Raw genomic sequence first — 53,370 nt, forward strand, 5'->3', positions numbered from 1 at the left:
GTCTGCGGCCGGTCAGAGACCCGGTTCCTTCGTCGCGGCCCTCGCGGCCTTCGCCGCCTTCTCCGCCTGCTCCGCGGCTTCCTTCGCCTCCCACTCCGCGATCACGTCGATCGGCGGCGGCGCCTTCGCCAGGAAGACCCACGTGAAGTACACCGCGAGCACCATCGGCGGGAGCTTCAGCGCGATCAGCACCCAGCCCAGCTGCGTCGCGTCGCCCCACCAGTACAGCGGGAAGAGGATCGCGTACTTGGCGAGGAAGATCAGGCCCCAGGCCAGGCTGGCCTTGACGTACGCCTTCTTGCGTCCCGGGTTGCGGGTGCGCCAGGACAGGTTCTCCTTGAACACCGGGCCGAGGATCACGCCCAGCAGCGGGAAGCCCACCAGCGCCGAGACCGTGAACGCCACGCCCAGGCCGACGCCGTAGATCATGCCCGGCAGGTAGAAGCCCTTCGCGCTGCCCGTGAACAGGGCGAAGGCCACGCCCACGCCCACGCCGAAGACGCCGCTGAAGGCGTGCTTCACCGTGTCCTTGCGCAGCAGCCGCACGATCACCAGCAGCACCGCGACGGCGCCCGCCGCGATGGCGGACAGCTTCACGTCCTTGTTGATCGTGTAGATCATGACGAAGAGCAGCCCGGGGAGCATCGTCTCCACGGTGCCCCGGATTCCTCCGAAGGCGTCGAAGAGCGCCGCCTGCGTCACGGCCTTCTGGTCACCGGAAGGCGGGGTGGCGGGTTCCGGGGTGGTCGGTTTGTCGAATGACGTCACCGGTCAGTGCTCCTGTCCGAGCGGTCGGAGTTCGTACTTCGGATTGAAGAGCGTGCGGCGGCCGTGGCTCATGGCGATGCGCCCGGAGGCGATCATGCGTCGCCCGGGCTCGATTCCCACGATCGAGCGACGCCCGAGCCAGACCACGTCCAGGGCGGCCGAGCCGTCGAACAGCTCCGCCTCCAGGGCGGGGACGCCCGCCCGCGGCCGCAGGGTGACGGTGCGCAGGGTGCCCGTCACCTTGACTATCTGGCGGTCGTGGCAGTCGCAGATCCGCGTACACCCCGCGGCTTCTGCGTCCTCCTGCAGCTCCGCGGAATGCAGCTCATCCTGCGAGGTGGACAGCCGCTCGATCATCCGGCGGAACCGGCCCGCCGGCCGTGCCGGCTTCGCAGGCTTCTCGGAACGCGGTTCAGCACTCATACAGGGAAGCGTACCGGCGCGCCCACTACCTCTCGAAGCGGTATCCCATGCCCGGTTCCGTGATGAAGTGCCGCGGATGCGAGGGGTCGGCCTCCAGCTTGCGCCGCAGCTGAGCCATGTAGACGCGCAGATAATTCGTCTCTGTGCCGTAGGAGGGCCCCCAGACCTCCTGAAGCAGCTGCTTCTGGCTGACCAGCCTGCCGGCGTTGCGCACCAGTACCTCCAGCAGGTGCCACTCGGTGGGTGTCAGCCGTACGTCGCGCCCCGCGCGGACCGCCTTCTTGGCGGCCAGGTCCACCGTGAAGCCCTCGGTCGACACGATCACCTCGCCCTCGCCGGAGCCGACGGACGGTTCCGCCCTGCGGACGGCGGCGCGCAGCCGGGCCAGCAGCTCGTCCATGCCGAAGGGCTTGGTGACGTAGTCGTCGGCGCCCGCGTCCAGCGCCTCCACCTTCTCGTCGGAGCTGTGGCGGGCGGAGAGGACCAGGATCGGCACGCGGGTCCAGGCGCGCAGGCCCTTGATCACCTCGACGCCGTCCATGTCGGGCAGGCCGAGGTCGAGGACGACCACGTCGGGGTGGCGGGCCGCAGCGAGCTCCAGCGCGCTGGCGCCGTCGGTCGCGGCGTCGACCTCGTATCCGCGCGCCTTCAGATTGATCACGAGGGCTCGCACGATCTGCGGCTCGTCTTCCACCACGAGCACCCGGGTCATCGAGGTCCTGCCTTCTGTCGCATCATCCGATCACGGTCGTGATCGCGTTTCATCGGGTCCGGCCCGGCGCCGTCGCCGGCCACGGCAGCCGCAGGCGTGGGGGTGAGGGTGAGAGGGCCGAGGCTGAGGCCTTCGCCGTCCACCGTGACACGCGCCGAAACCCCCTCCCGGGGCACCGCACGCAGCGTGAGCACCATGGTCAGCCCGCCGCCGGGGGTGTCCTCGGCCGCCAGGGTGCCGTCCATGGCCTCGGCGAACCCGCGGGCGACCGCGAGCCCGAGGCCCACTCCGGCTCCGCGCGGGGCGTCCCCGTGCCGCTGGAAGGGGGCGAAGATCCGGTCCTTGGCCTCGTCGGGCACCCCCGGTCCCCGGTCGACGACCCGCACCTCGACCCGGTCGTCGAGGAAGCTGGCCGCCACCAGCACCGGATGGCCCGCGGGGCTGTACTTGACGGCGTTCTCCACCACGTTGGCCACGGTCCGCTCCAGCAGCCCGGGGTCCACCGCCACCATCGGCAGCGTCTCGGGCACGTCCAGCGCCACACTGCCCTCCGGTACGCCGCCCAGCGCCATCGGGACCACCTCGTCGAGGTCGATCTCCCGGATCAGCGGGGTGACGGTGCCGGTCTGCAGCCGGGACATGTCGAGCAGGTTGCCCACCAGGTGGTCCAGGCGGTCGGCGCCGTCCTCGATGCCTTCGAGGAGCGTGGCCCGGTCCTCCTCGGACCACTCGACGTCGTCGGAGCGCAAGGAGGTCACGGACGCCTTGATGGAGGCCAGCGGTGTACGGAGGTCATGGCTGACGGCGGCCAGCAGCGCGGTCCGGATCCGGTTGCCCTCGGCCATCCGGCGGGCCTCCTCGGCCTCGTCGACGAGCCGCTGGCGGTCCAGCACCACCGCCGCCTGCGCCGCGAAGGCACCGAGCACCCGGCGGTCCTCGGCGGGCAGCACCCGCCCGGATAGGGCCAGCGCCATGTGGTCCCCGATGGGCATGTCCACATCGGCGTCCTCGGGCCGGGCGACGGGGCTGGGGCCGACGCTGCCGGCCGGTTTCCAGGGCTCGACGTCGTTCGCACGCTCCAGCAGGGCCACGGATTCCATGGCGAAGGTCTCACGCACCCGTTCCAGCAGCGCGTTCAGCGTGGTCTCCCCGCGCAGCACGCTGCCGGCCAGGAAGGAGAGGATCTCGGACTCGGCGCGCAGCCGGGCCGCCTGGTGGGTGCGCCGGGCGGCCAGGTCCACGACGGAGGCCACGGAGACGGCGACGCCGAAGAAGACGGCGATGGCGACCATGTTCCGGGGGTCGGAGACGGTGAACCGGTACAGCGGTGGCGCGAAGTAGTAGTTCAGCAGCAGCGAACCGACGGCGGCCGAGGCGAGGGCGGGCCAGAGCCCGCCGAGCAGCGCCGCCGCCACCGTCAGCGCCAGGAAGAGCAGCATGTCGTTGGCGAGCCCGGGGTCCGTGGAGACGTGGGTGAGCAGCAGGCACAGCAGCAGCGGGAAGATCACCCCCACCACCCAGCCGGCGAGGATCCGGTTGCGCCCGAGCCGGGCGGCCGAGCGGACCACGGGCAGACCGCGCCCCTTGGCGACCTCCTCGTGCGTCACGATGTGCACGTCGAGGTCGGGCCCCGAGTCGCGGGCCACGCTCGCGCCGACGCCGGGGCCGAACACGTACTGCCACGAGCGGCGACGGCTGGAGCCGAGCACGATCTGGGTGGCGTTGACCCCGCGCGCGAAGGCGAGCAGCGCGTCGGGGATGTTGTCGCCGATCACATGGTGAAACGTTCCGCCCAAGTCTTCGACCAGGGTCCGCTGGACCGCGAGCTCCTTGGGCGAGGCCGCGGTCAGGCCGTCGCTGCGGGCGATGTAGACGGCCAGGATCTCGCTGCCCGAGCCCTTGGCCGCCATCCGCGAGGCGCGCCGGATGAGCGTGCGCCCCTCGGGGCCGCCGGTGAGCCCGACGACGATCCGCTCCCGCGCCTGCCAGGTCGAGCGGATGTCGTGCTCGCCCCGGTACTGCTGGAGGTACTCGTCCGCCCGGTCGGCCACCCACAGCAGCGCGAGCTCGCGCAGGGCGGTGAGGTTGCCCGGCCGGAAGTAGTTGGACAGGGCCGCGTCGACCTTCTCGGGCTTGTATATGTTCCCGTGCGCCATCCGCCGGCGCAGCGCCTGCGGGGACATGTCGACCAGCTCGACCTGATCGGCCCGGCGGACCACCTCGTCCGGGACGGTCTCCCGCTGCCGCACCCCGGTGATCGACTCGACCACGTCGCCGAGCGACTCCAGGTGCTGGATGTTCACCGTGGACACGACGTCGATGCCGGCCCGCAGGAGCTCTTCCACGTCCTGCCAGCGCTTGGTGTTGCGCGAGCCGGGCACGTTGGTGTGCGCGAGTTCGTCCACGAGCGCGATCGCGGGCCGGCGGGCGAGGAGCGCGTCCACGTCCATCTCGGTGAAGGCGGCTCCGCGGTGCGTCAGGGCCTTGCGCTCCACCTGTTCGAGGCCGTGGAGCATGACCTCCGTACGCGGCCGGCCGTGGTGCTCGACGAAGCCGACGACGCAGTCTGCGCCCCGCTCCACCCTGCGATGGCCCTCGGAGAGCATCGCGTAGGTCTTGCCCACACCGGGTGCCGCGCCGAGATAGATCCTGAGCTTGCCGCGTCCCATGTGCCTCATTCTCCGGGACGCCACGCCGCGCACGCGCCGATCCGCTCCCCCCGGCCGATCTCCGACGGTTCGTCGACGGATCCCTGACGCGGTGCGCGAAGGCCGGTGGGCCTTACCCCGAAGGAGTAAGGCCCACCGGCCGAAAACATGACGCGGCCCCCTGTGCGCGGGGCCCGCCCGGGGTCAGCGGACCTCGGTGATCTCCGGGCCGCGCTCCAGCTGGCCCATGCCGCCGCCGAAGCGGGAGCCTTCCTGCTCCTCCGTCGTCTGCACGCCGTCCGGCACCATCTGGGCGTCGTTCGGCAGCTTCAGCACGATCGGGTCGCGGGGCGCCATCGGGCCGTCGCCGCGGACGACGACGGTGTCCCGGAAGATCTGCTCCAGCACGCCCGCCGACTCGGGGCGCACCGCGCCCTGGCCGGAGATGACGCCGCGCAGGAACCAGCGCGGACCGTCGACGCCGACGAAGCGGACCAGCTGGGCGCCGGTCTGCCCGTCCGGGAGCGGTACGGGCACCTGAGCGCGCAGCTCCCAGCCCAGGGAGCCCTGGGCCTCGTCGATGATGCCGCCCTGCTGGGTGATGCCCGCGGCGATCTCCTCGCGGACCTCGCCCCAGATACCTTCCTTCTTGGGCGCTGCGAAGGCCTGCAGCTGCACGGCGCTGTCGCCCAGCACCACGGTCGCGGCGACGATCGCGTCACCGGCGACCTCGACGCGCAGTTCCATGCCCTCGACACCGGGTACGAGGATGCCGCCCAGGTCGACCCGGCCGTCGGCCGGGTTTCCGAGCACCTCGGAGACGTCCCACGGGCCGTCGGGCCGCGGAGCCGGCGGCAGGTTCACCCTGCGCGGCGCAACGGCGTCGTCCTGCTCGCCCGCGTCGTCCTGCTCAGCCGAGCCGACGCCGTCTACGACCTGCTCGGCCGCGCCGCCGTCCCTGGCGGAGTCGTTCTTCTTGCGACGTCCGAACACGTCACTGTCCTTCCCGGTCGGTTACGACCGAAGCGTAGCCATTCCCACCCTGCTGACCAGCCCCGGATCCGGCCACGGCCGCATGACCGCCGGTGGAGCCGAAACCCCCCTCGGCCCGGGCCGAGCCGGGAAGTTCCGCCACCTCGTGGAAGCGCACCTTCTCGACCCGCTGGACAACCAGCTGGGCAATGCGGTCGAAACGCTCGAACCGGACGCTCTCGCGAGGGTCGAGATTGACCACGATCACCTTGATCTCCCCACGGTACCCGGCATCCACCGTCCCCGGGGCATTCACGAGCGCGAGGCCGCAGCGTGCGGCCAGGCCCGACCGCGGGTGCACGAACGCCGCGTACCCGTCGGGCAGGGCGATCGACACCCCGGTGGGCAGCACGGTGCGCTCACCGGGGGCGAGCTCGGCGGCCTGGGTGGTCACCAGGTCGCACCCGGCGTCGCCCGGATGCCCGTACGCCGGGATGGGAACCTCCGGGTCGACGCGGCGGATCAGCACGTCGACGTCATGGCGGGGTCCGTGGTTGGTCAGGGACATCAGGGATTCACCTCGAAGGCGCGTGCGCGCCTGGCCTGGTCCGGGTCGGCCATCGCCGCCCGGATCTCCTCGGGCCGTCCGTTGTCGATGAAGTGGTCGACCTTGACCTCGATGAAGAGGGCGTCGGCACGCACGGCGACCGGGCCCTGCGGACCGCCTATCCGGCCGACGGCGCTGCAGTAGATCTTCCGGCCCGCGACGGCGGTGACCTCGGCCTCCAGGGACAGCACGGTGCCCACGGGCACGGGCCGCACGAAGTCGGTCTCCAGCCGTCCCGTCACGGCGATGACGCGCAGCAGCCAGTTCAGGGAACCCAGCGTCTCGTCGAGCGCGGTGGCGAGCACCCCTCCGTGGGCGAGCCCGGGGGCGCCCTGGTGCGCCGGCTTGACAGTGAACTCGGCGGTGATGCTCACGCCCTCACCCGCGCGGGCCTCCAGATGGAGTCCGTGCGGCTGACCCTCGCCACAGCCGAAGCAGTGCTCGTAGTGCGCACCGAGGAGCTCGCCGGGCGCCGGCGCATCGGGGTGCCGGACCGGTGCCGTGGCATCGGCCGGGGGCGTCAGCGCTGTGTTTCGTCCACTCACAGCCGCAGACCTTACCCGCGCGGCTACCTGCCGGTCGCCTCGTGGCAGGCTAGAGCGCATGCAGCTCTCCACCGCGCACCACGACGAACGCCTGACCGCCCCCCGTTCCTGGTGGGGCATCGCCGTACTGGTCGGCGTCTCCTGCGCGTTGATGCTGCTGCCGCTGGGCACGCTGCCGCTGCTGGCCGGCCTGGTCGGCGGCACCGCCCTGTCCGGGCTGCTGGTGAGCTCGTACGGCTCCGCGCGCGTGCGCGTGGTGAACGGGGCGCTGGCGGCCGGGGACGCCCGGATCCCGGTGACGGCCCTGGGCGAGCCCGAGATCCTGGACGCCGAGGAGTCGCGCGCCTGGCGCACGTACAAGGCGGACACCCGCGCCTTCATGCTGATGCGCAGCTACGTGCCGACGGCGGTCCGCATCGAGGTCACCGACCCCGCCGACCCGACCCCGTACGTCTACGTCTCGACGCGCGAGCCGCAGGCCCTGGTCGCGGCTCTGCGCGCCGCGCGTACGCAGGCGGCCTGAGGTCCGGCACCGACGGTTTACGCGCGCAGGGGGGCGGGGGACGACGCCTCCGGCAGGGTGCCGGTACGGGGCGGTGCCGCGCCGTGCGCAGCGGTCTTACGGCCTGGGGCCTTCAAGTGCGGCCCTGGCGGCCTCGGGAAGGGGCTGGACGGGCTGCTCCAGGGGCGGCAGCGCTCGCAGGGCCTCCCATGCCACCGCTCGCCTCCGCAGGTCACCACGGACCTTCTCGGCGAGTTTGCGGGTGTCGCGCCGGTTCATGACCGCTCCGACGGCGGCGCCCACCATGAAGGGCATGACGTTGGGCAGGCTGCGGAACATCCGCTTCATGATCTGCTGGCGCAGTTCGCGCTTCATCTGACCGCCGAGCGCCGCGTTCAGCGTCGTCGGCTTGGTGAGGTCGACCCCGCGCTCCTCCGTCCACGCGGTCAGGTAGGCGAAGCTGCGCTCCTTGAGGGTGCCGGGAGGCCGCTGGCCGTAGACCTCGTGGAGTTCGGCGATGAGCTTGAGTTCGATCGCCGCGACCGCGGTGATCTCCGCCGCCAGCTCCGCCGGCATCGCGGGCGGGACGGGCAGCATGGCCGCCGCGCCGATGCCCGCACCGACGGTCGACGTGGCGGTGGCGGCGCCCGCGATCAGCTTGTCGGCAAGCTGCTCGGGGCCCAGACCCGGAAACTGCGCGCGCAGCGTCGCGAGGTCCCGGACCGGAACGCGCGGAGCGTTCTCGATGATCCTTTCGGTGACGTACTGGGCGGCGTCCCTGACGCTTTCGCCGCCCTTGCGCACACCGTTCTTGACGGCTTGCAGCCGACGAGCCCCGGACCGGTGCCGGGACCCCTCGTCGGGCTCTGTGGCCGACGGCACCGCCGGGGCGGTACCCGAGGGCACGGCGATCCCCGCACTGGCGGAGCCGCCGGGAGCATCCGGACCCGTTTCCGGGACCGTGACAGCCACCTGCGTCTCCGCCGGATCACCTGCTTTTCGGAAGCGGCGCTTCCGAAAGGGTGTCGAGCCAGCCACGACCGACGCCTCTCAGTCGCAGTCGCGACAGATCGGCTGGCCGTTCTTCTCGCGTGCCAGCTGGCTGCGGTGGTGCACCAGGAAGCAGCTCATGCAGGTGAACTCATCGGCCTGCTTGGGCAGAACCCGGACGGCCAGCTCCTCATTGGAGAGGTCCGCACCGGGAAGCTCCAGGCTCTCGGCCGAGTCGAATTCGTCCATGTCCACGGACGAGGACGACTTCTCGTTGCGTCGCGCCTTCAGCTCTTCGATGCTGTCGTTGTCGACGTCATCGTCGGTCTTGCGCGGGGTGTCGTAGTCCGTTGCCATTGTTCGCTCTCCCCCTCTGGGTGTTAGCGGTGTCTCAGCGCACGTAACGCACGAGAGGCCGGACTTGTGCCCGACCTGAGGCGGAGATTTTGCCTCACATCAAGGTCTGTTACTCAATCGACACCCAGCCGCCCACCTGAAGGGGCGATTGGCTGGGATGACGACCGGGACCGTACACGGTCCGGGGGTCGTCTTGCACAAACGCCACCCCGTGTATTTCCCGCCATTCGGGGGGCCGGAAACCCGGACTTCCCGGGCGTTCCGGCCGCCCCAGGGTCACTGAACGCACATGGCCCGACACCGGCGTCTGTGATCGATCACACAGACGCGTTTCCTTTCACAAGACAAGGATTCAGCCAACAGCGAACACGGGGTGGTGGTCTCACATGGGAAGAGTGACACGCATCACGAGGCCACCGCCTTCCCGGGGCATCGCCTGGATCCTGCCGCCGTGTGCGCGGGCCACGGAGCGCGCGATCGACAGACCCAGCCCTACACCCTTGTCGCTGCCGGTGCGCTCCGTACGCAGCCGTCTGAAGGGCTCGAAGAGGTTGTCCACCTCGTACGCGGGAACAACGGGACCCGTGTTCGATACCAAAAGGACCGCCTGGCCGTGCTGAGCCTCGGTGGTGACCTCCACCCAGCCGCCCTCCGGCACGTTGTACCGGACGGCGTTCTGGACGAGGTTGAGGGCGATCCGCTCCAGCAGCACCCCGTTGCCCTGGACAACCGCGAGCGCGCGCTCACCGCGGATCTCCACGCCCTTCGCATCCGCCTCGCCCCGCACCTGGTCGACGGCGCGCGAGGCGACCTCCGCCAGGTCCACGGGCTTGCGCTCGACGATCTGGTTCTCGCTGCGGGCGAGCAGCAGCAGGCCCTCGACCAGCTGCTCGCTGCGCTCGTTGGTGGCCAGCAGGGTCTTGCCGAGCTGCTGGAGCTCGACCGGGGCTCCCGGGTCGGAGAGGTGGACCTCCAGGAGGGTCCGGTTGATCGCGAGAGGTGTCCGCAGCTCGTGCGAGGCGTTCGCCACGAACCGCTGCTGGGCCGTGAAGGCCCGCTCCAGCCGGTCGAGCATCTCGTCGAAGGTGTCCGCGAGCTCCTTGAGCTCGTCGTCCGGCCCGTCCAGCTCGATCCGCCGGGTCAGGTCGCTGCCGACCACCCTGCGGGCGGTCCGGGTGATCTTGCCGAGCGGCGAGAGCACCCGGCCGGCCATCGCGTAGCCGAAGGCGAAGGCGATGATGCTCAGTCCCAGCAGGGCCATCAGCGAGCGGCTCAGCAGGTCGTCCAGGGCGTGCCGGCGCTGTTCGAGGATGCACTGGCCGATCGCGGCGTTGAACTGGTCGGGCGTCAGCTCGCCCACCACGCCCGGGCAGGAACTGCTGGTGACCTTCACCTGGCCGCCGACGATCGTGAACGGGAGGGCGTTGCCCTGCCGCAGCGCCTGCGCCGCCAGCAGGTAGATGATCGACAGCAGCAGGATGCCCGCGATCAGGAACATCCCGCCGTAGAGCAGCGTGAGGCGTATCCGGATGGTCGGCCGCAGCCACGGGAAGGGACCCTCGGGCTGGCCGGGGTCCCACGTCGGTTTCGGTGGCACCGCCGGTGGCGCCGGAGAGCTTGCCACGCGCATCAGATCCGGTATCCGGAACCGGGCACGGTCACGATGACCGGCGGCTCGCCCAGCTTGCGCCGCAGGGTCATGACGGTCACCCGCACGACGTTGGTGAACGGGTCGGTGTTCTCGTCCCAGGCCTTCTCCAGCAGCTGCTCGGCGGAGACCACGGCCCCCTCGCTGCGCATGAGGACCTCGAGCACCGCGAACTCCTTCGGTGCCAGCTGGACCTCCTTGCCCTCCCGGAACACCTCGCGCCGGTTCGGGTCGAGCCTGATCCCGGCCCGCTCCAGTACGGGCGGCAGGGCGACGGTGGTGCGCCGCCCGAGGGCCCGTACGCGGGCGGTCAGCTCGGTGAAGGCGAAGGGCTTGGGCAGGTAGTCGTCCGCCCCGAGCTCCAGGCCCTCCACCCGGTCGCTGACGTCACCGGAGGCGGTCAGCATCAGCACGCGGGTGGGCATGCCGAGCTCGACGATCTTCCGGCACACGTCGTCACCGTGCACGAGCGGGAGGTCCCGGTCGAGCACGACCACGTCGTAGTCGTTCACGCCGACCCGCTCAAGGGCGGCGGCGCCGTCGTACACGACGTCCACGGCCATGGCCTCCCGGCGCAGGCCGGTGGCCACCGCATCGGCGAGCAGCTGCTCGTCCTCGACGACGAGTACGCGCACGTCGTTTCCTTCCTCCGAGCCCATATGGGCACACGTGTATTGCGTCATCCATCCTGCCCGTTTCAGCCGTAAACCGGCTGTAAGGCGCCGTACACAGGGGGCACACGGGGTGGAAGTGAGGATTCCCTGGCCTTGCGAGGTTTCTGGGCCCAGGGCGCCGGGGAGGACGTGAGAACACCCCATCCACTCCCTGACGGCGGACTGTCACGTGCCGCCGTCGACCCAAGCAGAGGGGGCGAACCCACCATGGACGCATTCACCGCGGGTCTCCTGCAGCGCATCAGGGCCACGCAGTCGGACCTCAGGCAGGCCCGCGAGTCGGGCGACGACTTCCTCGCGGAAGTGGAACTGGCGGAGCTGGAGGATCTCCAGCGCCTGGCCGCCGAGCACGGTGTGCCGGTATCGGCCGCCGTGCCCGCCTGCTGACCCACCGGCCTGCCGTCTGCCGTCTGCGTGTTCCTGCACGGCTGTTTTCGCACCACCGTTCCGGCACGGCTGTTTTCGCACGGCTCGAACCCCGGCCGCCCGAGAGGGCGGCCGGGGTTCGCGTGCTTGTCGCCCGTACGAGACTCCCGCCGGTCAGTCGTGCCAGGCCCCGGCCTCGTCCAGCAGCGGCTGCAGCGAGGTGAACACGGCCGGCGTGGCCGCCAGCACCAGCTCCCCCGAGGCCGGCTCACCCGGACGGCCCCCGGTCAGAGCCCCCGCCTCCCGGGCGATCAGCTCGCCGGCCGCCAGGTCCCACGGGTTCAGGCCCCGCTCGTAGTACCCGTCCAGCCGCCCCGCTGCCACGTCGCACAGGTCCAGCGCCGCCGACCCGCCCCGCCGGATGTCCCGCACCACGGGGATGATCCGCGCCACGACCTCGGCCTGGTGGGCCCGCCGGGTCTGTACGTACGCGAAGCCGGTCCCGAGCAGCGCCTGGTCCAGCGGCGCGGCCGGCCGGCAGGCGAGGCGCGCCGTGCCCTGCCAGGCACCGCCGCCCCGCACCGCGTGGTAGGTCTCCCCGCGCATCGGCGCCGCCACGACGCCCACGACGGTCTCGCCCTCGTACTCGGCCGCGATGGACACGCCCCAGCTCGGGAGACCGTAGAGGTAGTTCACAGTGCCGTCCAGCGGGTCGACGACCCAGCGCACGCCGCTCGTCCCCGGCGTGTCCGCGCCTTCCTCGCCCAGCAGCCCGTCCGCGGGCCGCCGCTCGGCGAGGATGCCGGTGATCAGCTTCTCCGCCGCGATGTCCATCTCGGTCACCACGTCGATCGGGCTGGTCTTCGTCGCCGCCACCGCCAGATCGGCCGGCCGGCCGTCGCGCAGCAGAGCCCCGGCCTGCCGGGCGGCCTCCAGGCCCACGTCCAGCAGTTCGGCCTTCAGCTCTTCCGAGATCACTGGTTCCTCTTCCTAGGCGTACGGACTGTCCGCGCCCGCCGCTGCCGGCCGGGGCGCCCGCGCCGGGCAGCAGCCCACCGCGCACAGGTCATGGCTCTGGCCCAGCATGCCCACCCAGCACTCCTCGGCGGGCTCTCCGCGCTCCTTGGCAGCCCGCTCCAGCACGAGTTCCCGTACCGCCTCGGCGAACGCGGGGTCGGCGCCGACGGTCGCGGAGCGCGCGACGGGCAGGCCCAGTTCGGCCGCCTTGGCGGTGGCCTCGGTGTCGAGGTCGTAGAGGACCTCCATGTGGTCGGAGACGAAGCCGATGGGCACCATGACGACGGCGGGAGCGCCGTCGGCGTGCAGGGCCTCCAGGTGGTCGCAGATGTCCGGCTCCAGCCACGGGATGTGGGGGGCGCCGCTGCGGGACTGGTAGACGAGCCGCCAGGGGTGCACGACACCCGTCCGCACGGCCACCTCGTCCGCGATCACCCGGGCGGCGTCGAGGTGCTGCTTGACGTACGCCCCGCCCTCTCCGCCCTCGGTGTGGTCCTCGACCGGGCCGGAGGTGTCCGCGGCGGCGATCGGGATGGAGTGGGTGGTGAAGGCGAGGTGGGCGCCTTCCCGGACCTCCTCGGGCAGTTCGGCGAGCGAGGCCACCACCCCCTCGATCATGGGATCCAGGAAGCCGGGGTGGTTGAAGTAATGCCGCAGCTTGTCGACCCGCGGCAGCTCCAGGCCCTCCTCGGCGAGGGCGGCCAGCGCTTCGGCGAGGTTCTCGCGGTACTGCCGGCAGCCGGAGTACGAGGCGTACGCGCTGGTCGCGAGCACCGCGATCCGGCGCCGTCCGTCGGCGACCATCTCCCGCATCACGTCGGTCAGGTACGGGGCCCAGTTCCGGTTGCCCCAGTAGACCGGCAGGTCCAGCCCGTGCTCGGCGAAGTCCTTGCGCAGCGCGTCCAGCAGCGCACGGTTCTGCGCGTTGATCGGGCTGACCCCGCCGAAGCCGAAGTAGTGCTGCCCGACCTCTTTGAGGCGCTCGCGCGGGATGCCGCGTCCGCGCGTGACGTTCTCCAGGAACGGCACGACGTCGTCGGGTCCCTCGGGGCCGCCGAAGGACAGCAGCAGCAGGGCGTCGTACGGGGCGGCGGACCCGCCGGCGGGCGGGGAGAGCTGGTCTGACATGGATCGAATCCTGCCACCCGGCGTCGTCGGGAGAGAAGCGGCCCGGCCAGGGCCTGCCCCCAGCACCCGGTAAGGTAAGCCTAAGTTCCTTGAGTCCGGAACCTTCCCCCGTGCGGGTGCCCCAGAGGCGGCCGTAACCTGTATGGGCCCACGACGTCCCTTACGGAGGGCCCTTGCCCAGTCCCTATCGAGCCATTTTCGCGGCCCCCGGCACCGTGGGGTTCAGCGCCGCCGGTCTCATCGGCCGCCTGCCGATCTCCATGGTCGGCGTCGGCATCCTCACCATGATCTCCGAGATCACCGGCCGCTACGCGATGGCCAGCGCGCTCACCGGCACCCTCGCCCTGGCCGCCGCGGTCATCGGCCCGCAGGTCTCGCGCCTGGTGGACCAGTACGGCCAGCGACGGGTCCTGCGCCCCGCGACCCTGATCTCCGTGGCCGCGGTGGCCGGACTGCTGCTGGCCGCCGCGAACGGCCTGCCCGACTGGACCCTGTTCGTCTGCGCCGCGATCGCCGGCTGCGTGCCGAGCGTGGGCTCGATGATCCGTGCCCGCTGGACCGTGCTCTACCAGGACTCCCCGCGTGAGCTGCACACCGCGTACTCCTTCGAGTCGGTGGTGGACGAGGTCTGCTTCATCTTCGGTCCGATCCTCGCGATCGGACTGTCGACCACCTGGTTCCCGGAGGCCGGCCCGCTCATCGCCGCCGTCTGCCTTCTGGTGGGCGTCTGGCTGCTCACCGCGCAGCGGGCGACGGAGCCGCCCGCGCACCCCCGCGACGAGCAGACCGAACGCACGTCGGCCCTGCGCTCCCCCGGCCTCCAGGTGCTGACGGCCACCTTCGTGGCGACCGGCGCGATCTTCGGATCCATCGACGTGGCCACCCTCGCCTTCGCCGAGGAGCAGGGAAGCAAGTCCTCCGCAAGCTTCATCCTGGCCATCTGGGCGCTCGGATCCTGCCTCGCCGGCATCGTGTTCGGCCTGCTGCATCTCAAGGGCCGGACAGAACGCAGGTGGGTACTGGGCGTCAGTGCGATGGCCGTGAGTATGATCCCCCTCCTACTGGCCGGGAACCTTCCGATTCTGGCCGTGGCGCTCTTCGTCTCGGGCCTCGCCATCGCTCCCACGATGATCACCACGATGGCCCTGATCGAGGCGCACGTACCACGCGCGAAGCTGACCGAGGGCATGACCTGGATCAGCACCGGCCTCGCGGTCGGTATCGCGATCGGCTCCTCCGTGACCGGTCTGGTCATCGACGCGGCCGGCGCGCGGAGCGGGTACGTCGTCTCCATCTCGGCGGGGGTGGCCGCGGCGGCGGTGGCGTTCGCGGGATACCGCCGGCTGACGAGGCCGGCGCAAGGGGAGGAGCCCTCTAGCGATGGCGGACACGCCGATGGCACGGACGGCAGGGACAGCACCGGGGACAGCAGGGAACAGCAGGACCACGTGGCATAACTGGGCGGGCAACGTCACCGCCACCCCCGCCCGCGTGGTGACCCCCGCCTCGGTCGGGGAGCTCCAGGAGGTGGTCCGCCGGGCCGCCGGGCAGGGGCTGCGGGTGAAGGCGGTCGGCACCGGCCACTCCTTCACCGCGGCCGCCGCGACCGACGGGGTCCTCATACGCCCGCAGTCCCTGGCCGGGATCCGGTCCCTCGACCGGACCGCCGGCACCGTGACGGTGGCGGCGGGCACGGTCCTGAAGGAACTGAACCGGGCTCTGGCCGGGGAAGGACTGTCGCTCACCAACATGGGCGACATCATGGAGCAGACGGTCTCCGGCGCCATCAGCACCGGCACCCACGGCACCGGCCGCGACTCGGCCTCCATCGCCGCCCAGATCCGCGGCCTGGAGCTGGTCACCGCCGACGGCCGGCTGCTGACGTGTTCCGAGAAGGAGAACCCCGAGGTCTTCGCGGCCGCGCGGATCGGCATCGGCGCGCTGGGCATCGTCACCGCGATCACCTTGGCCGTGGAGCCGCTCTTCTTCCTGACCGCCCGTGAGGAGCCGATGGGCTTCGACCGGGTGACGGCCGAGTTCGACGAGCACGTCGCGGAGAACGAGCACTTCGAGTTCTACTGGTTCCCGCACACCGGCAACTGCAACACCAAGCGGAACAACCGCAGCCAGGGCCCGGCCGCCCCGCCCGGACCGGTGAGCGCCTGGATCGAGGACGAGTTCCTCTCCAACGGCCTCTTCCAGGCGGTCAACTCCCTGGGCCGCGCGGTCCCGGCCGCCATCCCCGGCATCGCGCGCGTGGCCAGCCGCGCCCTGTCGGCGCGCACGTACACGGACATCTCGTACAGGGTGTTCACCAGTCCGCGCCGGGTGCGGTTCGTGGAGATGGAGTACGCCCTCCCGCGCGAGCAGGTGGTCGAGGCGCTGCGGGAGCTGCGGGCGATGGTCGACCGCTCCGCGCTGCGGATCAGCTTCCCGGTGGAGGTGCGGACGGCTCCGGCGGACGACATCACGCTGTCGACGGCCTCCGGACGCGAAACGGCGTACATCGCGGTGCACATGTACAAGGGAACCCCCTACCAGGCCTACTTCACGGCGGCCGAGCGCATCTTCACCGCGCACGGCGGCCGGCCGCACTGGGGCAAGGTGCACACGCGGGACGCGGAGTACCTCGCCGAGGTCTATCCCCGGTTCGGCGAGTTCACCGCGCTCCGGGACCGCCTCGACCCGGACCGGGTCTTCGGCAACGACTATCTGCGGCGCGTCCTGGGGGACTGACGTCATGACGTCATGGGGCGTTGCGCTGCGCCGCCGGTGACGAGGCGTCCGGGCTCGGCGTCCGCGTCGACGGCGTGGGCGTCGGGTCGGGCGTGGGCGTCGGGTCGGGCGTCGTGGCCGGGTCGGGCGTCGAGCGCTGCGACGGGGAGGGCCCGGACCCCGGGCTCCTCCCTCCCTCGGGCCGCGCTCAGGTCGAGCTTCTTCTTCTCCGGATGGGGCTCGACGTCCTGCGTCGTCTTCTGACCCATCGCCATCCCGTGTGTGTCCTGTCTCTCGCGCTTCTCCGCTTGCACCAGTTACCGACCCCCCGAGCGAAGCGGATAGTTCCGTTTCTGGTGATTCCGTGAAGCAAGACATCCCAAAACGGGCCACGCACGCAGGTGGGCCCGGCGGAGGGCAGCCCAACAGCCGCCGTCCGGGAGAAGTTCGGCGGCGCGGCGGGTCCACCCAGGTGGCCCGAATGGAGTACTGTGGCGAGCCCTGGGGCCGTCCTTCCTTTCGGATGTCCGGACTCGGGAGAGGGGGCCGAATGTTGGAGAACGGCACTCAAAGACCGGTGATGCCGCGGTATTGCACGGGTTCCTGCTGCGCACAGTAATCAGTCGGTCACTGTGCGTACCCAACAGGTAACCGTGCCATAACGGCGATCAAGGGCGCATGCCCGACACGCCGGTTTAACTCGGCAAGGTTGTGGCAGGCTGCACCCGGGCAGGCCACACTCGACTAGCGGAAGCAGCGACGCACGTGACGTCGGCAGGCACCACCCGGGAGGTCCCCATGCCCGAACTGCGTGTCGTGGCCGTCTCAAATGACGGCACACGACTGGTGCTCAAGGCTGGGGACAGCACGGAGTACACGCTTCCGATCGACGAGCGGCTGCGCGCTGCCGTGCGCAACGACCGTGCGCGCCTGAACCAGATCGAGATCGAGGTGGAGAGCCACCTCCGCCCCCGCGACATCCAGGCCCGCATACGGGCCGGTGCCTCCGCGGAGGAGGTCGCTCAACTCGCCGGCATCCCCGTCGACCGCGTACGCCGCTTCGAGGGCCCCGTGCTCGCCGAGCGCGCCTTCATGGCCGAGCGGGCCCGCAAGACCCCCGCGCGCCGACCCGGCGAGAACACCGGGCCGCAGCTCGGCGAGGCCGTGCAGGAACGGCTGACCCTGCGCGGGGCCGAAAAGGAATCCGTCCAGTGGGACTCGTGGCGCCGCGACGACGGCACCTGGGAGGTCCTTCTCGTCTACCGGGTCGCGAGCGAGACGCACTCGGCGAGCTGGACCTACGACCCGCCGCGCCGGCTGGTCGTGGCCGTGGACGACGAGGCCCGCTCCCTCATCGGCGAGTCGGAGGACCTGCCGGCGACGCCGGAGCCGAGCTTCCCCTTCGTTCCGAGGATCGCGCGCCTGCCGCGCGACCGGCCGCTGGACCGCGCCCTGGACCGGCAGCTGGAGCGTCCCGTCACGCCCGCGCCGGAGCCGGAGGAGGAACGGGACACCCTGACGAGCCTGCTGGAGGCGGTCCCGAGCTTCCGCGGCGACATGGTGGTCCCGGACCGTACCGACGCCCCGGCGCCGGAACCGGAGGCGGAGGAGCCGCCGGCCCCGGCCGCCTCGGCGGGCGCGGGCTCCGCGTACGCCGACGTACTGATGCCGCGCACGGTGGCGGGCCACCGTGATCGCCTGACGGGCACCACTGACCGCCAGGCCGAGGCCGACGGGGTCCGTCCCGGGCGCCGTGCGGCGGTGCCGAGTTGGGACGAGATCGTCTTCGGCACCCGCCGCAAGAAGCAGGAGTAGCGCAGTCGCCGACGCCTGAGGCGGCGGGCTGAACGGTTCGGCGACCAGTGAGCGGGCCGGCTGGGCCCTGGCAGGGGCCCGCGCGCCGGGTCGTCTCCTCGGACGCCGAACGTGACGAGGGCCGGAGAGCCGGGCAGATGTGCGTGCGACTCCCTGCGGGGAGCGCCCCCGCACAGGCACCCGGCCCCGGGCCGCCTACTGGGGATCCGGGCCCGTGACCACAGGGCGCCCCGGGTCCGAGGACCACTCCGACCAGCTGCCCGCGTAGAGGTCGGACGCGATGCCTGCCACCTCCAGCGCGAGCACCTCATGGGCTCCGGAGACTCCCGAGCCGCAGTACACGCCCACCGGTGTCCCCTCGGACGCGCCGAGCCCCTCGAAGCGGGCACGCAGTGCGTCCGGCGGCAGGAAACGGCCGTCCGGGCCCACGTTCTCCGTGGTCGGAGCCGACAGGGCGCCCGGGATGTGGCCGCCGACCGGGTCGATCGGCTCGACCTCGCCGCGGTACCTCTCTCCCGCACGGGCGTCCAGGAGAACTCCTGCACGGGCCCGGGCGGCCGCCGCGTCCGCGTCCAGCAGTCCGACCGCCCCCGGAGTTGGCTTGAAATCGCCCTCCAGGGGAGTCACTCGTTCGGCCGTCACGGCGCCCCCTTCCGCCGTCCACGCGGGCAAGCCGCCGTCCAGCACTCGCACGTTCGGGTGACCTGTCCAGCGCAGCAGCCACCACGCCCGGGCGGCCGCCCAGCCCTGGCCGCCGTCGTACACGACGACGGGCACGTCCGCCGAAACCCCGGCCCGCCGCATCACCGCGCCGAAGGCCTCCGGGTCCGGCAGCGGGTGCCGGCCGCCCGCCCCGGCCGGACCTGCCAGTTCGCGGTCGAGGTCGACATACACCGCGCCGGGCAGGTGTCCGGCCTCGTAGGCGGGCCGCTGGTCGGGGCCGCCCAGCTGCCAGCGGACGTCCAACAGCACCGGCGGCCGGGCACCCGCCAGCTCGTTCCTCAGTTCGGCGGCGGGAAGGATCGCAGATTTCGCAGTCATGCCGGCCATCTTCCTCCCCGCCCGCAACCCTCGTCACAGGGCCGTCGTCGGTGGGCCGCACCGATCCGGTCAACTCCGCCCCGGGCACCCGTAATGCGGCCCGGTCGGGGCGCGCCGAGTCCTCGGGAGTGGAAGCATCAGCACGGGTAAGCGGCACGACGGAGGAGACGGCTGACATGACCGAGGCAGCGGAAGCAACCCGGCGCACGCCCGGCACCCCGTGCTGGGTGAGCCTCATGGTGCACGGCCTCGGGACCACCGAGGACTTCTACGCCGACCTGTTCGGCTGGGAGTACGTACCCGGTCCCGAGCAGCTCGGCCCGTACGTCCGCGCCGTGCTGAACGGCCACGAGGTGGCCGGCATCGGCGAAATGCCGCCGGACCGGCATCTTCCGGTGGCGTGGACGACGTACCTGGCCACGGACGACGCCGACGCGACCGCGGAGGCGGTCCGCAGTTGCGGCGGCACGGTGGCGGTGGGTCCCCTGGACGCCGGCATCGCGGGGCGGGTGGCGATCTGTTCCGACCCGCTGGGCGCGATCTTCGGGCTGTGGCAGGCGCAGACCCGCATGGGAACCCGGCTGCACGGCGAGCCGGGCACCCCCGTCTGGAACGAGCTGGTCACCCAGGACACTTCGACGGTCGGCAAGTTCTACGAGCACGTCTTCGGCCACGAGGCGCAGACGCACGCCACGGCCTCCGACGACTTCGACTACCTCACCCTCCACCTGGAGGGGCGCCCGGTGGCCGCCGTGCACGGCGTCGGCCGCTCGCTGCCGCACGACCGGGGGCCGCACTGGATGGCGTACTTCGAAGTGGAGGACACCGACGCGGCCGCGGCCCGGGTCGTCCGGCTCGGCGGCCGCGTCGTCGACCCGCCCAGGGAGGGCCTGCGCGGGCGGCAGGCCACGGTCGCGGACCCGGAGGGCGCGGTCTTCGCCCTCGTACGGTCACGGCCCTGAGCGGCGGTGGCGCGTCCGGCTTGCCGTCGGGCCGGCCGGACGGGTGGCGGCGGTGGCGGCGCGGCGCCTCATGACCGGCCGGGGCCGTCCGCTCAGTGTGTCCCGGGCTCCGGCTTCCGGCCGAAGTGGCGGGCGGTGGGCACGAGTGCGGCCGCGGCGGGGACGAGGAAGCAGGCCGCGGCGCACACGGCGAGCACCGGGGTGACGCCGAAGGCGGCGATGGCCGGGGTCGATCAGAGCCAGGCCGACCGGGGCGAGGCCGTAGGACACGAGGAAGTCCAGGGAGGAGACGCGGGCCAGCTTGTCCGGCGCGACCTCGCGCTGGGTGGCGGTGAACCAAGGGACGTTGAACAGCTCGATCCCGATGCCGGCGGCGACGTAGGCGGCGATCACCACGGCCGGGTGGATTGGCAGCATCAGGCTCAGCGGCGCGACGCCGTACACGGCCAGTCCGGCGAAGGCGGTCCATCCCTGGGAGCGGGGCCGCCACCCGGGAGGTGACCAGGGCCCCGCCGAGCGCGCCCACGGTGTAGGCCGTCATGGCCGCGGCCAGGACCCACTCGGTGCCGTAACGGTCGCGGCTGATCAGGGGCAGGGCGACGCTGGTGGCGGAGTAGCCCAACGCGATCGGCGCGGAACGAGGCGCGTGGCGCGGGCCCGTGAGGTGACGTGGCGGCAGACGGTCCGGATGCCGCGGACGGTCCGGTGGCGGCGGACGGTCCGGTGGCGGCGGACGGTCCGGTGGCGGCGCCGCGGCCCGGGAGGAGTGCGGCGACCAGCCACAGCAGGCCGATCCCCAGCAGCAGCGTCCCGACGTCGACGAAGGCCGCCAGCAGCGCGGTCAGGGTGGGACCGGCCAGTGTGGAGGTCCGTACCGCGAGGGTCATGGCGGCGTTGGCCTGCTGCCTGCGGCCGGCGTCGACGACCTCTGCGGTGAGCGCCTGGAAGGCGGGGCGGCAGGCCCCCTGGCCGGCTCCGGCCAGGGCGGCCGCCAGGGTCATCAACGCCAGTGACCGGCCGAGGCCGAAGGCGAGGAGGGGCGCGGCGACCGCGGCCGCGAGGGCGGACCAGAGCACGACGGCCCGGCGGGAGGGGTCGTGCCGCGCCGACCGGGTGCGCGGACACCTCGACGCGTTCCGCTGACCCGTCTCGCCTCTCCACCCTCAGCGGCGCACACGCGCAGCGCCGGTCACCACGGGGCCGGCCGGCCTGCCGCGCACCTCACCGGGCTCCCGTGGGCACCGGCGGTGCGTCGTCCCGGGCCGCGCCGGTTGTGATCATCAGCCCGGCGGCGACGGCCGCGAGCAGCGTGGCGCCGAACGCACACCAAAGGGTGCCGGTGTATCCCCCGAGCAGTTCGCCGGTGATCGACTCGGTCGGCAGGTACCCGTCGGCCAGGCGGGCCGTGATGACGGCGCTGAGCACCGCCCCGCCGAACGCGCCGCCCAGGTCCTGTCCGGCGATGACGGTCGCCGAGGTCCCCCCGGAGAACTGCGGGGCGACGGCGGCGGTGACGGTGGCGAAGAGCGGCGTGAAGGCGAGGCCGAGGCCGGAGCCGGTGAGGAGCATGCCGGGCAGCACGTGGGTCGTGTAGGCGCCGCCGACTTCGAGGAAGGTCAGGAGCAGGTGTCCGAGGGCCGCGAGCACCAGGCCCGGCGCGATCAGGACGCGGGGCGGGACCAGGTGCAGCAGGCGGCCGGAGACCTGGGCGGCGAGGACGGCGGCGGCTGCCGAGGGGAGGAAGGCGGCCCCGGCCATGGCCGGGGAGAGGTCGAGCACGCTTTGCACGTAGAAGTCGATCGACGGGAAGGAGGCGACGGTGCCGACGCCGGCCAGGAACAGGACGAGGACGCAGCCGATGCGGTTGCGGTCGCTGACGAAGGACGGCGACAGCAACGAGCTCGACGCCCTGGTCTGCCACCACAGGAAGGCGCCGAGCAGGAGGACGCCGACCGCGATCAGGCCGAGGACCAGGAGGGAGGTCCAGCCGGTCTGCCCGACCTGGCCGAGGCCGTAGGTGAGGGCGAGGGAGCCGCCGGTGCCGAGCAGCACACCGGGAACGTCGAGGCGGGCGCCGGTAGGGCCCGGGCGGTCGTGCAGCAGGGTGAGCGCGCCGATCAGGGCGATCACGGCGAGGGGGAGGCCCGCGTACATGCACCACCTCCAGGCCAGGGCTTCCAGCAGCCATCCGCCCGTGGCCAGGCCGAGTGCGGAACCGCCGGCCGCGATCGCGGCGTAGATCCCGAAGGCCCTGCCGCGTTCCCGGGGATCGGGGAAGCCGGTGGCCACCAGGGCGAGGGCGGCCGGCGTCAGCAGCGCGGCGAAGACGCCCTGCAGCACGCGGGCGCAGACCAGCGTGGTGGTATCGCCGGCCGAGCCGCCGAGCGCGGAGGCCGCCGCGCATCCGGCCAGTCCGATGATCAATGCGGTCCTGTGCCCCATCAGGTCCGCGAGGTGTCCGCCGAGCAGCAGCAGGCCGCCGAACGCGAGCAGATGGGCGTGGAAGACCAGAGTCATGTCGCCGGCGGGAAGGTTCAGGTCCTGCTGGGCGGACGCCATGGCCGTGTTGAAGGTCGTCGCATCGAGCAGCACCATCAGCTGCGCCAGCGCGATCACCGCCAGGCCCCACCAGCGCCTGGGGTGCGGCGGCTGCGCGTCCTGGAGGGAGGGTACCGGGGGCGGGGCCGCGGGCCAGGCGCCGGGGAGCGGGCCCGGCGGGGGTCCGAATCCCTGCGCGGGGCCGAAGTGCGCCGGGGACTTCGGGGCATACGCGGGCGGCGGGGGCGGCGGCAGGGGCTCGGCGGACGGGGTGCGGGGGGCCGGCTGCGGGGAGGGGGTTTCGGCGGAGGCGTCGGCGGGTGTCCCGGCGCGCGTCTCGGAGGACGTCCCGGCGGAGGCGTCGGCGGGTGTCCCGGCGCGCCGCTCGGCGGGTGTCCCGGCGCGCGGCTCGGCGGGTGTCCCGGCGCGCGTCTCGGGGGCGTAATCCAGCAACCGGGCCGCATGACGACCCAGTTGCGCCAGCACCGTGCCCGGCAGCCACTCCGAGGCCTGGTCCTTCGCCGTGGCCGCGGCCACCTGCTGGGGAGTGGGCCGCTTGGCCCGGTCCTTGTCCAGGCAGGCGCGTACGAGGTCGAGCAGGGTCTCCGGTACGCCGGTCAGGTCCGGCTCCTCCTCGGCGACCCGGAACAGATGGGCGTTCAGGCCGGTGTCCCGGGCGCCGAAGAGAAGGCGCCCGGTGGCGGCGTAGACGAGGACGGCACCGAGGCAGAAGACGTCGCTGGCCGGGGTGAGTTCGCGTCCGCGGACCTGCTCCGGCGACATGAAGCCGGCCGAGCCGATGAGCATGCCGGTGCGGGTGTGCAGGCTGTCCCCGGCGAGGCTGTCCATCGCCCGCGCGATGCCGAAGTCGATGACACGAGGGCCGTCGACGGTGACGAGGACGTTGGACGGTTTGAGGTCGCGATGGATCAGCCCCGCCTCGTGCACGGCCCGCAGGGCGAGGGCGAGGCGGTTGGCGAGCGTGTGGACCGAGTGCTCGGGCAACGGCCCGAAGTCCTTGGCGACGACCGTGTGCAGGTCGGGCCCCGGGATGTACTGGGTCGCCACCCAGGGCACGGCGGCGTCGGGATCGGCATCGAGCACGGCGGCCGTCCAACTCCCGCCCACGCGCCGCGCCGCAGCGACCTCACGGGCGAAGCGCCGACGGAACTCGGGATTCCCGGCGTACTCGGCCTGCACGACCTTCACGGCCACGGTCCGCCCGACCTCGGAACGCCCGAGATAGACCAGACCCATGCCTCCGGCCCCCAGGCGGGCGATCAGGCGGTACGGGCCTATGCGGGGCGGGTCTTCGGCGATCAGCTGGTCCACTGAAGGAGGATATTCAAACCATCCGACAACGAGTGGCCCATCGACCGAATCGGAAGCCGCCGGCCTCCGGAGGACTACCACGTGTCGCGCTGACAGCAGCCGCACATGTCACCTCCTGCAACACCGCGCTGTACGTACGGGAACTACGTCGCCGAGTCGGGGCGCACCGACGGCCTGTCCTGAACCGCCGGAAGGTGCGTGGGGCGACCCGGCCGCGCCGCTGTGCGCAGCGCCGCGACGACGGCCGTGGTCGTCGGGTTCGCAGTCTCGGTGTGACGCGTCGCGGCGAACAGGAGGCGCCGGATCGGGCGATCCTCGATGGGCGCCGTGCGGATTCCCGGTGTGGCCGGATCGATGGCCGTCCGGGGGACGAGCGCGGTGGCGAGACCGGCCCGTGCCAGGGTGAGCTGGGCGGCGATGTCGGCGGTGATGTAGCGCGTCGTGGGGGTGAAGCCGGCCTGGTGGCAGGCGTGCAGGATGGCCTGTCCGCAGTCCGTTGTCGGCGGCGGCACGGTAAGGGTATGCGTGGCCAGTTCCCGCAGCGCGACGGCGGGCCGTTCGTCGGCTCGGCCGGCCGCGGTGACGACGAGCAGCGGATCGTCGAGCAGCGGGGAGACCTCGATGCCCCGCGGCGCGGTAGCGGGCAGGTGGTGATATCGCTGCCCCAGCACCACATCGACGGTGCCGAGCGTGAGTTCCCGCAGTTGCGCCTGGTCGGTGAGCAGACAGTTCACGGTGAGCTGTGGGTGGTGCGAGCCCAGCGCGGTCAGCGCGGGGGCCACGATCCTGGCGACGGTCGACGGCAGCGCCGCGAGGGTGGCGGTGGCTCCGACCGTGCCCTTGACCGCCGCGAGGGCGCTCTCGGCGTCCTCCATGGCAGCGAGGATCCGGTCGGCGTGTTCGAGGAGCACCCGGCCCGCCTCGGTCAGCGCCACGGTGCGTCCGTCGGGGCGCAGCAGATCGACTCCCACGTCGCTCCGCAGTGCGGACAGCTGCTGGGACACGGCACCGGCGGACAGCGCCAGCGACTGGGCGGCCGCGGTGATGGAGCCCCTGGCGGCAACGGTCTTGAGCATGTACAGACGGCGGATATCCAGCATGACTCGATAGATTACCTAAAGGGTTCCCTCAGGAATCATCCCCTTGACCTGTTGAGTGGGCGTGAGCGACCTTCGGCGCATGGAAATCCTCGATTGCATCGCCGCAGTGGCACGGCCCCTCCACGACTTCGGTGACGAGTTCATGTCCGACGAGGCGACCGCCGCCGTCGGCCTGCGTGCCGGGTTCCCCCCAGGACGGGGCTTCTACTGCCGCGGACGGTTCGGGGTGCTCGGTGAGGCACCGGCCTCGGTGGTCCAAGCGGTACAGGGATTCCTCGGCCCCGAGCTGGTGATCACCGGCTGGGAGGCAGGACGGCCCGTGATGCCGGCGGAGGAAGCCGCCGCCTGCTACGCACAGGCCGTGCGGTCCTGGGGGCGCGCCCACGTCCCCGCCGACGTCGACGTGGAGCACTTCAACCGCTTGGCACAACATCTGATCGACGCCGCCGACGCCGCCGCGCTGCCCCTGTTCGCCGGCTGGCGCGCGCAGGCCTGCCCCGACGACGACCCGGTCGGTGCGGCCATGCAACGCGTGCACGTACTGCGGGAACACCGTGGCGCCTGCCATCTGGCGGCGGTGCGCCTGAGCGGCCTGAGCGCCCGAGCAGCGATGGTCGTCAACCTCGGCGTCGAGCAGGCGGCCCACTACGGCTGGCGGGAGCCACATCCCGTCGCCGCAACCCTGATCCCGCGTTGGCGGCGTGCAGAGCAACTCACCGACGAACTGCAGGCGCCGCTCTACGCCGCCCTGACTGATCGACAGCGCAGCGCATTCGCCCGACTCGTCGACGGATTGACCGCTTCCCCGACCCCGTAACGGGACGCCGGAAGCACGGACGAGGCACGAGGCGAGCAGCCCGAGCAGCCATGCCCGGACCGGGTGGACCGGGGTTCGCTGTCCGGAGGGCGCGGGGTTTGCTTACGGTCAGGCGTGGTTGACCGGGAGGACGTCCGGGGAGAGGGCGCCCGCGTGGGCCGCCGCGCTCGTCATCCGCTTGCGGTGGTGGCGGCGGCAGAGGACCTCGTAGCCGATCTCCTCCGCCGGGCGGTTCACGTCGCCGACCACGACCTGGGCGCCCTCGACCACCATCGCCCCGCCCACCGTACGGGCGTTGTGCGTGGCGCGGGCGCCGCACCAGCACAGGGCCTCCACCTGGAGCTGTTCCAGGCGGTCCGCGAGCTCGATCAGGCGCTGCGAGCCCGGGAACAGCTTCGTACGGAAGTCGGTGGTGATACCGAAGGCGAAGACGTCCAGCCCGAGGTCGTCCACGATCCGGGCCAGCTGATCGATCTGCTCAGGGGCCAGGAACTGCGCCTCGTCCACGATCACGTAGTCCGCCTTGCCGCCCTTCGACAGCTGAGCGACCAGGTACGCGTACAGGTCCATGCCCTCCGGCGCCTCGACCGCTTCGGTGACGAGGCCGAGGCGGGAGGAGAGCTTGCCCTCGCCCGCACGGTCGTCACGGGTGAAGATCACGCCCTGGAGTCCCCGCGCGTCGCGGTTGTGCGCGATCTGGAGCGCCAGCGTGCTCTTTCCGCAGTCCATCGTTCCGGAGAAGAACACCAGCTCGGGCATGGGGAGTACAGGACCTTTCGGCTCGTGGGCAGGGTGGTGGCCGGGCGGCCGGGTGCGGCCGCGGAACAAGCGTGGACGGGGGGCGGGTCGGGCCAGACGCGCGTCAGCTGCGGATCTCGAGCAGGGGGACCAGCTGCTCCGCCGCGGTCATGGAGCCGTGCATGCCGACGAGCGCGGACTCGTTCGGCTCGTTGCGCGACGCGGTGATCGCGACGTCGGCCTGGGCGGCCGCGACCACGTCGCCGATCCGCCCGAGCACGCGCTCGTCGCACTCCCCCGGCACCCCGAACCAGCCCAGTTCCAGGGCCTCTTCGCGGCTCGCGACCCAGAACCGGTCGCCGAGCACCTCGCGCCACACGGTCAGCACGTCGGCCTGCGCGCCCGGCACCGCGTACACGTGCCGGGCCCGGCCCTCGCCGCCCAGCAGGGCCACGCCGGCGCCCAGCTCCCAGTCCTCGTCGAAGTCGATCCGGGAGTCCTCGTCGAAGGGGACGTCGACCATGCCGTGGTCCGCGGTCACGTACAGCGCTGTGCGCGGCGGCAGCTGCTCCGCGAGCCGCTGGACGAGCCGGTCGACGAGCATCAGCTGGCCGCGCCAGGCGTCGGAGTCCACGCCGTGGCGGTGGCCGGCCCCGTCGAGCTCGCTGAAGTACGTGTAGACGAGCGAGCGGTCGCCGGCCGCGAGCTGGATCGCCGCGAGGTCCATCCGCTCCTCGCCCGTCATCCGTCCGTGGAAGGTGCCGCCGCTCAGTGCGATCTTGGTGAGCGGGGTGGTCTGGAAGGCGGGCGAGGACACCTGGGCGGTCGCCACACCGGCCTTGTCGGCCTGCTGGAAGACCGTCGGGTACGGCTGCCAGGGCTTGGGCTGGGTCCACGGATGCCAGCGGAGCTGGTTCATCAGCTCGCCGGTGGCGGGATTGCGCACGGCATAGCCGGGCAGGCCGTGGCGGGAGGGCGGCAGGCCGGTGCCGACGGAGGCCAGCGAGGTGGCGGTGGTCGCGGGGAAGCCCGAGGTGATCGGGCGGCCGGTGCCACCGCGCGAGCTGCCTAGGAGCGAGGTGAGGTACGGAGCCTCGTCCGGGTGGGCCTTGATCTGCTCCCAGCCCATGCCGTCGACCAGGAACACGCAGTTCCGGTCGGCCGGGGTCAGCTCGGCGATGGCGGCGGTGAAGCCCGGGACGCCCTGGCCGGCCACGAGCGTGGGCAGCAGGTCGGCGAGCGACCCGGTGCCGTACTCCGGGACGGGGGCACCGGCCAGGTCCAGCAGCTCCGGCTCGGGCCAGTCCTGCGCCGCGGAGTACGCCATCAGCGGGCGGAGGTCGAAGTGGCCGCCGTGGCTTCGCTGAGCGCCTGGGCGAAGACCAGGGTCTGGCGCACGGCCTCCGGGCCGTCACCGGCCTCGCTGACCCGCAGGCTGAGGTCGTCGGCGGTGGAGTTGCCGGTGTAGCCGTGGTCGGAGTCGCAGTTCGGGTCGCCGCAGGCTGCCGGCTCCAGGTCGATCCGCGAGACCGCGCCCCAGCCGATGGTCAGGACGACCTCGCGGGGCAGGGTGCCGGGGGTGTAGGACTCCGGGTTGGCGACGACGCGGCTCAGCACCACGGAGGAGATGCTGGAGAGCTTGACCGACTCGGTGGAGGTGGTCGCGTACGGGGACGGGGACCCGGCGTCGGCGGCCTGCTCGTCGGTGTGGCTCACGATGAAGCGGTTGCCGGTCAGCACCAGCACGGTGACGTGGCGGCGCACCTCGTTGGAGTCGAAGGTCGTCTCCTGGTGGACCAGGTACGACGAAATCGGCTCGCCGCCCACCGCGGCCTCCACGGCCTCGGCCACGAGGGCCGGGTAGTAGCCGCTGCGCTCGATCGCCGTGCGCAGCCCCTGGGTCGTCGTACCGGATTTCGCCATGAGGTCCATCCTAAGGCCCCTCCGGTGCCCTCAGGCCGCGCCGTACCCGGTCAGTAACTGGGGAGGGTGCGCGGACCGAGATCGCCGCGGGCGGGCGGGTGCGCCACGCGGACGGTGGCGCTGAGCACGGACAGGCCCTCGGGGGCGACGACCACCGGCTCCAGGGAGACCCCGACCACCTCGGGGTGGTCGTCGACGAGGCGTGACACCCGCAGGAGCAGTTCCTCCAGCGCCGGGGTGTCCACAGGGTCGCTGCCGCGCCAGCCGAAGAGGAGGGGGGCCGCCCGGATGGACCGGATCAGTCCGGCGGCGTCGCGGTCGGTGGCGGGGACGAGCCGGTGGGCGGTGTCCCCGAGCAGCTCGGAGGCGACGCCGGCCAGCCCGAAGGAGAGGACGGCGCCCGCCGCCGGGTCGATCACGGAGCGGATCACGGTGTCGACGCCGCGCGGCACCATCGCCTGCACCACCGGCTGAAGCTCGGCCGGCTTCCCGAGCAGCTCGGTGACCTCCTCGTACGAGCGCCTCAGCTCGGCCTCGTGTCTGAGGTCGAGCCGTACGCCGCCCAGGTCGGCGCGGTGGCGCAGGTGCGGGGCGGTGGTCTTCAGGGCCACCGGATAGCCCAGGATCCCGGCGGCCCGGACCGCCGCGTCGGGGCTCGGGGCGGGCAGGGTGGGCAGGACGCGGATCCCGTACCGCGCGAGCAGCTCGCGGGCGTCCCAGTCGGTCAGGGTCAGCACGGCCCCGCCGTCGACGTCCGCCAGCAGACCGGCCAGCTGGGCGGCGGTACCGGCCTCGTCTATGTCCTCGTACTCGGGCACCTGCCCGACCTCGGCGAGTGCCCGCCGCCACTGCCCGTACCGGACGGCTTCGGCGAGGGCCCGTACAGCCCGCTCGGCGGCGGGATAGCTGGGGATCCGGTCCGCTCCGACCCGCCCCGCGCGGGGGGGCACGGGGGCGGAGGGCCCGTACGGGGTCCGGGGAGGAGCCCCCGGGGGGCGCAGCGCCGTTTCCGGCGCGTCGGGCAGGGAGGGGGTGGGGGAAGAGCCCCGCGCGGCGGAAAGAGCTTCGACCAGCTCGCCGAGTTCCACGTGCACCACGGCGACGGGCTTGCCCGGATGCTCGGCCACGGCCTCCCGAAGCGCGTCCGCCAGGTCGTCGGCCAGCGCGTGCTCGCTCACCCACGGAATGGCCGTGACCACCACCGCGTCGCAGTCGTCGGAGGCGAGCGCGGCGGCCAAGGCGGCGCGGAAGTCCTCGGGCGAGGCCGCCGTCGTCAGGTCCAGCGGTGGCAGCGGCCGCAGGCCCTGGGTCAGGCAGGCGTCGTAGGTGAGGACGCCGAGGGATTCGGAGTTGCCCAGGATCGCGATCCGGGGCCCGGCGGGCAGCGGCTGCCCGGCCAGCAGGAGGCCGACGTCCACCAACTCGGTGACCGTGTCGACCCGGATGACACCGGCCTGCCGCAGCAGGGCGGAGACGGTGGCCTCCGGCAGCCTGGTGTCGGGGACGACGTGCCCGGCCGGGGTGTGGCGGCCGCCCTTGGCGACGACCACCGGCTTCACGGCCGCGGTGCGGCGCGCGAGGCGGCTGAACTTCCGGGGATTGCCGAGGGTTTCGAGGTACATCAGGGCGACGTCGGTCGTCTCGTCGTCGTACCAGTACTGCAGGATGTCGTTGCCGGAGACGTCGGCCCGGTTCCCCGCGGAGACGAAGGACGACAGTCCTTCGCCGCGCCGGAGCAGCGCGGAGAGCAGGGCGATCCCGATCGCCCCGGACTGCGTGAACAGGCCGATCCGGCCCCGCATCGGCATCGGCGCGGGGGTCAGCGAGGCGTTGAGCTCCACCTCCGGCGCCGTGTTGATCACGCCGTAGGCGTTGGGACCGATCAGCCGCATGCCGTAGGAGCGCACCTGCCGCACCAGTTCGCGCTGGCGGGCGAGTCCGGCCGGGCCGCTGTCCCCGTATCCGGCGGACAGGACGACGAGCCCCTGCACCCCGTGCTCGCCGCAGGCGGCCACGGCGTCGGGGACGCGGTCCGCCGGAACCGCGATCACCGCGAGGTCGACCGGGGCGCCGACGGCCTCGACGCTGCGGTAGGCGCGTACGCCGTCGAGCAGGTCGCGCGTGACGGCTTCGTTGACGGCGTAGAGGTGGCCGTGGAAGCCGCTGTCCCGCAGGTTGCGCAGCGCGGCCGCGCCCACGCCCGCGCCGGAGCGGCTGACTCCGATGACGGCCACGGAGCCGGGGGCCAGCAGTCGCTGCACCGAGCGGGCCTCGGCGCGCTGTTCGCGGGCGCGCTGCACGGCGAGGGACTCGGCGGTGGGTTCGAGGTCGAGGGTGAGGTGGACGGAGCCGTCCTCGAAGCTGCGCTTCTGCTGGTAGCCGGCGTCGGTGAACACCTTGATCATCTTGGTGTTGGCGGGCAGCACCTCGGCGGCGAACCGGCAGATGCCGCGCTCCCGGGCCACCGCGCCGATGTGTTCGAGGAGGGCGGAGGCGACGCCGCGGCCCTGGTGGGCGTCCTGGACGAGGAAGGCGACCTCGGCCTCGTCGGCGGGCGCGGAGGCGGGCCGGCCGTCGGCGCCGATGCGGTCGTAGCGGACGGTGCCGATGAACTCCCCGCCGATGGTCGCCGCGAGGCCGACCCGGTCCACGAAGTCGTGGTGCGTGAAGCGGCGCACGTCGCGGTCGGAGAGCCGGGGGTAGGGGGCGAAGAAGCGGTAGTACTTCGACTCGTCCGAGACCTGCTCGTAGAAGCTGACGAGCCGGCCCGCGTCCTCGGTGGTGATGGGCCTGATCCGGGCGGTGCCGCCGTCGCGAAGGACGACATCGGCTTCCCAGTGGGCCGGGTACGAGGGGTCCGACTCGATGGTCATGGGCCTACCTTACGGCCGGACCGGGCCGGGCAGCGCTCGCGCGGCGCATGCGGCACCAGCGGGCAAATCAGTGCAAGCTGGGGAAGTCGAATGGCGGAAGATTCCGGCCGAAGGCCGGTCGGAGCATTCCGGGTGTCGTGAGAGACTGGTCTAGACAACCGTAAGAACCTGAAGGGCATCACCATGGCAGAGCGCCGCGTCAACGTCGGTTGGGCCGAGGGCCTGCACGCTCGTCCCGCCTCGATCTTCGTCCGTGCGACGACCGCCTCCGGCGTCCCGGTGACCATCGCGAAGTCCGGCGGCGACCCCGTCAACGCCGGCTCCATGCTGGCGGTTCTGGGTCTGGGCGCCCAGGGCGGCGAAGAGATCGTCCTCGCCTCCGAGGCCGAGGGTGCGGAGGCCGCGCTGGACCGCCTCGCGAAGCTCGTCGCCGAGGGTCTCGAGGAGCTCCCCGAGACCGTCTGACCCTTCGGGTTCGACCCACGCAGGACCAGGGCGAGCCGCGGCCCCCGACGCCCCGGGGACCGCGGCTTCGCCGTTTCCGCGCCGGGCACCGGCGGGGCTCTGCGCGCGGATCATCGGACCACCCCTGCGGGAGGCCCCTCCCCCCGGCGGGGCCTCCCTCGGCGGTCCGTCCCGGCGGGCCTCCTCACCCGCCGGGACAGACCTCCCATCCGCCCGCCCGAAGCCGGCCTGCCGCCCGCCCGCCCTCGGCGGGCCTCCCCGCCCGCCGAGGGCCGGCCCGGGAGCCCTCCGGCTCCCGTCCGGCCCTGACGGCGTGTGAGCCGGCGCAGGCCCCGCCCCGACCGGACGGCGGGCCGGCGAGCGCCTGGCCCCCGGCCTGAACGGCCCGGCCGTAACGAGCCCGGGCGTAACGAGCCACGAGCCCGGCCCTGACGAGCCCACCCGATCCAGACACGCCGATCCGGGCCCGCCCCGGCATCGGGCCCGGAGGAATCGAAACCCGGGAAATGCGGCTCGGCGCAGAGAATCAGCCGACCACCCGAATTCAGGCCCCCCGGCATCAAGCTCGCAGGAATTCGGCACGGCGATTTGACCCGGGATTGCAACCACCTCGCCGCAGCGCAGCGAATTCCCGCCATTCCACTCTTTGTATACGGCTTCTGTTAATGCCGGCCGCTCGACATGTTTACGGCAGGTTGCGAAGTGCTCACCGCCGGGCGGAGCCGCGGCCGGTGCGCCCCCGCCGTCCGGTCGGCGTGCACCGCCGTCAGCGCCCGCGCCCGCTCGGCGTCCCCGCGCGCCACCGCGTCCACGATCGCGCCGTGCTCCGCCCAGGACTCCACGGGCCGGGCCGGCGCCTCCACCACGTACATCCACGCGATCTTGTGCCGCATCTGCGTCAGCAGCGCGATCAGCCCGGGGCTGGCGGACGCCTGCGCGAGCGTCTCGTGGAACCAGCCGCCCAAGGACCGCAGATCTTCCCCCTGGCCGCGCCTGGCGCGCTCCTGCCCCAGTCTGACCAGCCCGCGCAACACCTTGAGGTGCGCCTCGGTGCGACGCCGGGCCGCCCGGGCGGCCGCCAGGGGCTCCAGAAGCATCCGTACCTCCAGGAGGTCCGCGGCCTCCTGCTCGGTCGGCTCGGCCACGCAGGCCCCCGCATGGCGGCGCGTGGTCACGAACCCCTCGGACTCCAGGGTCCGCAGCGCCTCGCGGACCGGGACGCGCGAGACTCCGTACCGGCGGGCCAGCACCTCCTCGGTCAGCCGACTGCCCGGTTCGAACACCCCGGAGACGATGTCGTCGCGGATTGCTGTGCATACCGCGTGCGCAGGAATACGCAAGACCGAACCTCCGCCTATTTCCGACTGCCAGTCCCCTCGCACGCCCATGCGTGCGCTGCAACTCTATGGGAACACACGATAATTTCCGAGAGCGGCCGGAAATACGAAACATTTGCACGAAGATGCAACACAAAAACCCCGGCTCGGGGAGCCGGGGTCTTCGGTGAAGCGGTGCGGGACGGAGTCAGAGGCTGACGCCGTGCGAGCGCAGGTACGCGATCGGGTCGACGTCCGAGCCGTACTGCGAGCCCGTGCGGGCCTCGAAGTGCAGGTGCGGGCCGCTGGAGTTGCCGGTGGAGCCCGACAGGCCGATCTGCTGGCCGGGGGTGACCTGCTGGCCGACGGAGACGCTCAGCGAGAGCAGGTGACCGTACTGCGTGTACGAACCGTCGTTGTGCTTGATGACGACGTTGTTGCCGTACGCGCCGCCCCAGCCGGCCTCGACGACGGTACCGGAGCCCACCGCGTGGACCGAGGTGCCGGAGGCGGCGTGGAAGTCGATGCCCGTGTGGCTGCCGGAGGACCACATGCCGCCGCCCGCCTTGTACTGCGTGCTGACGTACGAGCTGTCGAGCGGCGACACGAAGGTGTTGAGGCGCTTGCGCTCCTCCTCGCGGGCGGCGCGCTCGGCGGCGTCGCGCTCGGCCTTCGCCTTGGCCTCGGCGAGGCGCTTGGCCTCGGCGGCCTTCTGCTTGGCCTCGGCCTCGGCCTGGGCCTTGGCGGCGGCCTGGTCGGCGAGGCGCTGCTGGGACTCGGCCTGGTCGGCGAGATCGCCCGCGAGGTCCTCGGCGACGACCACGGCACCCAGCCCGTTCTCCGGGGCGGAGCTGCTGTGGTTGTCCGCGGCGAAGGCCGGGGCGGCGAGGGAGCCGACGACACCCGTCGTGGCGATCGCGGCGATACCGGCGTAACCGGCGGTCTTCTTGCTCAGGCGGCTGGAACCACGGTGCTTGCCGGAACCAGCGGGACGACTGCCAAACGCCATGAAGGGTTTGATCCTTTCCTTCCTTCTCGCCTACCGGGTTAGCTGACGGGTTCGGAGCAGGAAGGTCTCCTACGGGCCTCCTCTTGCGAGGGGGTCCGATTCACCCCAGGGACTCATGTGGGTCCCCGGCTCCCCAGGCTCGCGCCTGACGGGGACTCGGCGATCGCTGCCCGGTGCCGCGGGTGCGGCGGGCACAACTGACGGACAGCACGGCCGACGCTAGGCGGATCATCAGTCAATCGCCAAACAGACACGGCTTTTTGTTGCGTACGCCACATCACATAAAAGCAACCTCACCACTAAACAGACAAAAAGGGCCCTGACGGACAAGCCGCCAGAGCCCCTTGCACATACGCCTCAAATGGCCGTCAGTTGACGCTCATGAGGCCGTCAGTTGGCGACGACCGTGACGTCACCGATCCCGAGCGCCCGCACGGGCTCCTCGATCAGCGCCGCGTCGCCCACCAGGACCGTCACCAGCCGGTCCGCCGGGAAGGCCTTCACGACCGCCGAAGTGGCCTCCACCGTGCCGGTTTCGGCGAGCTGCGCATACAACTGCGCCTGGTAGTCGTCCGGCAGCTCCTGCTCGACCTGATCGGCCAGCGTGCCGGCCACCGAGGCCGCCGTCTCGAACTTCAGCGGGGCCACGCCCACCAAGTTCTGTACGGCCACGTCACGTTCGGCGTCGGTCAGACCGCCTTCCGCGAGGGTGCGCAGCACCTTCCAGAGGTCGTCCAGCGCCGGCCCCGTGTTGGGGGTGTCCACCGAGCCGCTGATGGCGAGCATCGAGGCGCCCTTGCCGTCCGCGGTGGAGCGCAGCACCTGGCCGAAGGCGCGCACGCCGTACGTGTACCCCTTCTCCTCGCGCAGCACCTTGTCCAGGCGGGAGGTGAGGGTGCCGCCCAGGCAGTACGTGCCCAGCACCTGGGCCGCCCAGACCCGGTCGTGGCGGTCCGGCCCGATCCGCCCGATCAGCAGCTGCGTCTGGACCGCTCCGGGCCGGTCCACGATGACCACGCGGCCGGTGTCGTCGGCGGTCACCGCGGGCACCGGGAGCGCCTCGGCGGCGTTGCCCGTCCAGGTGCCCAGGGTGTCCGCCAGCACGGCGTCCAGGTCGATGCCGGTCAGGTCGCCGACGACCACCGCGGTGGCAGTGGCCGGGCGTACGTGGGCCTCATAGAAGGCGCGTACGGCGGTGGAGTCGATACGGGCGACCGTCTCCTCGGTGCCCTGGCGCGGCCGGGACATCCGCAGGGAGGCCGGGAAGAGCTCCTTGGACAGCTGCTTGGCGGCGCGGCGCTGCGGGTTGGCCAGCTCGTGCGGGATCTCGTCGAGCCGGTTGCGCACCAGCCGGTCGACCTCGGAGTCGGCGAAGGCGGGGGCGCGCAGCGCCTCGGCGAGCAGGCCCAGCGCCTTGGGCAGCCGGGAGGCCGGGACCTCCAGGGAGACCCGGATGCCGGGGTGGTCGGCGTGCGCGTCGAGGGTGGCCCCGCAGCGCTCCAGCTCGGCCGCGAACTCCTCGGCGGAGTGCTTGTCGGTGCCCTCGGAGAGCGCGCGCGCCATGATGGTCGCCACGCCGTCCAGGCCCTCGGGCTCCGCGTCGAGCGGGGCGGCGAGGTTGACCTCGACCGCGATCACCTGCTGGCCCGGCCGGTGGCAGCGCAGCAGGGTCAGCCCGTTGGACAGCTTCCCGCGGTCGGGGGCCGGAAAGGCCCACGGCTGCGGCTCGCCGGCCTGCGGGCGCGGGTGGAAGGTCATCGTGACGGCTGCGGTGTCGCTCACTGCTCCGCCCCCTCGCTCTCGTCGTGCTGGTCGGGCTCATCGCCCTCTTCTGCGGCGATGGGCTCGTAGACGAGCACCGCACGGTTGTCCGGGCGCAGTCGGGCCGCGGCCACGGCCTGCACCTCCTCGGCGGTGACGTCGAGGACGCGCTGGACGGCGGTCAGCGCCAGCTGCGGGTCGCCGAACAGCACCGCGAAGCGGCACAGTTCGTCGGCGCGGCCGGCCACCGTGCTCAGCCGGTCCAGCCATTCGCGCTCCAGCTGCGCCTGGGCGCGCTCCATCTCCTCGGCCGTGGGGCCCTCGGCGGCGAACCGCGCGAGCTCCTCGTCCACGGCCGCCTCGATGGCGGGGATCTCGACCCCGCTGGAGGTCTTGACGTCCAGCCAGCCCAGCGAGGGCGCCCCGGCGAGCCGCAGCATGCCGAAGCCGGCCGCGACGGCCGTCTGGTCGCGGCGCACGAGCCGGTTGTGCAGCAGCGAGGACTCGCCGCCGCCCAGGATGGTCAGCGCCACGTCGGCGGCGTCGCACTCGCGGGTGCCGTCGTGCGGCAGCCGGTAGGCGGCCATCAGCGCACGCGCCGGGACGTCCTCGACGATCTCCTCGCGCAGCTGCTCACCGATGACGTCGGGGAGCGAGCCGTCGCGGGGCGGCTGCTTGCCGTCGTGCGCGGGGATGGTGCCGAAGTACTTCTCGACCCAGGCGAGCGTCTGCTCCGGGTCGATGTCCCCGACGACCGACAGCACCGCGTTGTTCGGCGCGTAGTACGTGCGGAAGAAGGTGCGCGCGTCCTCGAGGGAGGCGGCGTCCAGGTCGGCCATGGAACCGATCGGGGTGTGGTGGTACGGGTGGCCCTCGGGGTACGCCAGGGCGGTCAGCTTCTCGAACGCCGTGCCGTACGGGACGTTGTCGTACCGCTGGCGGCGCTCGTTCTTGACGACGTCGCGCTGGTTCTCCATGGACTCGTCGTCCAGGGCGGCCAGCAGGGACCCCATCCGGTCCGCCTCCAGCCAGAGCGCGAGCTCCAGCTGGTGGGTCGGCATCGTCTCGAAGTAGTTGGTGCGCTCGAAACTGGTGGTGCCGTTGAGCGAGCCGCCGGCGCCCTGGACCAGTTCGAAGTGCCCGTTGCCGGGTACGCTCGCCGAGCCCTGGAACATCAGGTGCTCGAAGAGGTGAGCCAGGCCGGTACGCCCCTTGACTTCGTGGCGCGAGCCGACGTCGTACCAGAGGCAGACCGCGGCGACCGGGGTCAGGTGGTCCTCGGAAAGCACCACGCGCAGGCCGTTGGCCAGCCGGTGCTCGGTCGCTGTCAGGCCGCCGGAGCCGGCCTGGGCTGTGGCCGTGTGACCCATGGGCATGTGGTCCCTTCGATCGCGATGCAGAGATTTCTGTCAGACCTGCCACTGTATGCAAGCGCGTCGAGTGCCGGATAAGTTCCCGGGTCACGCCCCTGGACTCCGTCCGGGGGACCCCCGGGGTCGGAGTCGGCGTTGTCGGTGCCTCGGGCCACAATGGTCCGCGTCATACCCGCCGGACACCCACCCGACCCAGCCAGACCCAAGCCAGACCCAGCCACACCCAGCCAGACACCCAGCACACCCCATTCTTGGTTAAGGAGCCGCGCAGCGATGGCCCGCCGCAGCACGAAGACCCCGCCGCCGGAGGATTTCGAGGAGAAGATCCTCGACATCGACGTCGTCGACGAAATGCAGGGCTCCTTCCTCGAGTACGCGTACTCGGTGATCTACTCCCGTGCCCTGCCCGACGCCCGGGACGGCATGAAGCCGGTGCACCGCCGCATCGTGTACCAGATGAACGAGATGGGGCTGCGCCCCGACCGCGGCTACGTGAAGTGCGCCCGTGTCGTCGGCGAGGTCATGGGCAAGCTCCACCCCCACGGCGACGCGTCCATCTACGACGCGCTGGTGCGCATGGCCCAGCCCTTCTCGATGCGGCTGCCGCTGGTCGACGGCCACGGCAACTTCGGCTCGCTCGGCAACGACGACCCGCCGGCCGCGATGCGTTACACCGAGTGCAAGATGGCCGACGCCACGTCACTCATGACGGAGTCGATCGACGAGGACACCGTCGACTTCACCGCGAACTACGACGGCCAGGAGCGCGAGCCGGTCGCGCTGCCCGCCGCGTACCCGAACCTGCTGGTCAACGGCGCGTCCGGGATCGCGGTCGGCATGGCCACCAACATGCCCCCGCACAACCTCGGCGAGGTCATCGCGGCCGCCCGTCACCTGATCCGCCACCCCCACGCGGACCTGGAGGCGCTGATGCGCTTCGTGCCGGGTCCCGACCTGCCCACGGGCGGCCGGATCGTCGGGCTCTCGGGCATCAAGGACGCCTACGAGAACGGCCGCGGCACCTTCAAGATCCGCGCGACGGTGACCGTGGAGAACGTGACGGCGCGGCGCAAGGGCCTGGTCGTCACCGAACTGCCCTTCACGGTCGGCCCCGAGAAGGTCATCGCGAAGATCAAGGACCTGGTCGGCTCGAAGAAGCTCCAGGGGATCGCCGACGTCAAGGACCTCACCGACCGCTCGCACGGCCTGCGCCTGGTCATCGAGATCAAGAACGGCTTCCACCCGGAGGCCGTGCTGGAGCAGCTCTACAAGCTGACGCCGATGGAGGAGTCCTTCGGCATCAACAACGTGGCGCTGGTGGACGGGCAGCCGCTGACGCTGGGCCTCAAGGAGCTGCTGGAGGTCTACCTCGACCACCGCTTCGAGGTCGTCCGGCGGCGCAGCGAGTTCCGCCGCACCAAGCGCCGCGACCGCCTGCACCTCGTCGAGGGCCTGCTGGTGGCCCTCATCGACATCGACGAGGTCATCCGGCTCATCCGGGACAGCGAGAACTCCGCCCAGGCCAAGGCCAGGCTGATCGAGCGGTTCTCGCTGAGCGAGATCCAGACCCAGTACATCCTGGACACCCCGCTGCGCCGGCTCACCAAGTTCGACCGGCTGGAGCTGGAGTCCGAGCGCGACCGGCTGACCGGCGAGATCGACGAGCTGACCGGGATCCTGGACTCCGACACCGAGCTGCGCAAGCTGGTCTCCACGGAACTGGCCGCCGTCGCGAAGAAGTTCGGCACCGAGCGCCGTACGGTCCTGCTGGAGTCGGCGGGCACGACGGTCGGCGCGGTACCGCTGGAGGTCGCGGACGACCCCTGCCGCGTGCTGCTGTCCTCGACGGGCCTGCTGGCACGCACCGTGACCGGCGAACCGCTGCCCGAGTCGGAGGGCGGCGCCCGCGCCAAGCACGACCTGATCGTCTCGCAGGTCGCGGCCACCGCCCGGGCCGAGATCGGCGCGGTCACCTCGTACGGGCGGCTGCTGCGGCTGTCGGTGATCGACCTGCCGCAGCTGCCGGACACCCACGCCGCGCCGAACCTGGCGGGCGGCGCCCCGGTCTCGGAGTTCCTCTCCGGTCTGGAGGCGGACGAGAAGGTGATCTGCCTGACCTCGCTGGACGAGTCCTCGCAGGGTCTGGCCCTCGGCACCGAGCAGGGCGTGGTCAAGCGCGTCGTGCCGGACTACCCGGCGAACAAGGACGAGCTGGAGGTCATCACCCTCAAGGAGGGTGACCGGATCGTCGGCGCGGTCGAGCTGCGCACGGGCGAGGAGGATCTGGTCTTCATCACCGACGACGCCCAGCTGCTGCGCTACCCGGCGGGCCAGGTCCGCCCGCAGGGCCGCCCGGCCGGCGGTATGGCGGGCATCAAGCTCGCCGACGACGCGAAGGTGATCCACTTCTCGGCGGTGGACCCCGGCCGGGAGGCCCTGGTCTTCACGGTGGCGGGCTCGCACGGGACGCTGGACGACTCGGTGACGTCCGGGAAGCTGACCCCCTTCGACCAGTACCCGCGCAAGGGACGGGCCACCGGCGGCGTGCGCTGCCAGCGGTTCCTGAAGGGCGAGGACGTCCTGGTGCTGGCCTGGGCGGGCGGTTCCCCGGTCCGCGCGGCGGCGGCGAACGGCACTCCGGCCGAGCTGCCGCCCGTGGACCCGCGCCGGGACGGCTCGGGGGCGCCGCTGCCCGCGGCCGTCGCGGCGCTGGCGGGCGCCGCGCTGTAGAAGGTACGAGGCCATTCGGGTGGTACGTCCGGGGGACGTACCACCCGAATGCCGACTAGTGTTTTCCCTCTGGACGTGGTGGGGGGAGAACGCAGCTGATGAGCCGTCGAGCGGGCAGCGGACTGATCGGGAACTGGGCGGAGGCGCAGCGCCGTCAGCAACAGACCCAGCTGATCCAGCAGCGGGAGGCCGAGCGCCGCCGACGTGCCCACGAACGGGACGCGAACCGGAGCCACCGGCAGTACCGCGAGGCCGAGGCCCTGCGGCGTACCGCGCAGCTCGACGCCGAGGTCGACGCGCTCAAGGGCTTGTTGGCCGCGGGCTGCCGGGCGCCGGCGTTCCGGATATCCGCCCTGGCCCGGCCGGACCAGCTGCAGCCCTTCGACCCCGGGGCCCTGGCGCACCCGGTGCCGATGCCCCGCATCGAGGACTTCCAGCAGCAGAGCAGGGGCTGGACGCTCGGCTCGAACCACCGGGCCCAGGCGGAGCGGGAGGCGCACGCCCGGTACACCCAGGCCTGGCAGGCCGCGAACGCGGCGGAGGCGCAGCGCCGGCAGCAACTGGACGCGTACCGCCAGCAGTACGACCGGTGGGCGGCGCAGCAGCTCGCCGGGATGCAGGCACACAACGGCGGACTCACCGACCTGGCCGGCGCACTGCGCGCGGGCGACGCCGAGGCGGCCGTGGAGTACTTCTCGGCGGCCCTGTACGCCTCGACGGCCTGGCCCGAGGCACTGCCGAGGCAGGTGGCGGCCGCGTACGACCCTGCCGCGCGCCAGCTGGTGCTGGACTGGGAACTGCCCGGATATGCGGTGGTACCCGAGGCCCGGGCGGTGCAGTACCTGCCGAGCACGGACCAGGACAAGGTGAAGCCCCGCCCGGTCACGGAACGACGTGCGCTGTACCGGGACCTGCTGGCTCAGTGCCTGCTCCTGGTGGTGCGCGAGCTGTACGCGGCGGACGAGTTCGGCGTATTGGACTCGGTCGTGGTCAACGGCTTCGTGGACTGCCACGATCCGGTGACGGGGCAGGAGGCGCGGTTCGTGCTCGCCACGGTGCCGGCGGCGCGTAGCGCTTTCGCCGGGCTGCAGCTGGAGCAGGTGAGCGCGGTGGACTGTCTGGTTTCGGGGTTGGGCGGGCAGCTGTCGGCACGGCCCGACCTGCTGACGACGGTACGCCCCGGGCGCCGGCCCGACGAGGTCGGCGGAGGTGTCGTCAGCCACGGCGGGCACGCGGGCGACGCGGACGAGGACGAGCCGGACCTCTTCGTGATGGATCCGATCGCCTTCGAGAACCTGGTCGCCGAGCTGTTCCGGGCGATGGGCATGGAGGCGGTGACGACGCGGCGGTCGGGCGACGGTGGGGTGGACGTGGAGGCGGTGGACCCAGCGCCGATCCGGGGCGGGCGGATCGTGGTGCAGGTCAAGCGCTACCGGAACACGGTGCCGCCGACGGCCGTGCGTGATCTGTACGGCACGGTCCAGGACAAGGGGGCGAACAAGGGGGTGCTGGTCACCACCGCGTCCTTCGGGCCGGGGTCGTACACCTTTGCCAACGGCAAGCCGCTGGAGTTGGTTCCCGGAACGGATCTGGTCGATCTGCTCCGCCAGTACGGGCTTCGCGGCCGGCTCGGCGGCGGCGCCGCTGCGGCGCCCGCGCGGCAGGCGCCCGAGCCCGTTCCCGCGGCGGACCACAACGTGCTCGGCATGTCCTGGTCGGGTTCGGTCGCCCTGGACGTCTGCGCCCTCGTCTGCACGGGCAACAGAGTGCTGAGCGAGGACCACTTCGTCTTCTTCAACAACACGCGGACCCCGGACGGTTCGGTACGGTCCCGCGAGCACGCGGTGCCTGACAAGGCGGCGCTTGAGGTCGCCTTCGACGCCCTGCCCGCATCCGCCGACCGCCTGGTCCTCGTGGCCGCGATCGACCCGGAGGTGGATCCCCGCGCCGACCTCGCCGGGTTCACCGACGCCCACATCCGGCTGCTGTCCGCCGGCGGCGAGGAACTCGGCCGACTGGACGTCTCCGACGGGCGCCCCGGCGAGACCGCCCTGGTCCTCGGCTCGTTCCGCCGCCGGTCCAACGGCGACTGGGACTTCGTGATCGGCGGCAAGGGCTACCGCAGCGGCCTGGAGGCCCTGCTGAGCGAGTACGGCGTCGAGGTCGCTTAGGGCTGCCCCTTTAGCCCTAGGCCTGCTCCGGGGCCTCGGTAGCGGGTTCCGCGGGCCGGGCCACATAGCGCAGTACGCCCCACATGCTCTCGGGGCTGACCGCGTGCGGGGCCGGTTCCCGGCAGGCCTCCAGTTCGCGCAGCAGGGCCGGGCCGTCGGTGCCTGCGCCGATCAGGACCAGCTGTGTCAGGCGGGGTTCGCCCTTGCCCCACGGGTGCGGGGCGAAGCGGAGGAAGCGGCCGACCGCGTGGATCTCGTACTTCTCCTCGTGGCCGGTCACCCCGAACCAGACGAAGCCCTTGATCCGGTAGAGCCCTGCCGGGCGGCGGTCGAGGAAGTCGATGAACCGGCGCGGGGACAGGGCCTGTTCGGAGGCGAATTCCGTGCTCTCGTAAGCGGCGTGCGCGTGGGTGCAGTGGTCGTGTCCGCCGGCCTCCGCGAGGAGGTCTTCGAATGACAGCTGCCCCCGCGTCTCGGTCCAGGGCCGGCGGTCGAAGAGCAGTTCCGGGTCGATCCGCCCGTGGTCGGCGCCCACGACGGGGGTGCCGGGGGCACAGATCCCGGCCAGTTCCCGCTCGATCCGGGCCCGCTCGGCCGCGTCCACCCGGTCGGTCTTGTTGAGCACCACCAGGTCCGCGACGGCGAGGTGGCGGTCGGTCTCCGGGTGCCTGGCCCGGGTCGCATCGAATTCGGCCGCGTCCACGACCTCCACCATTCCGCCGTAGCGGATGGCGGGGTTCTCGCTGGCCATGAGCATCCGGATCATCTCCTGGGGCTCGGCCAGCCCGCTCGCCTCGATGACGATCACGTCGATCCTGTGGACGGGAGCGGAGAGCTTCTCCAGGTACGCGTCCAGCTCGCTGCCGTCGACGGCGCAGCACAGGCAGCCTGCACCGAGGGAGACCATCGAGTCCCCGACCTGGCCGGCCACCGACATCGCATCGATCTCGATCGACCCGAAGTCGTTGACGACGACCCCGATCCGGGTACCCCCGCGGCCGGCGAGGAGGTGGTTCAGCACGGTGGTCTTGCCGGATCCGAGGAATCCGGCGAGGACGACGACGGGGATGGGCTGCCTGCTGTTCATCCGGTCGATCGTAACCAGGCTCCGTCAGTCCAACAGCGGCACCGGCTGGGGCGGGGTCGGGCCGGTGTACCGGGCGGCCGGGCGGATGATCTTCGAATCGGCGGCCTGTTCGAGGATGTTCGCGCTCCAGCCGACCACCCGGGCCGCGCAGAAGGTCGGGGTGAACATCTCGCGCGGCAGCCCGCACAGCTCCATGACCACACCGGCGTAGAACTCCACGTTGGTGTGCAGCTCCCGGCCCGGCTTGAGTTCGGCGAGGATCGCCTCGACCTGGCGCTCGACCTCGACGGCGAAGTCCACGAGGGGGCCGCCGATCTGGAGGGCGATGTCCCGCAGCATGCGTGAGCGGGGGTCCTCGGTGCGGTAGACGGGGTGGCCGAAGCCCATGATGCGGTCGCCCGCCAGGACCCGTTCGCGGATCCACGGCCCGATCCGGTCGACGGTGCCGATGGCGTCGAGGGTGTCCAGGGCCCGGCTGGGGGCGCCGCCGTGCAGCGGCCCGGAGAGCGCGCCGATCGCCCCGGTCAGACAGGCCGCGATGTCGGCGCCGGTGGAGGCGATCACGCGGGCGGTGAAGGTCGAGGCGTTGAAGCCGTGGTCGACGGTGGATATCAGGTACCGCTCGACGGCGCGGGCCGCGGCCGGGCCGGGCTCCCGGCCGGTCAGCATGTAGAGGTAGTTGGCGGCGTATGGGAGGTCGTCGCGCGGCTCCACCGGCTCCAGGCCCTGCCCCAGCCGGTGCAGGGCGGTCAGCAGGGTCGGTACGGCGGCGCAGGCGGCCAGCGCGTCGGCGGCCCGGCGGCCGGGCTCGAGGTCGTACACCGGGCGGAATCCGGCGGAGGCGCCGAGCAGCGAGAGTGCGGTGCGCAGACCGGCGAGGGGGCCGGAGAGCCGGGTGGCCCGGGCCAGGCCCGGCAGGGCGTCCCGGACTTCGACGGGCAGCCGGCGCAGTGGGGCGGTCTCGGCGGCGAAGGCGGCCCGTTCGGCGGAGTCCGCCGGGAGCCTTCCGCGGAACATCAGGTGCCACACGTCCTCGAAGCTGCGGACGGAGGCGAGTTCGACCGCCGAGTACTGGCGGTAGTGGTAAAAGCCCTCGCGCCCCCGGACGTCGCCCAGCTCGGTTTCGGTGACCACGACTCCCGCGAGACCGCGGGGCACTTCGACGGTGGTGTTGTTCATGGATCGACCATCCATGATGGATTCAATCCCTGTCAATATTGATTGAATCAATACAACTCGCCATCTGTAGGGTGTCCGTCATGAGCGACCAGACGGACAGCGGGCGCAGGCTCAGCACGCAGGAGGCGGCGCGAGCACTCGGGGTGAAACCGGCGACGGTGTACGCGTACGTCAGCCGGGGCCAGCTCACCAGTCGCCGCGAGCCGGCCGGGCGGGGCAGCAGCTTCGACGCGGCCGAGGTGGAGGCGCTCGCCCGGCGGAGCCGGCGCGAGGCGGCGGCCCCCACCGGGGAGCTCTCCGTTCGCACGGCGCTCACCCTCATCGAGTCCGACCGGTACTACTTCCGGGGCGTGGACGCCGTGGAGCTGGCCTCGCGGTACCGGTACGAGGAGGTCGCCGAGTGGCTCTGGACGGGGACCGTTCCCCACGAAGCACGGTTCACCGCTCCCCCGGAGGCTCTGGCGGCGGCCCGCCGGGCGGTGGCCGCACTGCCGGACCACGGCGGGCCCATCGACCGGTTGCGGGTCGCGGTCGCGGCAGCCGCGGTCGCGGACCCGCTGCGCTTCGACCTGTCCGAGGAGGCCGTACTTGGCTCCGCGCGCTGCCTGATCCCCACGCTGGTCGGCGCGCTGCCCGCGGCGGGCCCCGCGCAGTGGCCCGGTGACGGCCGGATCGCCCGGCAGCTGTGGTCCCGCCTGACGGCGCGGCAGCCCGACCCGGACGCGCTGGCCGTGCTGGATCTGGCTCTGGCACTGCTGGTCGACCACGACCTGGCCGCCTCGACCCTGGCCGTACGGGTGGCCGCCTCCGCACGCGCCCACCCGTACGCAGCCGTCTCGGCCGGGCTCGGCGCACTCGAAGGGCCGCTGCACGGTGCGGCCGGGCGGCTCGCGCACCGGATGCTGGCGGAAGTGCTGGAACAGGGCGGGGCCGCGCCGGTGGTGGCGGAGTACCTGCGGGCGGGCCGCCGGGTCCCGGGACTCGGCCACCGGCTCTACCAGGGCGAGGACCCGCGGGCGCGGGCGCTGTTCGCCCGGCTGGAAGGGCTGGAGCAGGCCGGACCGGCGCTCGGTGCGGCGCGCGAGGTGGCCTCGGTGATGGCCCGGCAGGGCGGGCTGCACGCAAATGTGGACCTGGCGCTGGCGGTGCTGACCGTCTCGTGCGGAATGGCGGCGGAGGCCGGGGAGACGGTCTTCGCGGTGGCCCGTACGGCCGGCTGGATCGCGCACGCCTTGGAGGAGTACCAGGAGCGGCCGCTGCGGATGCGCCCGAGCGGGCAGTACCACGGCCCCCGCCCGCCACAGCCGATGCCGTGACGGGCTGCGGCCCGGCCGACCCACGGTCCGGGTGGGGCGTCAGGCCCCGGCCCACGGTCCGGGTGCGGCGTCAGGCCCCGGCCCACGATCCGGGGCCTCGCCTCGGCGGTGAAAACGATGGCCGGGCGGCACAACGACGGGCTCCCCACTGTGCCGACACCAGGAGGTCGCGCCGCAAGGGACTGTGCGTGCCGCCGAGCAGAGTAGGCGACCTCGACGGAGCGGGAGCGGCGCGCACCCGCAGTGAGCCTCGGAACACAGCCCGGACATGACGGGAGTGGGGTACCCGACAAGCTGGGCGCAAACGTTCCGCTTGTGCCGGAGCCGACCTACCGTTGCTGCCCATGCGGTTCCCCCTCATGAGCGCTCGGCGCCTCGGGCTGCCCAGACGGGCCGTCTCCCAGATCCTGCTGACCCAGCTGGCCATCGCCGCCGGAGTCGTCGTCCTGGCCACCGGACTGTTCCTCGCGCCGCTGAGCGCACAGCTCGACGACCAGGCCATGCGGCGCGCCCTCGCCATCGCACAGAGCGCCGCGGCCGACCCCGCGCTGGCCGCCGGCCTCCTGGATTCCGGGGCTTCCGAGGACAGCCCGGTGCAGTCCTCGGCCGAGCGGATCCGCCGCGCCACCGGCGCCGAGTACGTCGTCGTCCTCGATCTGGCCGGCATCCGCCGTTCCCACCCGAGCGCCGAGCGGATCGGTCTGCCCGTCTCCACGGACCCGAGCGACGCCCTGGCGGGCCGGGAGGTCATGGAGATCGACGAGGGCACCCTGGGCCGCACCGCCCGCGGCAAGGTCCCGCTCGTCGCGGCCGACGGCGAGATCGTCGGCGCCGTCTCGGTCGGCATCGCCTACGACAGCGTCCGCGACCGGCTGCTCGGAGCCATCCCTGGGCTGCTGGCCTACGCCGGCGGGGCCCTGGCGGCGGGCGCCCTCGCCGCCTACCTGCTCTCCCGCAGGATCCATCGCCAGACCCGGGACCTGGCCTTCTCCGACATCGCCGGCCTGCTCGCCGAGCGCGAGGCGATGCTGCACTCCATCCGCGAGGGTGTGATCGCCCTCTCCCCGGACGGCCGGGTCCGGCTGGTCAACGACGAGGCCGCCCGCCTGCTGGGCCTCACCCCCGACGCCACCGGCACCTTCGCGGGACGCCCACTCGACGACGTACTCGGCGCGTGCCGCACCGCCGACGTGCTGTCGGGCCGCGTCACCGGCCGGGACCTGCTCACCGTCCAGGGATCTCGGGTCCTGCTCGCCAACCGCATGCCCACCGAGGACGGCGGCGCCGTCGCCACCCTGCGCGACCGCACCGAGCTGGAACACCTGGGCCGCGAGCTCGACTCCACCCGGGGCCTGATCGACGCCCTGCGCGCCCAGGACCACGAGCACGCCAACCGCCTCCACACCCTCCTCGGCCTGCTGGAGCTGGGCCTGCACGAGGAGGCGGTGGAGTTCGTGACCGAGGTCGTCGGGGTGCACCGCACGACCGCCGAGCAGGTCACCGAGAAGGTCCACGACCCACTGCTGGCCGCCCTTCTGGTGGGCAAGGCGACCGTCGCCGCCGAGCGCGGCGTCCCGCTGCGGCTGGCCGGCACCAGCCTCCTCCCCGACCGCGTGGTGGACCCGGGCGGTCTCGTCACGATCCTCGGCAATCTGGTCGACAACGCTCTGGACGCCGCCGCCGGTTCGACGGCGCCCCTGGTCGAGGTCGAGCTGCGCGCCGAGGGCCGTACCGCCGTGCTGCACGTGCGCGACAGCGGCCCCGGGGTACCTGCCGCGCGCCGCGAGGAGATTTTCACGGAGGGCTGGTCGACCAAACAGCCCAGGGCCCACCGCGAGCGCGGGCTGGGTCTCGCCCTCGTACGCCGCCTCGCGGAGCGGCAGGGCGGCAGCGCCCGGGCCGGGGAAGCAGCGGACGGAGGGGCGGAGTTCTCCGTCGTACTCCCGGAGGCCCTGCGATGAACGAGACCCCGATTCACGTATTGGTCGTCGACGACGACATGCGTGTTGCCCGGATCAACGCGGCGTACGTGGCGAAGGTTCCCGGTTTCCGGGTGACGGCCCAGGCCCATTCGGCATCGGAGGCGCTGGAGTTCCTCGGTACACATCCGGTGGACCTGGTCCTCCTGGACCATTACCTCCCCGACGAGAACGGCCTGGACCTGGTGCGCCGACTGCGCCAACTCGGCCACCGCACCGATGTGATCATGGTCACGGCGGCCCGCGACCTCGCCACCGTCCAGGCCGCCATGCGCCTCGGCGCCCTCCAGTACCTGGTCAAACCCTTCACCTTCGCCGGGCTGCGCACCCGGCTGGAAGCGTACGGAGCCCTGCGCCGCACCCTTGAAACGGGCGGCGAGGCCGAACAGGCCGAGGTGGACCGGATCTTCGGCGCCCTCGCCGCGGCGGGACCTGCGAACGAGCTCCCCAAGGGCCACTCCCCCACCACCGCGGAACTGGTCCGCCAGGTGCTGCTGTCCGCCGAAGGCCCCCTGTCCACCCAGCAGATCGCCGATCGCTCCGGCATCAGCCGGCAGACCGCACAGCGCTACCTGAAGCTCCTCGAACGCACCGCCCGCGTCACCCTGGCCCTGCGCTACGGCGAGACCGGCCGCCCGGAGCACCGCTACACCTGGCTCCCCTCGGAAGGGCCCGCCTGACGGCGCTCAGACCGCTCCGGCGCCGGTCAAGGAGCGGACCTCCGTCTCCGCGTGCTTCGCCTCGTCCGGCTCCTCGCCCGAGGTGACCGTGCCCAGCCAGCCCGCCAGGAAGCCCAGCGGAATCGAGACGATCCCCGGGTTCTGGAGCGGGAAGTACTGGAAGTCCACTCCGGGGAAGAGCGATTCCGCGCTGCCCGACACCACCGGCGACACCAGTACCAGCAGCACCGCCGGCACCAGGCCGCCGTACACGGACCAGACGGCTCCCCGCGTGGTGAAGCCGCGCCAGAAGAGCGAGTACAGCAGCACCGGCAGATTGGCCGAGGCCGCCACCGCGAAGGCCAGCCCCACCAGGAACGCCACATTGAGGTTCTGGGCGAGCAGCCCGAGGGCGATCGCCACCGCCCCGATGCCGACGGCCGCGACCCGGGCCACCGAGACCTCACTGCGCTGCCTGGCGTGCCGGCGCTTGAGGGAGGCGTACAGATCGTGTGCGACCGAGGCCGACGAGGCGAGGGTGATACCGGCCACGACGGCCAGGATGGTCGCGAAGGCGATGGCGGCCACGAAGGCGAAGAGCACCGCGCCCCCGGTGGATCCGGCGCCCCCGCCGAGGAAGGCCGCGAGCAGCGGAACGGCCGTGTTCCCGGAGGCGTTGGAGGCCCTCACCTCGTCCGGGCCCACCAGCGCGGCCGCGCCGAAGCCGAGCACGATGGTCATCAGGTAGAAGCCGCCGATCAGGGCGATCGCCCACACCACCGAGCGGCGGGCCGCTCGCGCGGTGGGCACGGTGTAGAAGCGCGACAGGATGTGCGGCAGCCCGGCGGTCCCGAGGACCAGCGCGAGCCCGAGGCTCATGAAGTCGACGCGGGCGGTCCAGTCCCCGCCGTACTTGAGGCCCGGGGCGAGGAATTCCCGGCCATGCCCGCTGCGGTCGGCGGCGGCGGTGAGCAGCTGGTCGAAGTTCCCGTGGAAGCGCAGCAGCACGAGCACGGTCAGGGTGATCGCCCCGCCCATCAGCAGCACGGCCTTCACGATCTGGATCCAGGTGGTGGCCCGCATCCCGCCGAAGGACACGTAGACCACCATCAGCGCGCCCACCCCGACCACGGCGAGGGTTTGGGCGGTGGCGCTCGAACTCCCGAGCAGCAGACCGACCAGGCTGCCCGCGCCGACCATCTGAGCGACGAGGTAGAGCACGGAGACGACGACCGAGGAGGTGCCGGCGGCGATCCGCACCGGGCGCTCGCTCATCCGGGCGGCGACCACGTCGGCGAGGGTGAAGCGCCCGCAGTTGCGGACCAGTTCGGCGACCAGGAACAGCACCACCAGCCAGGCGACGAGGAATCCCACCGAGTAGAGCAGGCCGTCGTAGCCGAAGAGGGCGATCAGGCCGGAGATGCCCAGGAAGGAGGCGGCGGACATGTAGTCGCCCGCGATGGCGAAACCGTTCTCCATGGGGGAGAACAAGCGCCCGCCGGCGTAGAACTCCTCGGCGGACCCGTGCCGGTTGCGGCTCACCCAGGTGGTGATGCCCAGGGTCACCGCGATGAAGACGCTGAACAGGATCAGCGCGAGGGTCTGGTGCTCGGTGCTCACCGGCCGGCCCCCCTCGCCCGGGTCCGCTCGTGGTCGCGTTCCTGCTCGAAGACGGTCCAGCGCAGGTCGAGCGCGGCCCGGTCCCGGCGCAGCCGCGCGTGCCGGGCGTAGGCCCAGGTCAGAAGGAAGGTGCTGAGGAACTGGCCGAGTCCCGCCAGCATGGCCACGTTGACGGCGCCCATCACGGGCCGGGCCATCACACCGGGTGCGGCGGTGGCGGCGACCACGTAGGCGACGTACCAGAGGAAGAAGCCGGCGGTCGCGGGGACGACGAACCTGCGGTAGCGGCGGCGCACCTCCTGGAAGGCGGCACTGCGCTGCACTTCGAGGTAGATGTCGGATGCGGCGGGCGCGGGGCGGCCGCCGGGGGCCGTGGGCGGCGGGGGCGTTTCCTCTCCCTCACCCCAGCCGACGGCCAGCGCGTCGTACCAGGGGTCGTCCAGCCGGATCGTTCCGGCATCACGACCTTCGTGCTTGTCCACCGAACTCTCCTTGTCCGCTGCCGCATTGGCCGCGTGCCCACAAGGATGTGCGGAATGGGCGCTTTCCGGACTGGTGTACCGGTGCTCTTCACTCCAACAGGTGATGGGGTGAAGAGCACCGGTGTGCGGTGAGCCCTTCGGTGCCAGGTGCCGCCGGCCGCCGACGGCACTTGGATCAGGCGTCGATGCGCGAGCGGTCCAGGGTCGCCGCGGAGCTCGTGATGAACTCCTTGCGCGGGGCCACCTCATTGCCCATGAGCAGGTCGAAGACCTGCTCGGCCGAGTCCAGGTCGCCGATGTTGATCCGGCGCAGCGTGCGGAACCTGGGGTCCATGGTGGTCTCCGCCAGCTGGTCCGCGTCCATCTCGCCGAGGCCCTTGTAACGCTGGATCGAGTCCTTGTACCGGATGTTCTTGCGCTGGTACTCCAAAAGGGTCTGGCGCAGCTCGTTGTCCGAATACGTGTAGACGTACTTGTCCTGGCCCTTCTTCGGCTGGACCAGCTCGATCCGGTGCAGCGGCGGCACGGCCGCGAAGACCCGGCCGGCCTCGACCATCGGCCGCATGTACCGCTGGAAGAGGGTGAGCAGCAGGCAGCGGATGTGCGCGCCGTCCACGTCGGCGTCGACGAGCAGCACGATCTTGCCGTACCGGGCTGCGTCGATGTCGAAGGTCCGGCCCGAGCCGGCTCCTATGACCTGGATGATCGCCCCGCACTCGGCGTTCTTGAGCATGTCCGAGATCGAGGACTTCTGGACGTTGAGAATCTTGCCGCGGATGGGCAGGAGCGCCTGGAACTCCGAATTGCGGGCGAGCTTCGCGGTGCCGAGGGCGGAGTCCCCCTCGACGATGAACAGCTCGCTGCGATCCACGTCGTCGCTGCGGCAGTCGGCCAGCTTGGCCGGCAGCGAGGAGGTCTCCAGCGCGGTCTTGCGGCGCTGCGCCTCCTTGTGCTGACGGGCCGCGATCCTGGTCCGGGCGGCCGCGACGATCTTCTCCATCACGGCGCGGGCCTGCTGCTTGTCGTCGCGCTTGGTGGAGGTCAGGAAGGCCTTGAGCTCCTTGGCGACCACGGCGGCGACGATCCGGGTGGCGGCCGAGGTGCCCAGCACCTCCTTGGTCTGGCCCTCGAACTGCGGCTCGGCGAGGCGGACGGTGACGACGGCCGTCATGCCCTCCATCGCGTCGTCCTTGACCACGTCGTCCTCGGCGACGCGCAGCAGCTTGGACGAGCGCAGCACCTCGTTCACGGTCTTGGCGACCGAGCGCTCGAAGCCGGCGACGTGGGTGCCGCCCTTGGGGGTGGCGATGATGTTCACGAAGGACTTGACGTTGGTCTCGTACCCCGTGCCCCAGCGCAGGGCGATGTCCACGCCGAGCTCGCGGGTGACCTCGGTGGGGGTCATGTGGCCGCGGTCGTCCAGGACCGGAACGGTCTCCTTGAACGTGCCCGTGCCGTGCAGGCGCAGCACGTCGCAGACGGCCTTGTCCTGGGCGAGGTACTCGCAGAATTCGCTGATGCCGCCGTCGAAGCGGAAGAGCTCCTCGGTCTTGCCCGCGCCGTCGATGCCCCGCTCGTCGCGGACGACCAGGGTCAGGCCGGGGACGAGGAAGGCGGTCTGGCGGGCGCGCTGGTAGAGCGTCTCCAGATTGAGCCTGGCGTCCTTGAGGAAGATCTGGCGGTCGGCCCAGTAGCGGACCCGGGTGCCTGTCTTCCCCTTGGTGACCCGCTTGACCTTGCGCAGGCCGTTCGCCGGGTCGAAGGGGCTGTCGGGGCCCTGCTCGGTGAACATGCCGGGGACGCCGCGGCGGAAGCTGATGGCATGCGTCGCGCTGTTGCGGTCGACCTCGACGTCCAGCCGGGCGGAGAGGGCGTTGACCACGGAGGCGCCGACGCCGTGCAGGCCGCCGGAGGCGGCGTACGAGCCGCCGCCGAACTTGCCGCCGGCGTGCAGCTTGGTCATGACGACCTCGATGCCGGACAGGCCGGTCTTGGGCTCGACGTCCACGGGGATGCCGCGGCCGTTGTCCCGGACCTCGACGGAGGAGTCCTCGTGGAGGATCACCTCGATGTGGTCGCAGTAGCCGCCCAGGGCCTCGTCGACGGAATTGTCGATGATCTCCCAGAGGCAGTGCATGAGGCCTCGGCTGTCGGTCGAGCCGATATACATGCCGGGGCGCTTGCGGACGGCCTCCAGCCCTTCGAGGACGAGCAGGTGCCGCGCGGTGTAGTTGGAACCGTCCCGGTCTGCTCCGGACAGCAGCGCGCTGGAAGGCACGGACGTGTCGGCGGTCACGCAGTTCGCTCCTCGCTGAATTTCTTTTCTGGCCCGATCGGGCGCAGGGGTGGCTCGGGTGCCGGTCGAAGGGTACCGAGGCCAGGTAGAGCCGATGCAACGCCACCCTCGCGCGTTCCTCAGCCTAGTCCAGATCCGCACGGATGTTCGATCCCCCGGGCGGGTGAAGGAAACATCACGTTCCCTTCCGCGCATGAACCATTTAGGGTTCGGGCACGTCCTCATGAACAACCTGGCACTCTCGCCGGGGAGGATGGAACTGCAACAAGCGCACGACTGACAACGCGAAACCGTAAAGCAACGCAATACGGCTCCTTCGCCGCCAACCGGCAACAGCCGGCCAGCTTCGGAAGGAAGTTTCGAGGAAAAGCCGCGAGCGGGAACGTTTTCGGCCTGGTTGGATGTTGACCCTGGTACGACAGCTCGTCGAGCTAGAGAAGAGGCGACGTGACTACTGTTCTGACACCCGCGACCCCGCTGACGGCCGCTGACCGATGCGACCGTTGCGGCGCCCAGGCATATCTGCGCGTCGTCCTGCTGAGCGGCGGTGAACTGCTCTTCTGCGCCCACCACGGACGCAAGTTCGAGCCGGAACTCAAGAAGATCGCCGCGGAAATACAGGATGAGACCGAGCGGCTTACGTCCGCTCCGGCTGCCAATGCCGAACCCGAGGACCGCTGACACAGGCCTGCACCTCGCATCCGACGAGCCAGGAC

General features: G+C 72.0%; 44 protein-coding genes, 1 pseudogene and 1 riboswitch. Of the genes and pseudogenes, 14 read left to right on the top strand and 31 right to left on the bottom strand.

Going from position 1 to position 53,370, the window contains the following annotated elements:
• Window positions 1-12 precede the first annotated feature (12 nt).
• From ACWGIF_RS21930 to ACWGIF_RS21960, 7 genes are all read right to left on the bottom strand, one after another.
• Window positions 13-768, bottom strand: coding sequence for a DUF3159 domain-containing protein (locus tag ACWGIF_RS21930; RefSeq protein ID WP_453499819.1), 756 nt, complete (start codon window positions 766-768; stop codon window positions 13-15).
• Window positions 769-771: 3 nt separating this feature from the next.
• Window positions 772-1,191: an OB-fold nucleic acid binding domain-containing protein gene (locus ACWGIF_RS21935; RefSeq protein ID WP_453499821.1), complete on the bottom strand. Its 420-nt coding sequence runs from the start codon at window positions 1,189-1,191 to the stop codon at window positions 772-774.
• A 25-nt stretch (window positions 1,192-1,216) separates the two neighbouring features.
• Window positions 1,217-1,903: a response regulator gene (locus tag ACWGIF_RS21940; RefSeq protein ID WP_453499823.1), complete on the bottom strand. Its 687-nt coding sequence runs from the start codon at window positions 1,901-1,903 to the stop codon at window positions 1,217-1,219.
• Window positions 1,900-4,572 (bottom strand): DUF4118 domain-containing protein, encoded by a 2,673-nt coding sequence (locus ACWGIF_RS21945; protein ID WP_453499825.1) that lies wholly within the window; start codon window positions 4,570-4,572, stop codon window positions 1,900-1,902. Before ACWGIF_RS21945 ends, ACWGIF_RS21940 begins: the two co-directional genes overlap by 4 nt.
• A gap of 183 nt (window positions 4,573-4,755) precedes the next feature.
• The gene (locus ACWGIF_RS21950; protein ID WP_453499827.1) at window positions 4,756-5,544 is read right to left on the bottom strand and encodes a DUF3710 domain-containing protein; all 789 of its coding nucleotides are present in this window, start codon (window positions 5,542-5,544) and stop codon (window positions 4,756-4,758) included.
• A gap of 1 nt (window position 5,545) precedes the next feature.
• Window positions 5,546-6,091 carry a dUTP diphosphatase gene (gene dut / locus ACWGIF_RS21955; protein ID WP_453499829.1) on the bottom strand — a complete coding sequence of 182 codons (546 nt, stop codon included), beginning with the start codon at window positions 6,089-6,091 and terminating at the stop codon, window positions 5,546-5,548.
• Window positions 6,091-6,675 (bottom strand): PaaI family thioesterase, encoded by a 585-nt coding sequence (locus ACWGIF_RS21960; protein WP_453499831.1) that lies wholly within the window; start codon window positions 6,673-6,675, stop codon window positions 6,091-6,093. Before ACWGIF_RS21960 ends, dut begins: the two co-directional genes overlap by 1 nt.
• A 58-nt stretch (window positions 6,676-6,733) precedes the next feature.
• On the opposite strand from ACWGIF_RS21960, the gene ACWGIF_RS21965 reads away from it, so the two are divergent.
• Window positions 6,734-7,198, top strand: a complete 465-nt coding sequence (locus tag ACWGIF_RS21965; RefSeq protein ID WP_453499833.1) for a DUF3093 domain-containing protein — start codon at window positions 6,734-6,736, stop codon at window positions 7,196-7,198.
• Between the two features lie 96 nt (window positions 7,199-7,294).
• Here ACWGIF_RS21965 and ACWGIF_RS21970 read toward each other — a convergent pair whose 3' ends face one another.
• The 4 genes from ACWGIF_RS21970 to ACWGIF_RS21985 form a co-directional block, all read right to left on the bottom strand.
• Window positions 7,295-8,215, bottom strand: a complete 921-nt coding sequence (locus tag ACWGIF_RS21970; RefSeq protein ID WP_453499835.1) for a hypothetical protein — start codon at window positions 8,213-8,215, stop codon at window positions 7,295-7,297.
• 12 nt (window positions 8,216-8,227) lie between these two features.
• Window positions 8,228-8,524, bottom strand: coding sequence for a DUF4193 domain-containing protein (locus tag ACWGIF_RS21975; protein ID WP_030036261.1), 297 nt, complete (start codon window positions 8,522-8,524; stop codon window positions 8,228-8,230).
• A gap of 382 nt (window positions 8,525-8,906) precedes the next feature.
• Entirely contained in the window at window positions 8,907-10,148 is a 1,242-nt protein-coding gene (locus tag ACWGIF_RS21980; RefSeq protein WP_453499837.1) for a sensor histidine kinase, read from the bottom strand.
• A gap of 5 nt (window positions 10,149-10,153) precedes the next feature.
• A complete protein-coding gene (locus ACWGIF_RS21985; protein WP_453499839.1) occupies window positions 10,154-10,807 on the bottom strand; it encodes a response regulator transcription factor in 654 nt (217 codons plus the stop codon).
• A gap of 246 nt (window positions 10,808-11,053) precedes the next feature.
• Between ACWGIF_RS21985 and ACWGIF_RS21990 the strand changes: the two genes are divergently transcribed.
• On the top strand, window positions 11,054-11,233 hold the full coding sequence (locus ACWGIF_RS21990; RefSeq protein ID WP_453499841.1) for a hypothetical protein: 180 nt from the start codon (window positions 11,054-11,056) through the stop codon (window positions 11,231-11,233).
• Between the two features lie 153 nt (window positions 11,234-11,386).
• On the opposite strand, the gene ACWGIF_RS21995 is transcribed toward ACWGIF_RS21990, so the two are convergent.
• Window positions 11,387-12,190, bottom strand: a complete 804-nt coding sequence (locus tag ACWGIF_RS21995; protein WP_453499843.1) for an inositol monophosphatase family protein — start codon at window positions 12,188-12,190, stop codon at window positions 11,387-11,389.
• 12 nt (window positions 12,191-12,202) lie between these two features.
• Window positions 12,203-13,357, bottom strand: coding sequence for a ferrochelatase (locus ACWGIF_RS22000; RefSeq protein WP_453499845.1), 1,155 nt, complete (start codon window positions 13,355-13,357; stop codon window positions 12,203-12,205).
• Window positions 13,358-13,530: 173 nt separating this feature from the next.
• Here ACWGIF_RS22000 and ACWGIF_RS22005 point away from each other — a divergent pair, with 173 nt between their 5' ends.
• Together ACWGIF_RS22005 and ACWGIF_RS22010 are read left to right on the top strand one after the other, a co-directional pair.
• Window positions 13,531-14,814: an MFS transporter gene (locus ACWGIF_RS22005; protein ID WP_453499847.1), complete on the top strand. Its 1,284-nt coding sequence runs from the start codon at window positions 13,531-13,533 to the stop codon at window positions 14,812-14,814.
• Window positions 14,753-16,093, top strand: coding sequence for a D-arabinono-1,4-lactone oxidase (locus ACWGIF_RS22010; RefSeq protein WP_453499893.1), 1,341 nt, complete (start codon window positions 14,753-14,755; stop codon window positions 16,091-16,093). The genes ACWGIF_RS22005 and ACWGIF_RS22010 overlap by 62 nt, the downstream gene beginning before the upstream one ends.
• A gap of 2 nt (window positions 16,094-16,095) precedes the next feature.
• On the opposite strand, the gene ACWGIF_RS22015 is transcribed toward ACWGIF_RS22010, so the two are convergent.
• Window positions 16,096-16,347: a hypothetical protein gene (locus ACWGIF_RS22015; RefSeq protein WP_453499849.1), complete on the bottom strand. Its 252-nt coding sequence runs from the start codon at window positions 16,345-16,347 to the stop codon at window positions 16,096-16,098.
• Window positions 16,348-16,837: 490 nt separating this feature from the next.
• On the opposite strand from ACWGIF_RS22015, the gene sepH reads away from it, so the two are divergent.
• Window positions 16,838-17,887: a septation protein SepH gene (gene sepH, locus ACWGIF_RS22020; RefSeq protein ID WP_453499851.1), complete on the top strand. Its 1,050-nt coding sequence runs from the start codon at window positions 16,838-16,840 to the stop codon at window positions 17,885-17,887.
• 195 nt (window positions 17,888-18,082) lie between these two features.
• On the opposite strand, the gene ACWGIF_RS22025 is transcribed toward sepH, so the two are convergent.
• The gene (locus ACWGIF_RS22025; RefSeq protein ID WP_453499853.1) at window positions 18,083-18,928 is read right to left on the bottom strand and encodes a sulfurtransferase; all 846 of its coding nucleotides are present in this window, start codon (window positions 18,926-18,928) and stop codon (window positions 18,083-18,085) included.
• Between the two features lie 176 nt (window positions 18,929-19,104).
• Here ACWGIF_RS22025 and ACWGIF_RS22030 point away from each other — a divergent pair, with 176 nt between their 5' ends.
• Entirely contained in the window at window positions 19,105-19,890 is a 786-nt protein-coding gene (locus ACWGIF_RS22030) for a VOC family protein (protein WP_453499855.1), read from the top strand.
• A 92-nt stretch (window positions 19,891-19,982) separates the two neighbouring features.
• Here the strand turns inward: ACWGIF_RS22030 and ACWGIF_RS22035 are convergent.
• The 3 genes and pseudogenes from ACWGIF_RS22035 to ACWGIF_RS22045 all read right to left on the bottom strand — a co-directional run.
• Window positions 19,983-20,981, bottom strand: a pseudogene (locus tag ACWGIF_RS22035) (MFS transporter); the annotation flags it as partial.
• Between the two features lie 130 nt (window positions 20,982-21,111).
• Window positions 21,112-23,760 (bottom strand): MDR family MFS transporter, encoded by a 2,649-nt coding sequence (locus tag ACWGIF_RS22040; protein ID WP_453499857.1) that lies wholly within the window; start codon window positions 23,758-23,760, stop codon window positions 21,112-21,114.
• Window positions 23,761-23,903: 143 nt separating this feature from the next.
• Window positions 23,904-24,860: a LysR substrate-binding domain-containing protein gene (locus tag ACWGIF_RS22045; protein WP_453499859.1), complete on the bottom strand. Its 957-nt coding sequence runs from the start codon at window positions 24,858-24,860 to the stop codon at window positions 23,904-23,906.
• A 79-nt stretch (window positions 24,861-24,939) separates the two neighbouring features.
• Between ACWGIF_RS22045 and ACWGIF_RS22050 the strand changes: the two genes are divergently transcribed.
• A complete protein-coding gene (locus tag ACWGIF_RS22050; RefSeq protein ID WP_453499861.1) occupies window positions 24,940-25,677 on the top strand; it encodes an SCO6745 family protein in 738 nt (245 codons plus the stop codon).
• Between the two features lie 108 nt (window positions 25,678-25,785).
• On the opposite strand, the gene ACWGIF_RS22055 is transcribed toward ACWGIF_RS22050, so the two are convergent.
• The 4 genes from ACWGIF_RS22055 to ACWGIF_RS22070 form a co-directional block, all read right to left on the bottom strand.
• Window positions 25,786-26,436: a thymidine kinase gene (locus ACWGIF_RS22055; RefSeq protein ID WP_453499863.1), complete on the bottom strand. Its 651-nt coding sequence runs from the start codon at window positions 26,434-26,436 to the stop codon at window positions 25,786-25,788.
• A gap of 103 nt (window positions 26,437-26,539) precedes the next feature.
• Complete coding sequence (locus ACWGIF_RS22060) at window positions 26,540-27,742, bottom strand: alkaline phosphatase family protein (protein ID WP_453499865.1); 1,203 nt, start codon at window positions 27,740-27,742, stop codon at window positions 26,540-26,542.
• A complete protein-coding gene (locus ACWGIF_RS22065) occupies window positions 27,742-28,338 on the bottom strand; it encodes a DUF5998 family protein (RefSeq protein WP_030958173.1) in 597 nt (198 codons plus the stop codon). Before ACWGIF_RS22065 ends, ACWGIF_RS22060 begins: the two co-directional genes overlap by 1 nt.
• 50 nt (window positions 28,339-28,388) lie before the next feature.
• The gene (locus tag ACWGIF_RS22070) at window positions 28,389-31,211 is read right to left on the bottom strand and encodes a bifunctional acetate--CoA ligase family protein/GNAT family N-acetyltransferase (RefSeq protein ID WP_453499867.1); all 2,823 of its coding nucleotides are present in this window, start codon (window positions 31,209-31,211) and stop codon (window positions 28,389-28,391) included.
• A gap of 183 nt (window positions 31,212-31,394) precedes the next feature.
• On the opposite strand from ACWGIF_RS22070, the gene ACWGIF_RS22075 reads away from it, so the two are divergent.
• A complete protein-coding gene (locus ACWGIF_RS22075; protein ID WP_397732243.1) occupies window positions 31,395-31,676 on the top strand; it encodes an HPr family phosphocarrier protein in 282 nt (93 codons plus the stop codon).
• Between the two features lie 662 nt (window positions 31,677-32,338).
• Here ACWGIF_RS22075 and ACWGIF_RS22080 read toward each other — a convergent pair.
• From ACWGIF_RS22080 to ACWGIF_RS22095, 4 genes are all read right to left on the bottom strand, one after another.
• Window positions 32,339-33,016 (bottom strand): GntR family transcriptional regulator, encoded by a 678-nt coding sequence (locus ACWGIF_RS22080; protein ID WP_453499869.1) that lies wholly within the window; start codon window positions 33,014-33,016, stop codon window positions 32,339-32,341.
• A gap of 184 nt (window positions 33,017-33,200) precedes the next feature.
• Window positions 33,201-34,001 (bottom strand): M23 family metallopeptidase, encoded by an 801-nt coding sequence (locus tag ACWGIF_RS22085; protein ID WP_453499871.1) that lies wholly within the window; start codon window positions 33,999-34,001, stop codon window positions 33,201-33,203.
• A 13-nt stretch (window positions 34,002-34,014) separates the two neighbouring features.
• Window positions 34,015-34,173, bottom strand: a riboswitch (cyclic di-AMP (ydaO/yuaA leader).
• A 218-nt stretch (window positions 34,174-34,391) separates the two neighbouring features.
• Complete coding sequence (locus tag ACWGIF_RS22090; RefSeq protein ID WP_453499895.1) at window positions 34,392-35,759, bottom strand: M16 family metallopeptidase; 1,368 nt, start codon at window positions 35,757-35,759, stop codon at window positions 34,392-34,394.
• Between the two features lie 20 nt (window positions 35,760-35,779).
• Window positions 35,780-37,132, bottom strand: a complete 1,353-nt coding sequence (locus ACWGIF_RS22095; RefSeq protein WP_453499897.1) for a M16 family metallopeptidase — start codon at window positions 37,130-37,132, stop codon at window positions 35,780-35,782.
• A 276-nt stretch (window positions 37,133-37,408) separates the two neighbouring features.
• Between ACWGIF_RS22095 and ACWGIF_RS22100 the strand changes: the two genes are divergently transcribed.
• Window positions 37,409-39,865 carry a DNA gyrase/topoisomerase IV subunit A gene (locus ACWGIF_RS22100; protein WP_453499873.1) on the top strand — a complete coding sequence of 819 codons (2,457 nt, stop codon included), beginning with the start codon at window positions 37,409-37,411 and terminating at the stop codon, window positions 39,863-39,865.
• A 98-nt stretch (window positions 39,866-39,963) separates the two neighbouring features.
• Window positions 39,964-42,036 (top strand): restriction endonuclease, encoded by a 2,073-nt coding sequence (locus ACWGIF_RS22105; RefSeq protein ID WP_453499875.1) that lies wholly within the window; start codon window positions 39,964-39,966, stop codon window positions 42,034-42,036.
• Window positions 42,037-42,052: 16 nt separating this feature from the next.
• Here the strand turns inward: ACWGIF_RS22105 and ACWGIF_RS22110 are convergent, their stop codons facing one another.
• Together ACWGIF_RS22110 and ACWGIF_RS22115 are read right to left on the bottom strand one after the other, a co-directional pair.
• Window positions 42,053-43,123: a CobW family GTP-binding protein gene (locus ACWGIF_RS22110; RefSeq protein ID WP_453499877.1), complete on the bottom strand. Its 1,071-nt coding sequence runs from the start codon at window positions 43,121-43,123 to the stop codon at window positions 42,053-42,055.
• A gap of 24 nt (window positions 43,124-43,147) precedes the next feature.
• Window positions 43,148-44,317, bottom strand: coding sequence for a citrate synthase (locus ACWGIF_RS22115; RefSeq protein WP_453499879.1), 1,170 nt, complete (start codon window positions 44,315-44,317; stop codon window positions 43,148-43,150).
• A gap of 65 nt (window positions 44,318-44,382) precedes the next feature.
• On the opposite strand from ACWGIF_RS22115, the gene ACWGIF_RS22120 reads away from it, so the two are divergent.
• The 3 genes from ACWGIF_RS22120 (at window position 44,383) to ACWGIF_RS22130 (ending at window position 48,277) form a co-directional block, all read left to right on the top strand.
• Window positions 44,383-45,618, top strand: a complete 1,236-nt coding sequence (locus tag ACWGIF_RS22120) for a citrate/2-methylcitrate synthase (RefSeq protein WP_453499881.1) — start codon at window positions 44,383-44,385, stop codon at window positions 45,616-45,618.
• A gap of 344 nt (window positions 45,619-45,962) precedes the next feature.
• On the top strand, window positions 45,963-47,579 hold the full coding sequence (locus ACWGIF_RS22125) for an ATP-binding protein (RefSeq protein WP_453499883.1): 1,617 nt from the start codon (window positions 45,963-45,965) through the stop codon (window positions 47,577-47,579).
• Window positions 47,576-48,277, top strand: a complete 702-nt coding sequence (locus ACWGIF_RS22130; protein ID WP_453499885.1) for a response regulator — start codon at window positions 47,576-47,578, stop codon at window positions 48,275-48,277. Before ACWGIF_RS22125 ends, ACWGIF_RS22130 begins: the two co-directional genes overlap by 4 nt.
• A gap of 6 nt (window positions 48,278-48,283) precedes the next feature.
• Here ACWGIF_RS22130 and ACWGIF_RS22135 read toward each other — a convergent pair whose 3' ends face one another.
• The 3 genes from ACWGIF_RS22135 to ACWGIF_RS22145 all read right to left on the bottom strand — a co-directional run bounded on the left by ACWGIF_RS22135 (window position 48,284) and on the right by ACWGIF_RS22145 (window position 52,654).
• Window positions 48,284-49,876: a solute symporter family protein gene (locus tag ACWGIF_RS22135; protein WP_453499887.1), complete on the bottom strand. Its 1,593-nt coding sequence runs from the start codon at window positions 49,874-49,876 to the stop codon at window positions 48,284-48,286.
• Window positions 49,873-50,358, bottom strand: coding sequence for a DUF485 domain-containing protein (locus tag ACWGIF_RS22140; protein ID WP_453499889.1), 486 nt, complete (start codon window positions 50,356-50,358; stop codon window positions 49,873-49,875). The genes ACWGIF_RS22135 and ACWGIF_RS22140 overlap by 4 nt, the downstream gene beginning before the upstream one ends.
• 175 nt (window positions 50,359-50,533) lie before the next feature.
• Window positions 50,534-52,654, bottom strand: coding sequence for a DNA gyrase/topoisomerase IV subunit B (locus ACWGIF_RS22145; RefSeq protein ID WP_453499891.1), 2,121 nt, complete (start codon window positions 52,652-52,654; stop codon window positions 50,534-50,536).
• Between the two features lie 447 nt (window positions 52,655-53,101).
• On the opposite strand from ACWGIF_RS22145, the gene ACWGIF_RS22150 reads away from it, so the two are divergent.
• The gene (locus tag ACWGIF_RS22150; protein ID WP_030016583.1) at window positions 53,102-53,335 is read left to right on the top strand and encodes a DUF7455 domain-containing protein; all 234 of its coding nucleotides are present in this window, start codon (window positions 53,102-53,104) and stop codon (window positions 53,333-53,335) included.
• The last annotated feature ends 35 nt before the right edge of the window (window positions 53,336-53,370 follow it).

The organism is Streptomyces sp. NPDC054849 (genome assembly GCF_053610945.1).

Excerpts from the sequence above, each read along its gene's own strand:
- ACWGIF_RS22075 (WP_397732243.1), top strand. The coding sequence starts at position 31,395 with ATGGCAGAGCGCCGCGTCAACGTCGGTTGGGCCGAGGGCCTGCACGCT.
- ACWGIF_RS22065 (WP_030958173.1), bottom strand. The coding sequence starts at position 28,338 with ATGGCGAAATCCGGTACGACGACCCAGGGGCTGCGCACGGCGATCGAG.
- ACWGIF_RS21940 (WP_453499823.1), bottom strand. The coding sequence starts at position 1,903 with ATGACCCGGGTGCTCGTGGTGGAAGACGAGCCGCAGATCGTGCGAGCC.
- ACWGIF_RS22115 (WP_453499879.1), bottom strand. The coding sequence starts at position 44,317 with ATGGATGGTCGATCCATGAACAACACCACCGTCGAAGTGCCCCGCGGT.
- ACWGIF_RS21975 (WP_030036261.1), bottom strand. The coding sequence starts at position 8,524 with ATGGCAACGGACTACGACACCCCGCGCAAGACCGACGATGACGTCGAC.
- ACWGIF_RS22030 (WP_453499855.1), top strand. The coding sequence starts at position 19,105 with ATGACCGAGGCAGCGGAAGCAACCCGGCGCACGCCCGGCACCCCGTGC.
- ACWGIF_RS22130 (WP_453499885.1), top strand. The coding sequence starts at position 47,576 with ATGAACGAGACCCCGATTCACGTATTGGTCGTCGACGACGACATGCGT.
- ACWGIF_RS22110 (WP_453499877.1), bottom strand. The coding sequence starts at position 43,123 with ATGAACAGCAGGCAGCCCATCCCCGTCGTCGTCCTCGCCGGATTCCTC.
- ACWGIF_RS22120 (WP_453499881.1), top strand. The coding sequence starts at position 44,383 with ATGAGCGACCAGACGGACAGCGGGCGCAGGCTCAGCACGCAGGAGGCG.
- ACWGIF_RS22095 (WP_453499897.1), bottom strand. The coding sequence starts at position 37,132 with ATGGGTCACACGGCCACAGCCCAGGCCGGCTCCGGCGGCCTGACAGCG.
- ACWGIF_RS22050 (WP_453499861.1), top strand. The coding sequence starts at position 24,940 with ATGGAAATCCTCGATTGCATCGCCGCAGTGGCACGGCCCCTCCACGAC.
- ACWGIF_RS21945 (WP_453499825.1), bottom strand. The coding sequence starts at position 4,572 with ATGGGACGCGGCAAGCTCAGGATCTATCTCGGCGCGGCACCCGGTGTG.
- ACWGIF_RS22055 (WP_453499863.1), bottom strand. The coding sequence starts at position 26,436 with ATGCCCGAGCTGGTGTTCTTCTCCGGAACGATGGACTGCGGAAAGAGC.
- ACWGIF_RS22125 (WP_453499883.1), top strand. The coding sequence starts at position 45,963 with ATGCGGTTCCCCCTCATGAGCGCTCGGCGCCTCGGGCTGCCCAGACGG.
- ACWGIF_RS22015 (WP_453499849.1), bottom strand. The coding sequence starts at position 16,347 with ATGGCGATGGGTCAGAAGACGACGCAGGACGTCGAGCCCCATCCGGAG.
- ACWGIF_RS21990 (WP_453499841.1), top strand. The coding sequence starts at position 11,054 with ATGGACGCATTCACCGCGGGTCTCCTGCAGCGCATCAGGGCCACGCAG.
- ACWGIF_RS22060 (WP_453499865.1), bottom strand. The coding sequence starts at position 27,742 with ATGGCGTACTCCGCGGCGCAGGACTGGCCCGAGCCGGAGCTGCTGGAC.
- ACWGIF_RS22025 (WP_453499853.1), bottom strand. The coding sequence starts at position 18,928 with ATGACTGCGAAATCTGCGATCCTTCCCGCCGCCGAACTGAGGAACGAG.
- ACWGIF_RS21965 (WP_453499833.1), top strand. The coding sequence starts at position 6,734 with ATGCAGCTCTCCACCGCGCACCACGACGAACGCCTGACCGCCCCCCGT.
- ACWGIF_RS22070 (WP_453499867.1), bottom strand. The coding sequence starts at position 31,211 with ATGACCATCGAGTCGGACCCCTCGTACCCGGCCCACTGGGAAGCCGAT.
- dut (WP_453499829.1), bottom strand. The coding sequence starts at position 6,091 with ATGTCCCTGACCAACCACGGACCCCGCCATGACGTCGACGTGCTGATC.
- ACWGIF_RS22100 (WP_453499873.1), top strand. The coding sequence starts at position 37,409 with ATGGCCCGCCGCAGCACGAAGACCCCGCCGCCGGAGGATTTCGAGGAG.
- ACWGIF_RS22000 (WP_453499845.1), bottom strand. The coding sequence starts at position 13,357 with ATGTCAGACCAGCTCTCCCCGCCCGCCGGCGGGTCCGCCGCCCCGTAC.
- ACWGIF_RS22105 (WP_453499875.1), top strand. The coding sequence starts at position 39,964 with ATGAGCCGTCGAGCGGGCAGCGGACTGATCGGGAACTGGGCGGAGGCG.
- ACWGIF_RS22010 (WP_453499893.1), top strand. The coding sequence starts at position 14,753 with ATGGCACGGACGGCAGGGACAGCACCGGGGACAGCAGGGAACAGCAGG.
- ACWGIF_RS21935 (WP_453499821.1), bottom strand. The coding sequence starts at position 1,191 with ATGAGTGCTGAACCGCGTTCCGAGAAGCCTGCGAAGCCGGCACGGCCG.
- ACWGIF_RS22085 (WP_453499871.1), bottom strand. The coding sequence starts at position 34,001 with ATGGCGTTTGGCAGTCGTCCCGCTGGTTCCGGCAAGCACCGTGGTTCC.
- ACWGIF_RS22090 (WP_453499895.1), bottom strand. The coding sequence starts at position 35,759 with ATGACCTTCCACCCGCGCCCGCAGGCCGGCGAGCCGCAGCCGTGGGCC.
- ACWGIF_RS22045 (WP_453499859.1), bottom strand. The coding sequence starts at position 24,860 with ATGCTGGATATCCGCCGTCTGTACATGCTCAAGACCGTTGCCGCCAGG.